Below are 57,671 nucleotides of genomic sequence, written 5' to 3' on the forward strand. Positions count from 1 at the left end.
TACCAGCAGTTGCACCATTTTTCGTTAAGTGGATATCAACTTTACCTGGTTTTAAACCTTTAACAACAACTTTATTTCCAACAATTTCAGCTGTAGCTACTGCTGGATTTTTAGACTCAACTTCATAACCTTCTAAGTTTTCAGGATCAGAATATACGCGATCTGAAGTGTACTTAGATAATTGATACTCAACTGTGTTAGCCACATTTAAGTCAAGTTTTGAATCAGGTGATTCACCGTATTTACCTACTTTAGATACAAGTTCGAAGTTTTTGAATGCAACGTTACCTTCTGTTACGTTCACATATAATGAACCTAGAGTTTCACCGTTAGCATTTTGGAAGTGAACTGTACCTTCGCCTACTTCATTACCTGTAACACCAATTGTTTTTGTACCGATTGAGCCAGCATCAGTTGTTGTTACATCTAAAGTTTTCACTACACCTGTTTTCGGAAGAACTTCTTTAATTGCAGCTGAGTTAGCACCAAATGGATCGCCATATTGGTCAGTTGTTACAAATGTAACAGGTAACTCTTTGTTTTGAACAACTTGTAATTTATCTGGATTAGCTTTTACTGATTTTAACGCACGAGAACCAGTCGTTACTTTGAATTTAACGTCTTTTGTAACGTCGCCTACTTTAATAGTAAGTGTAGCTTCACCAGCAGCTTCAGCTGTAATGTAGTTGTTTACTACAGAGATAATACCGCTGTTTGAAGATTTAATGCTAATTGAGTTTGGATCAACTACTTTATCTTCTCCAGCAATTGTAGCAACTACGTTATGGATTTGTGCTTTCTCACCAACCACTAACGTTTGGCTGTTTAGTTTGAAGTCTTTTCCAGTCAATTTATTACCGTATACTACACCGTTTTTATCTGCATCTACCGCAAATACAGTACTCTTAATTGCAGAAGCTGGTGTATCAAGGTTTTTCACTGAAATAATACCAGTGTTAGAAACAGTTAAACCACCGCGTTTTGTAACTTGAACCTCTACTTTGTAATCACCGTGAGAAAGGCCAACACCAAGTTTACCTGTAGAAGAAGTTGACTTTCCACCCTCAAAGATTTCTGCTGGTGAACCATCTAAGTTATTTGCTACAAATTTGACGTCATGGTTTGCTAAGTTTAAGTACTCAACATCAGCGTTACCTTTTTCGTCGTTTAATTTGAAGACAATTGCTTGACCAGCACGATCATCATCAAATGTAAGTTTTTCTACAGCTAATTTTTTCACTTCGTATACGAATTTCGCTACGAATGATTGATTTTTAACTTTAATGCTTAAGTCTTTATTAGGAGCTACTTTGCCACCAAGTGTTACTACAGCAGAAGTACCATCAGCGCTTGCTTCAATCGCAACAGCTTTATCTCCTTCAAGAGTTACATCATCAGCAGAAAGTTTATCTAAACCAGTACCTGTTAATGTTAATTTCGCTGGTTCAGAAATTTTCACATCTGTTACATATGCTTGTGCATTATCTTTTTTACCATACTTTTTATCTGTTAATGCGATAAATTGAGCTGCTTCTGCACGAGTTACAGTTTTATTTGGCTCCCATTTCGTACCAGTACCTACAGAGATTCCAAGGTTAATTAGGATGTTTGCTTTTTCTTCACCCCAATGTTTTCTTAAATCATCAAATGTTGTAACTAACTCGCCATTAACTTTATCTTTTAAGTTATAAGCACTTACTAACATAGAAGCAAATGAAGCACGGTCAATCTTTCCTTCTGGATAGAAGTTTTCTTTGCCGTCACCTTTAACGATACCAGCTTTTTCAACTGCTGCGATATATTTAGCAGCCCATGTATTTTTAGCATCTTTGAAAGAAGGTTGAGCATTTTCATCAACTGGTAAATTTAAAATTTTAGTGAAGATTACTGCTGCCGAAGCACGATCGATTGATTCGACTGGACCATATGTACCGTCTGGCTTACCTACAATTGCACCTTTATCTACTAAGTAGTTAATAGAATCTTCTGCCCAATGTCCAGCTGGAACGTCTGGGAATGATTTACCTGCTGCTGCTACTGGAGATACAACACCTGCTACCATTGCTGCTGTCATTGTACCTGCGATTACTTTTTTGTAAGAGTTAGTCTTTGCCATTTTATAAATTTCCTCCTTCAGGAATATGCTACTAGTTTCACATCATATTAAATTTGAAAACTAGCTAGTTAGAAAAGCCATAAAACAATAAAAACATAAACAAAAACACTATAATGAAAAGTAGTTCACATAAAAAATGATACAAACCGTTAAATGTAAATATAAGGTTTAAATACCATTTTCTGAAACAAGTTCATCATACTATACAAAACCATTCGTTATCAAGAACTTTCTCAAAAGAAGATTCGACACATTCTGATAATTCTGTCTTTTTATCGTACTATTAAGATATCGATAATACTTAAATATAGAAATGAATAAACTGTTTTCCTATAAACCACTCTCAATGCGCTTCGTATATTTTTCATATCGAATACACAATTGGAATTATAGCACATATTTCCACTTCATCACCTAAATATTTTTTACAACAAATACAATTTTCAGACTATATTCGACTGAAACTATTTCATTTCGACATTATTTTCTTCTTTTCGAATGTTTTTTTAACAGAAAAAGGTGTTAATTTACAAATAATTTACATATCAATGAGGTATTCTTCTATTTTTGAAAGCGCTTTTGATTTGTTTCTCAATAGAGCTACTCCTTTCAACTTCAAATGTATATGAAATAAGAGCAAAATAAAAAGCCTATGATACTCATAGACTTTTGTCTATTTTCTCATAGGCTTTAATTGATCATTTCATGTATCAAATGATTTTTAATTATTTTGTTGCAGGTTTTACTTCTTTAATAGAAACTGCAACTTGTACAGCTTTATCAAATTCTACTTTTTGCTCTTTTCCATCTTTTACAACTGTCAGGTTTTTCACATAGATAGATGTTGCACCTTTTGCACCAACTGTACCATTTTCAGCTACAACATTTGTATCAGCAGAAACGAATTCTACATTAGAAACTGTTGCTTTTGCTGTAGTTGCAGGTACACCATCAACAGATAAGATATTTAAAAGTGCAGCTTTTAAATCAGCATTTGGAGCTACTTCTTTAAGAGATGTGCTTGTAAATTCTACTGCTAATCCTTTAGCAGTTGGTGCTGTATCAACAACTTTGAATGAATGAGTTGTAATTAATTTACCATCTAATACAACTGTTACTTTATAAGTTTCACCAGCTTTTGCACCTTGACCAACAGTAATTACACTGTTATTTTGTACAGTAACTTGTGCATCAGTTGCGTCTACTTCTTTACCTTCTTTGTTTGTTGTTGTTACTTTTAGTTCAGCTGCTTCTGCACCTTTTAATACTAATCCATTTGCATCTACAGGAAGAACTGAAACAGTCATTGCATTCTTTTGGTTTTCCTCAGTAACATATTTATCTAATTCTTTTTCTAAACCACGAACTTCAAATTTAGAGAATGCACCTGGAGCTTTTAATTCTAGAGCTAATGTAGCTTTTGCTTCTTTTTCACCAGATTTTGCAGTTAATACAACTGTATAATTACCAGCTTCTTGGCCCGCTGCATTCAGAACTAATTCTTTGTTCACATATTTAGCTGCTAATTTTTGTTCTTTTAATTCTTTACCATCTTTATCAAGTACTTTCACTGTTACAGGAGCTGTAAACTCTTTACCGTATTGATCTAGTACTGGAGCTTTTACTTTTAAATCTGTTACATCTTTTGTAGAAAGTGCTACATTAGTTTTTTCTAATTTAATTTCTTTCATTGCTTTTTGAGCAAAAGCTTCAATTTCAACTGTTTTTGAAACAAGTTCTTTACCTTTTGAATCTTTTACAGTTACTTTTACTGGTGCTTTTCCTGCAGATAATACAGTTACTTTACCAGTAGCTTTATCTACTACAGCTACTTCTGTGTTTAATGACTCATATTCAACTTTTCCAGTTGTTACTGCATTAAATTGATCTTTCAATTCTACTTGAACGTAAGCGTTGTCGCCTTCGTAAACTTTATTGTTTTGTTTGAAATCTTTAGAAGTAAAGTCAGCTTTATTTTGTTCTGCAACTGTCCAGTTAGAGATTGAAGCTACTGCAGCACCCTCAGCAGAAACTTTTATTTCTTTACTTTCAGCTACTACTTTACCGTCTTTTTTATAAACAGCTTTTACAGTAGTTGAAGTACCTTTTGCTAAAGTGATTTCACCTTTTGCATTAATTTTTTCTGCAGCTGGAGTTACAAATTCAATACCCTCTGGTGAAACAACTTCAGTACCGTTTTCATCTTTAACTGTGAATTGTAATGCAGTTGGCTCATCAGCTACAACTGTTTGGTCAGCCATTTCGATTGTTTTTGCTTCTAAAGAACCTACAGCTACTTCTGTTTTACCAACTTTGTTTACATCTACAGTGTAAGTTTGTTTAGCTGCTAAATTACTATATAATTCAACTGTAGCAGATTTTTTATCTTCTGATAAAGTTACCTCTTTAACTAGTACTTTATCGTTGTTAGCTTTGTTAGTTACTTTGATATCTTCTTTAGTTAATTTTTCAACAGCTTTGCTGAATTTAACTTCTACTTTTTGAGTTGTAACTGCTTTAGCAGATTCAACTGTTGTTGCTGTTGTACCGAACTGCTTGTCAGTCATAGCAATAAATTGAGCTGCTTCTGCTTTCGTTACAGATTTATTTGGCTCCCATTTGTCGCCAGTACCTACAGAGATTCCTAATTTAACTAGGATGTTAGCTTTATCTTTACCCCAGCTATCTTTTAAATCATCGAATTTAGTTTCTAGAGGACCGTTTACTTTAGTATCTAATTTGTAAGCTTCTACAAGAAGAGATGCCATAGAAACGCGGTCGATTTTTCCACTTGGATCGAATTTGCCGTCGCCTTTACCTTTAACAACGCCAGCTTTTTCTACAGCTGCGATGAATGGAGTATACCATTGGCCTTGAGAATCACCGAATGATGGTTTAGCAGCTTTATCGATTGGTAAGTTTAAGATTTGAGCCATCATTGTAGCTGCTTCTGCACGAGTTAATTCTTTTCCAGGCTCGAACATTCCTTTGTCGTTACCTGTAACTGCACCTTTTTCTGCTAAGTAGTTAATAGAATCAATTCCCCAGTGATCAGCTGGAACGTCTGGGAATGTTTTACCTGCTGCTGCTACTGGAGAAACAACACCTGCTACCATTGCTGCTGTCATTGTGCCAGCGATTACTTTTTTGTAAGAGTTAGTCTTTGCCATTTTATATATTTCCTCCTTAGGAATGTAATACTAGTTCCATACTGTTTTAAATAGATATTCTATTTATTTTTGAAACTAGTAGATATAAATGTGGTTAAAGTATTCTTTATACAGAATAATAGAATATCCTGTATTACAGAATCATAAAGAAATCATACACCCTTTTCATCTAATTTAAAACCTTAAATTCGACAAAAAAGTGAATTTTCACAATTCTAAACGACCGTTTTTTCGACTTTCATTTTAAAGGATCCAGATCTCAAAATCAGAATATTTTAAATGAATAGAAAAACGCGTCGGAATTACATTTATAACAAACTTCTTATAACCATTTACAACTATAACAGAAAAACCTTTCCAATTACAACATCTAACTATAGAGATATTACGACATTAATCGACAACTTATTTTTCTATGATTCGACATTTTTATTACCGTCAGATTTTCCGAAATTACCATACCTATTTTTTATCATTTACTAAATAAAACGCTAAGCACCTACATTCAATATATATTAATGTTAAGATTTTTAAACATACATCTTATCTCTCAAACTTCTTTTTTTATGAGCATACGTTTACAATCACTTACGTAATTCGACATTTTTCTACAAATTTATTTTTTCTTTCGACATTTTCTTTTTTCAAAAAATAAAAAAGAGGATGTCCTCTTAAATTAAGATCCCATTCCTCTTTTTTTGAACTCTTTTGAATTCAAGTCACTTATGATGTATCGAGACGCTGTTGAAATTTGCTCTCGTAATTCTTCTACTCTTTGTTCCAATGTTTCTTGTACATATTCTTTTTGTTCTAATTGCTTCGTTGCGACATTATGCAAAGTTTCAGACGTCCAATCACCATCTACATTTCCGATAATCGGCTGATTTACTTGTTGTAAAAATGAATCGATCTTTGGATCATATGAAATACCGACCATAGGAATATTAGCAACCGCAGATAGTATGAGCGCATGAAGTCTCATACCGATTAGAAGCGAACATTCCGACAAAATTGCAATTTTCTCATGAATATCGAGCTTATACGGAAGCATATGAGCTTCTTCTCCCATTAAATTAATAATATCGCGTGATGCATTTTGATCAAATGGTCCATGCATTGGTACGAATAAAATATGGTATCCATCACGCTTAAATTTTTTCAGCGTATCTGCTAGCTTCTTCATATAATCTTCTTTCGCGTCCCAATACCTCACACTAACTGCAATTACTTTCCCTTGAATCGAATGTTTTTGCAACCACTCGGACTTTATTCCTTCTGGTTGACATGCCAATACTGGATCTGGAACTAGTTCGATATCCTTCTTAATACCAATTTCTTTTAAATACAAAAATGAATCTTCATCACGAACTGATATATATTCCGCTTTTGATACTTGCCATTTCACTAATAAACGATTTTGTCTTTTCGTAATTGGACCAATTCCTTGCGCATAAATATAATACGGCTTCTTCAAAAAACGAGCAATTCGCATAATACCTGTATAGTACAAAATACTTTTAATACTCGTTTTATCTTGAAGGAGGCTTCCCCCTCCGCTAATTAAGCCATTACTTCTCTTTATTTCCTTATAAATTGCTCTTATATCCCAGCGATTCACTGCCTCTACACCGTACATTTTCCTTGTATAGTCGGGGTCATTCGAAAGTACAACAAGCTCAAGAGTAGGATCCTCTTCATGTAGCGCTTTAATAATTGATTGCAAAATTGCTTCGTCCCCAACATTATAAAAACCATAATATCCTGATAAAACTAACCGCACTCTTAATCTCCTCCAACATTTCGCAATCAACTTTTTGTCATTCAACAAATCGCTATCAACTCTTTAATAAGAAAAGTTGGATAACTTTAAATTGATTTCTTTCACAAACATACAAATAGCCATACTCATTTATGGACTCATTTACTTACGTAAAAATGGGATTTGCTTTTTGGATATCCAGTTCAACTTTAATGCGCATATGCCATATATGAACAAGGCCACACAAAACGCTACACCACTATATAGTATTGCAATAAGTCTAGAATCTACCACATTTATGAAAGTAGATGTGAAATATAATCCTATACCTACTATACTAGATACCCCAATTACAGCAAAAAATCTCCCCATGTGAATTGAATAAGCCAATTCTTTTCGAATGTATATATAGTTTACGATACAAATCATGATATATATGATAAGTGTACTATAAGCCGCACCAGTTATGCCAAATTGACTTACAAGTACTATATTTAATATGACTTTTACAAAACTCGCTCCAACAACTATCCACGCCGCTTGCTTAGAACGGTTAATTCCTTGCAAAATTCCTATTGATAATACCATAAGTGACGTAAAATACGAACTACCAATTAAAATAGCTAACATTCCGCTCCCTTTCGCATCTGTAAACAATCCAACATTTAACGGGATTGTAAGTGCCATGAGCCAGATTGTTATCGGCGTTGTTAAAACATGAGCAAGCTCATTTGTCCGTTCAATTGTTTGTTTTGCTAACGCTCTATCTTTCTTTGTTAATGCAGCAGTTAACAACGGGATTAACGGAAATACCATCGCACTTGCAAACACGACAATTAATTGTGTAAACGCAAATCCACGACTATATATACCAAATTGTTCTTGAATCGTTGTAGTGGATTCATGCAACATATGTGGAATCGTTACAGAATCAACTAAATTTAACACCGGCATCGATAATGCTCCAACTGCAATTGGAATCGAGACCTGAAGTATCTTTTTTGCATTATCTTTAAAATCTTGTAGTGAATATGTATTACTTTTATAACGATATATACTTTTTACATACTTCATTCTCAAATAAATAAGTGAAGTAATTACTCCAAGGCAAGAACCAATCATTGCGCCGCCTGTTACAACATCACTCTCTTTATTCCAATATACAAATAAAAATGCAATTGCTAACATAAAGAAAACACGAATGAACTGCTCAATTACTTGTGACACCCCGGTAGGAATCATATCTCCAAAACCTTGGAAATATCCTCGATATACCGCCATATATGGTGCGATTAATAACGCAAACGAAGTGACAATTAATGGAAGCCTCGTATCTTGTCCACCAAGCATATTTGCAAACATACTTGATCCAATCATAATAACTGAAAATCCAAGCACTCCAAATATTACTCCAATAATAGATGCTGAAGTAAATAGTTTGGCAATTCCATTCACGTCATTCTTCTCATGAAGTTCAGCGATTAATTTTGATATAGCTAGCGGTACTCCCGCTACCGATAAAGTTAAAGCTATCATATACACAGGAAAAACAAGGCGAAAAATCCCCAGTACTTCATCTCCTGCTATATTTTGTAATGGGATTTGAAAAAAACTTCCCAACACTTTCGATAGAAACGTTGTAATCGTTAAAATCGCAGCGCCTTTCACAAACTTATTATTCATCTTCTAGCTCTTTTCTTTCAATATATAATTTCCATACATATTACAACATAAAACGAGATAGCTATATTCTTCTCTTTTTTGAAAAAATTCACTTTATCTCATTTAGCTATCATACCAAATTTCTTATACATTGAATACTCTCTTTCTTTCTATGTTTTAAATATAGTATGTACAATAACGCCTTATTTATATCCAGTTATTTCTTCAATTTACTACTTCTACTTATTCGGGATAAACATGTGCTATAATGTAGCTATTGTCAGTAAGAGGAGTGTTTACAACATGCTGAATTCGGTAAAAAAGCTGTTAGGAGATTCTCAAAAGAGAAAACTAAAAAAATATGAACAACTTGTTCAAGAAATTAATAATATGGAAGAAAAAATATCTGATTTATCTGATGAAGAATTGCGTCATAAAACGATTACATTTAAAAACATGCTTCGTGACGGAAAAACAGTGGATGATATAAAAGTTGAAGCGTTCGCTGTTGTACGTGAAGCAGCAAAACGTGTACTTGGATTACGCCACTACGATGTGCAGTTAATTGGTGGCCTTGTACTATTAGAAGGTAATATTGCAGAGATGCCAACTGGTGAAGGAAAAACATTAGTTTCTTCTCTTCCAACATACGTACGTGCTCTTGAAGGAAAAGGCGTTCACGTTATTACTGTAAACGACTATTTAGCAAAACGAGATAAAGAATTAATTGGCCAAGTTCATGAATTTCTAGGTTTAAAGGTTGGATTAAATATTCCTCAAATCGATCCTGCCGAAAAGAAACTTGCTTACGAAGCTGATATTACATACGGTATTGGAACAGAATTTGGCTTTGACTATCTACGTGATAATATGGCCTCTTCAAAAAATGAACAGGTACAACGTCCTTATCATTTTGCTATTATTGATGAGATTGATAGCGTTTTAATTGACGAAGCAAAGACACCTCTTATTATCGCTGGTAAGAAATCAAGTAGCTCTGATTTACACTATTTATGCGCAAAAGTTATTAAATCATTCCAGGATACTCTTCATTACACATACGATGCAGAATCGAAATCTGCTAGTTTTACAGAAGACGGTATTACAAAAATAGAAGATTTATTTGATATCGATAACCTATATGATTTAGAACATCAAACTTTATATCATTATATGATTCAAGCATTACGAGCTCATGTCGCTTTCCAATGTGATGTTGACTATATTGTACACGATGAAAAAATTCTACTTGTAGATATTTTCACGGGTCGTGTTATGGATGGTCGCTCTTTAAGTGACGGTTTACACCAAGCTCTTGAAGCAAAAGAAGGCTTAGAAATCACTGAAGAAAATCAAACACAAGCATCCATTACAATTCAAAACTTCTTCCGTATGTATCCAGCACTATCTGGTATGACAGGTACAGCAAAAACGGAAGAAAAAGAATTTAACCGTGTATATAACATGGAAGTTATGCCGATTCCGACAAACCGTCCGATCATTCGTGAAGACAAAAAGGATGTCGTATACGCAACAGCCGATGCTAAATATAAAGCTGTACGTGAAGATGTTCTAAAACACAATAAACAAGGACGCCCGATTTTAATTGGGACAATGTCTATTTTACAATCAGAAACCGTTGCTCGTTACTTAGATGAAGCAAATATTACATATCAATTATTAAATGCAAAAAGTGCAGAACAAGAAGCCGATTTAATCGCAACAGCTGGACAAAAAGGGCAAATTACAATTGCAACGAATATGGCCGGACGAGGTACTGATATTTTACTAGGTGAGGGTGTTCACGAACTTGGTGGATTACATGTAATTGGTACAGAACGCCATGAATCAAGACGCGTTGACAATCAGCTAAAAGGTCGTGCCGGTCGTCAAGGAGATCCAGGCAGTTCTCAATTCTTCCTTTCTTTAGAAGATGAAATGCTAAAACGTTTCGCACAAGAAGAAGTCGAGAAATTAACGAAATCACTGAAAACAGATGAAACAGGACTTATTCTAACTTCTAAAGTCCATGACTTTGTGAACCGTACACAATTAATTTGTGAAGGTAGCCATTTCTCCATGCGTGAGTACAATTTAAAGTTAGACGATGTAATAAATGACCAACGTAACGTAATTTATAAATTACGTAATAACTTATTACAAGAAGATACAAATATGATTGAAATTATTATTCCAATGATTGATCATGCTGTAGAAGCCATTTCTAAGCAATATCTTGTAGAAGGTATGCTTCCAGAAGAATGGGATTTTGCTAGTTTAACAGCAAGTCTAAACGAAATTTTATCAGTAGAAAACATGCCATCACTATCAGCGAATAATGTACATTCACCGGAAGATTTACAATCCGTTTTGAAAGAAACATTATCTCTTTACAAAGAGCGCGTAAATGAGCTAGATAGTCATACTGATTTACAACAGTCGCTACGATATGTTGCCCTTCATTTCCTAGATCAGAACTGGGTCAATCACTTAGATGCAATGACCCACTTAAAAGAAGGCATCGGACTAAGACAATATCAACAAGAAGACCCTACTCGTCTTTATCAAAAAGAAGCTTTAGATATCTTTTTATACACATATGGTAATTTCGAAAAAGAAATGTGCCTCTATGTTGCAAGACATTTAGGTGTTCCTGAAAACGTACAATAACGAGGTGAAAGATTATGTTATCATTCCTAAAAAAAGCTAAGAAAAATGGAAAAGATACGACTGTCTCTAGTAATCAACTATTCGGACAAGAAAGCACAAATACTGAAAATAAAACTGTAAAGCCAACGCTTTACTTCCACCCTAGCTGGGGTGCAGTAGGACAAGAACAAAAATACATTTATCAATTTTTACATAAAGAACTACCACGTTTAGAAGAATATCAAATTTCTTTATCTGGAATTGAGATTGAAAAGCGTGATAACGGTTATGACGTAGCTGTATTTATTCGCAGCACTGTTCCGAAACCAATTTCTTTCGAAGAAGTTACATTAATTCTTCTAAATAAAGAGAAAAAATTATGCGCGCGAAAAACATTTAACCTTTCTGCATTAGGAGATATTCCTGCAAATGTAAATATGCCGTTTATCTTTACATTTGAGCAAGAAACCATTACAGATGCTGAATTATCGCAAACGGATTGGGAATTAGCGTTCGAACTTGAAAGTAAGCATGTATTAGATTTAGATCCATCTTGGGAAGCTCAGTTACCTGAAGCAAGTAAAGAAGCTTTACGTAATTTCGTAGACAATTTAACACCTCCAAATGATGGTGAAATTAACTTCCTAGGTCTGCAAGCTGCACGAAAAGAAAACGGCGATTTACATACAACGCTTCTTATTCGTAACGGTTGTAAAGACAACATTCAACTAGAGCAACTTCCTCTTCATATTGAAGATGCCACAGGTGCAGTTGTTGTTAAAGGCGCTTTCACATTACCGAACCTTGAAATTAAAGCGAACACTACAAAACCATGGTCATTTGTCTTCCCTGCTTCATCTATATTAAAAGAAGATATGGACCTATCTTCTTGGAAAGCACTTGTACCACAAGACTAATCATAGAGAGGCTCGCCTCTCTTACTTTTTTTCATACAAAAAGCCTGTTCAAAAAGATGGTCATCACACCTCTTTGGACAGGCTTTTTCTTTATGTAAAATTTATTTCGTTACGAATAAACGTTCAATATGATATTCAGCTTCTAATTTGCACATTTCATCTGCATGCTTCACTTTATTTCTTTTTAATTGCTCCACTTGTTCTTCGCTCGGTTTTTCATTAATAAGCTCATTAATTTTTTCATTTACTTTCATTGCTAACGCTTGATGGAAATCTGGATGTCCTTTCAACTCATCATCTACTTTATTGATCCAAGTTGATTTTGTGTATAAATACTGTTTCCACTGTTCAACAAATTGTTGCATATCAAACTTTTCTTCGTTCCATTCAATTTCTTTCATATACTTCTCAAAAGAAACAACAATTGAGCGTGTAATCCCAATCTTCACTCCGTGTGGTAACTGTTTGTACATCAATTATTCCCTCCAGCTTAAAGCTCTTCCTTCTGACAAAAAAGGAATCTCAAAATTCATATACATTACTATAATATCACATACCTAATCTAGAATGTTACTATACTGCTAAGATGAATAAATGTCAACAAACGTATAACATCTTGATATACAGATGTTAAAAACAACAAAAACACCCTTATATAAGGGTGTCTCTTCATATAGTTTCCGTTTTTACAAATAGTAATTTATCTTTCTGCTCATTACTCGCCATCGCTACTAACGTCTTTTTAATATGAGCAGGCACTTGCTCTAGCGTTACACTCAATCCTGATTTATCCGACTGCTCAATGAAATTCAATAACGCCATAGCTCCTGATACATCCATATAGCGTGCATCTTTCATACGTAAAACAACCGGAGATTTTACGTCTTGTAAAGCATAAAAAACACGATCCACTGTTAAAAACGAAAGTGGGCCCTTAATTTTATATGTTGCTTCCTTTTCTTTTATAATAGAAGCTTTACGTTCTTTACATTTCACCATGTATATAATGAAGGAAAGAATAATACCGAACGCAACAGCAATCATTAAATCAAACTTCACTGTGACAATCATCGTTACGAGCATAACAACGACATCACCTTTTGGCGCTACATGCATTTTCTTCATGCTTTCCCAATCAAACATACCAATACCAGTTAAAATTAAAATACCTGATAATACAGCAAGTGGAATGTATTGTACGACCGATCCAAGTCCCATAATGAAAATAAATAATATAACACTATGCATACTTGCTGAAAGCGCCGTTTTACCGCCACTTCTTATATTAACGATAGATCGTACAGTCGCACCTGCGCCTGCTAATCCGCCAAACAATCCGCTCATCACATTACCGATACCTTGTCCGACCAGTTCTTTATTACTTTTATGACGCGTACCCGTCACATTATCCATTACGACCGATGTTAACAACGAGTCAATCGATCCTAATAAAGCAATACTAAGCGCTGGTAAAACAAGTTCTGCTACGCCTGCTCCGTTTAAAGATGGAATATGAAGCGTTGGCATCGCTTCTGGAATCGTCCCAATCTTTTCAATTACCTTATTTAATGACAAATTTCCGATAACCGGTAACTTCACTGTAAGCCCTTCTAACACAGAAGAAAATAAAGGAAGCATAGCTGTCACACCTACTAATGCAACTAAACTAGATGGAATAGCCTTAATCCACTTTCCAGAAACAATCATGACAATAATCGTTAATACGACGAGTAGAAAACTATTTTGCACATGCTTCATTTCACCTAAAATAATAATTAATGCGATTCCGTTCATAAATCCTGATACGACAGGATACGGAATGTACCGCACGTAAGATCCAAGCTTACATACACCGAATAAAATTTGAAACAGTCCCGCCATCATAAATGCTATAAAACTCGCCTCTAATCCGTGCGTCGCAATAACCCCTGTTGCAATAACCGTAATCGGTCCAGTTGGTCCCGTAACCTGCCCAGGTGTACCACCAAATAACGCCGCAAATAAGCCTGCAAAAATTGCACCATACAATCCGACTAGTGCTCCCTCAGACGTTCCCGTTGCAGCAATACCAAATGCAATGGCAAGTGGCAATGCAACAATAGCAACAGTAAAACCTGCTAAACATTCCTTTGCTATTTTTTGAAACATATAATAACCACCTTTGTATAAAGTCCATTTTCCATTGTACACCTAAATAGATACATTCGTTAGTCCACTTTTTACAGTATCGTGACGTAAACGCATTCAATTGTAAGCTCCTACCGCATCTTTGGAAACTATTATAACTATGATATAATGGATAAATTAAATCTTTTATTATATATTTGGAGGCACTATGCTAACTTTTGAAGAAAAATTATCGATCATTGAATCTTTCCCAGAATTAGAAAGAAAAAACGTATCATTAAAACGTGTGAACTTTCACTTTGAAGAAAGTCGTTTAGATAAAAAGAACGTTGTATATCATTTACATCCAAATGGAAACGGATTTGTATATGCAAGTGGGATTAAAGGTTACAAAACGGATGATAAAGGTATGGTTAACATCCGTGAATTTTCAGCAGATGAGTTACGCTCAGTAATTGAGCAATCAATTGAACTATTATCACAAGAAGAAATCGTAGTTCCTGCAGAACCTGCAAAAGAAGAAGAATGGCAGAACGAAGACGGTCATATCCTTACTCTTATCTCAGAGGACGATATGTGGAACGTGTACGCTGGTGTAAATTTAGACGGTACATTCAACTCTTATCCAGAAGCTGCGGAATACCTTGATGAAGAAGGATTTTCACGTAAATAAAAATAGAAAGTGGGTATCCCAACATGAGCATCAAACAATGTTGCGAACCCCATTTCATTCAACGATTTTTTATAACAATAAAAACCCTCAAGCATTCATATACTTGAGGGTTTTTCAATTAAAAAGTAGAACTGCTGAAAGTTCTTACATTAAGAACAAAGTGGAATTATTCCTAAACCAATTAATAGAGCTGCAGCTGCTGCTGGAATTGGTACAGGAATTTGAATACCTTCTACAAATAAGAAGTATTGACCACTTACTATTTTAAAACAAACTAATTGCATGGCTATTCCTCCCTTCTGTTAGATTAATACATTAAGTTAATCTTATTATCGATATAATTAAATGTTTTTTCGAAAAATTTACTATTTTACAATCTCTTCACCTTTCTTTTTGACTATATAAACTCCTTCCTCACACTATCTCTATTAATTTTCATAAAATGATTTAGAGGAGGATTAAAAATGAATACAACTGCTAGATTAGTAAATTGGAAAGAACATGGAGATATGATTATTTTGGAATGTGAATCAAATGGAAAACGCTTCGAGATATCAACGTATAAACAAAGAATATATAATGCCCACCTTTTGTCAGATGACGTGTATGTTCGTTTAGATTCATCTGATAATATAATTGGAATAAATATTTATAAAAAATAAGAAAAGCCCCCTATTTTTAGGCGGGCTTTACCTTTATTACAAAATAACAAAGTATACTCCCTTTTTCTTATGAAGTTTATGTAATTATACATATTCACAAAAAATAAACTAAATGAATATTACATGTAGTAAAATACAACTTGTAGACACGTTCTATAAAACAGATTCTTTTAAAAGGCGTAACATATCAATCATTATAGGGGATGTGGCGTTACTCCAATACTAAGTTTAAATCTCTTGTATTTTTTAAACTAACAATTAGTGTATATAGACGATTCTGTTTTATAGTATGTGTTTACACTTATAACAAAGGGGTAATACGGATAGATTCGTATGAAATGAAAATGGTTCAAGTCGGAAAGAGGCACCTTAGGGTGTCTTTTTTTTGTACATTACATCACTTTAGTTCTTTCACATTGTTTCAAATGCACGAATTACTCTTCTTTACAAAGAAACGAGAATTAAGTGAAGACCAATTGATCTTCACTTAATTCTCTACCTCTACAAAAGAACAAAGATATTGCTTCGTCTATTTAAAAATAGGCGAAAATCACATAGGTATAGTGCATCCGACACTTTCTATTTTTTTGCGCCTTTCAAAGACTCCCTAAGCACAAACTTCTGCAATTTCCCACTTGCATTACGAGGAAGTTCATCCACAAATAAATAATGACGTGGACGTTTATAATCTGCTAATTCATCACTTTCTTTACAATACGTTTCTAAATCAGCTTCTGTAATTGTTTCATCTTTCTTCACAACAACTGCCACAACACGTTCTCCCCATAATTCATCCGGCTCACCAAGCACGGCAACATCTAATATACCAGGATGACTATGAAGGAAATCTTCAATTTCACGTGGATAAATATTAACGCCGCCACTAATCACCATATCATCCACGCGATCTGCGACGAATAAATAGCCGTCTTTATCGAAGTAACCTAAATCACCAGAGTGATACCACCCTTTATACATCGATTTTGCATTTGCCTCTTCTCGGTTATGATAACCAGCCATCATAGTTGGACCGCGCAAAATAATCTCTCCTACTTCATAAGGAGGCAATACATCATTTGGTTCTGCCGGTGCATCTTCACTTGGTTTCACAATTCGAATTTCATGACTAAAGCACGGTGTTCCTGCTGAACCTGCTTTCGTAATTTGGTCCTCTTCTACGAGAAACGCAACAACAGGTCCCATTTCTGTCATTCCATAAATTTGTACAAGATCAATATAAAGACGTTCTTTACATTCCTTCACTAACGCTGGAGCCATCGCTGCTCCGCCGTATATACCAATCTTCATCGAAGTTAAATCGTACTTCGTTAAATCTTTTTGCAACAGCATATTCCACATCGTCGGTGCTGCAAAAAACGTCGTAATCTTCTCTTCTTGAATTGTATGTAATACTGTTTCTGTGTCAAAATGATGTAAAATAACATTCTTTCCACCAACTTGAATGCGCGGTATAATTCCAGCATTCAACTCACCGCAATGATATAACGGTGCTACAACAAGCCCAATACTATCTCGATTATATTTTAGGAAATACGTACAAATCATACTATGCTCAGCCATTTCGCGATGACGATGTAATACACCTTTCGGATGACCTGTCGTACCGCTCGTATACAGCATAGAACAATAATCCATTTCACCTATTTCAATATCTATTTTTTCAGAAGATGCCGCATTTACTTTTTCATGGTAGGAACTAGCATAAGAAGGTGTATCGTCTTCTACATACCAAAAAGACGAATTCGGAAAATCTCGTTCAACGATAGCCACGGTTGGCTCAACTGCTTTTTCAAAAACAACTACTTTCGAGGATGCGTCCTGGAGAATATAAGATACTTCTTTTGCTTTTAAGCGGAAATTGATCGGGTTAAAGATTGCACCAATTTTCGCACAGGCTAAGTAAACGTTTACAAATTCACGGCAATTATATAAGTAAACAGATACAGTATCTCCCTTTCTTACCCCTTCTTCTAATAGAGCATGCGCCGTTTTATTTATTTGCTCATCCCACTCTTTATACGTCCAGCGAATATTTTTTTCTGGTTCCACTAATGCCTCTTTAGTCGGATACTTACCAACAGATAAATCAAATATTCTCCCTATCGTCATGTACATGCCAACAATTTCCCCCTTTTCTCTTTCATAAATCTATCATTTCGTCCATAAGTAGACATTGTCCTTTAATGATTTGACTAATTTTTCTGATTATTATCGACATAGTTTTACAAATGAAATTGTTTTTGATCCACTTCTCGGTAAATGAAATTATATTGGCGATTTTCCAGATATATCGACCGTAACTTGAAATATATCGGCGATTTTTCAAATATATCGACCGCAACTCAATTTATATCAGCGATTTTTCGAATATATCGACTTACCGACAAAAACTGACAATATAAAAAAGAAGCTGTCCCGATTTGGAACAGCCCCTTCTTCTTATGCAAATAGCTCTTCTAAAATTTTCAGTTTGTCTTCTGTATATTTTACGAAGCCATCGTTATATGATTTTGGATCTTTCGGATTCGCAAAGTGCGTAATTGCTCCCGTTTTCGGGTGAACAAATTTACTTGATGCACCACAACCAAGTCCGATAATTGATTGTACTTCTTCCATAATGACAATGTTGTAAATACTTTCTTGCGTCGGCATTGCATAACCAACGTTCTCTAAGTTACCTAAAATATTCTTTTGACGATATAGGTAATATGGTACGTAATTATGCTTTTTCGTCCACTCTTCTGCTTCGTGCATCATCGCTGTAATTTCTTCGCGACCTGCTACTTTATATTTACGTTTGTTTTGCGTCATTTCAGAAGCACGTTTAAATGATAACGTATGAACTGTTAATGATTCTGGCATTAACTTTTCTGTTTCATCTAACGTGTGCTTGAAGATATCTAACCCTTCACCAGGAAGACCAATAATTAAGTCCATATTAATATTGTTCATTCCCATTTCACGAGCTAAATGATACTTCTCAATTGTTTCTTCTACAGTATGATGACGTCCAATCGCTTTTAGCGTTTCTTGATGGTATGACTGCGGATTAATACTAATACGGTCAATATTCCATTTATTTAACACTTCTAGCTTCGCTGGCGTAATTGTATCTGGGCGACCTGCCTCAACTGTTACTTCACGCACATTTTTCACATCTGGGAACGCTTCATACATTTCTTCATACAGCATATCCATCTCTTCTGCTGTAATACTTGTCGGTGTACCGCCGCCGTAATAAATCGTCGTAACTTTTACACCTTTTTCTTTTAAAAACTTACCAATTTCACGAACTTCATAATGTAAACCACCTAAGAATGAATCAACAGAGCCTTGGCGTCCGTTAATTGCATACGCCGGGAATGTACAATATGCACATTTTGTTGGGCAGAATGGAATACCGATATAAATACTTACTTCCTCTTTCAAACGATATAAATCCGGAACTACCGCTAATTGGCAATCAACGATACGTTGAAGAAGTTCAATTTTCTCTTCATGAATTAAATAACTTTCACGAAGTTCTTGGTGTGCTTCTTCTTTTGACATACCATTTTGAAGCATTTTATGAAGAAGTTTCGTTGGACGAACTCCAGTTAAAATACCCCAGCTTTGTTCAATACCAGTTAACTGCTGAAGAACAGAAAGATATACATAAGAAACAACGTGCTTCACTTGCTTCATACGCTCTTTTTCATCTGTAAAAGCAGATAAATCTTTTGCGAATGTTTCTTCATACACATTTCCAGTCGCAACATCTGTTAAACGAGCTGATGCTTTCACATTCTCTTCAATGTGTATATCAACGATAAGATTTGCTTCCTCTTGTTCAAATCCAATCGTACTATCTTCAAAAAATAAGCCGCCAATATTTTGTAGCGGACGTAAAAAACGATCATCTTGTAACGTTTTAATTGAAATTAACAACATTATCACCTTTTCATTTGCAAACTCTCTTTAGTTTACTTGAAGGGCGTTTGCAGGTCAATACAGAAGGTTTTACCTTATTTTCATATCCTATTTAAAACAAACTGAATATTGATTTTTAATGAACTTTCTCTAGTTGTATAGACATTAGAATATACTCTTGTTACAATCTAGAACGTATTAGTACTTGCTACTAATTTAAATACATATAAAGGAGGACTCTTAACACGACATAAAGACTATAACGTGTTAAAACAACTATGAAAAAAAAGTTTTACAATATTTTAGCACTATCTTTGGCATTACAAACATTTGTAGCACCTACCCATTCATTCGCGGAAAGCATAGAGAAAACTGCGGAATTGTCTACAGATGAGCAAGCTTTAAAAAGCATTGAAGAACATGCAAAACAGCATAGACATGACGAAGAAAACGACCTTAAAATCTCAGGTGAATATCTTCTCCACTTATCAACAAAACTTCCACTATACGATTCAAATGACTTAAAAACCAAAACAAATATTGAAATTACTGAACCAGTAGTAAAGGCAACAAAGAAAAAAAATAATGCCTATTACATACAAACTACATCTGGTGCTGGCTGGGTTAATAAGGAAAATAATAGTTTAGAAGTACAAGAGATTCATAAACTTTCGAATCAAAAACTAATTGTAACAGAAGAAACATCCGTATATTCCTTCCCTTTCCAATCGTTTAAAGAAGAAACGAAATTACAGCCACAAACAGTAACTCCTACTGAACAAGCTGGGAATTGGTTTAACATTCAAATGAACGGAACTGAGAAATGGATTTATGCTCCTTCAGCTACATTCGACGGTACGAAAGCATCATTATTTGAAAAAACAGGTACTATCGAAAAGAGAAGCGCAACTTTCTTCAAAACACCACCTAATTTACCTACAAATAACGTTTATGGTGTTACATTTAAAGAAATGATTGTTCCAAAAGGAAATGAAAACATTCGTCCTGGCTACGCAATGGAACCGAAATACATTACAATTCATGAAACTGCTAATACAAGTAAAGGTGCGAACGCTTTAAACCATGCGAAGTACTTAGATAATCAAGCTCGCGGAAATACTGATCGTTCAGCGTCTTGGCATTTTACAGTAGATGACAAAGAAATTTATCAACATCTTCCGCTAAATGAAGTTGGGTGGCATGCTGGAGATAAAACTGGAAACTATGAATCTATCGGAATTGAAATTGCTGTGAATAGTGATGGAAATTATACGAAAGCGGTAGAAAATGCGCGCAAGTTAGCTGCTTTCTTAATGAATGAATTAAACATATCTCTAGATCACGTTCAAAAGCATCAATTTTGGAGCGGAAAAAACTGCCCTGCATTTATGATTCAGCGCGGACAATGGGATGCTTTCTTAAAAGGCACGAACGCTTACTATAATGAAAATCGTAAAGATGTTATTCCGCCACCAGAAGTCCCTCATGAAAAAGATGACATTACAGGCGGGTGGTATGAGCAAGACATTCGTCAGTTAGTTGCTAGGAAAATCATGTTTGGTGATGGAAATGGTTCTTACTGGCCAAACCGCCTCGTAACACGAGCTGAGTTTGCAAATTTAATGTCAAGAGCTTTAAAATTACCTGCTGGAAACGCTAAATTTACAGACTTAAACGAAGCACACCCATCTTTAGTAGACGGAATTAACCGTGCTGCTAGCGCTGGTATCATTAATGGTCGTGGGAATAATAAATTTGATCCCAATGCTACAATAACACGTGATGAAGCTGTTATTATGATTGACCGTGCACTAGAATATAAATGGATTTATAGAAAAGAAGTGAAATTACCATTCACTGACCAACACTTCGCATACGACAAAAAAGCATTACAAAACGTTTATGCATACGGAATTGTAAAAGGTAACGAACGAAATGAATTCGTACCAAAAGGCTCAGCAACACGTGCTGAAGCAGCCGCATTTTTAAATCGAATGCTTAAAGTTATTGAAGCTTAAACAAAAAAACGTAGCCAAAAGCTACGTTTTTCCTTTATCGTTTCGGTGTATTTTTATGATTCTTCAAAAACGGAAGCGGGAATTGCTTGCGGAAATGCTCTTTAATCATATATTCTACGCCGTTCTCACTATTTGAACGTGTAATCCAGTCGGCCGCTTGTTTTACCTCTACAGGCGCGTTCCCCATCGCTACCCCAAGACCCACATTTTCAATAACCTCTAAATCTTCCATGCTATCTCCAATGGCAACCATTTCATTTAGCGAAATATTCAAATGCTCTCCAAGTAATTGTAATCCGCGTAATTTTGATACATTTTGCGGCAAAATTTCTATTCGTTTTGAATCACACTCAACATACTCTATATCTTGAAACGCTTTTCTTAATGTATGGAGCCCTCGTTCTTTTTCACCTTTCGTTTGGAAAAGAACATCAATTTTTGGAGCCGCGACTGGATGATCACGAAGCGCATCACCTAACGAGTCTACAAATTGAACTGGATAAAATAATGGATCTGCGCTTGATAATACAGTACGCGCAATTAAGTTGGGTGTATTTCTCTCACGATTTCCGATTGAAAACCGTTCATGAGAAATGCGGACGTTACAATCAAAGTGCTCTAACACTTGCACAATATTAAACGTCTTCTCTTCCGATAATCTTCTTTGAACGTACGGTTTATCTAACGTTGCTGAAACGAAAGCACCGCCGTGTGTCACTAATATAGAATCTAATTTTAGTGCCTTTGCTACTTTATGAGCGGACTGAAAATTTCGGCTCGTAAATAATGTAACGTATACGTCTTTTCTTTTCACAAATTCAATTGTTTCTCTTAATCCTTTTGCAATTTTTCCGTTGTTGTATAGTAGTGTCCCATCTATGTTAAGAGCTAGTAAGCGATAAATCATGTCGCACTCCCCCTCTTCGCTGTTGTACTCTATCCATAATTTATGAAATAAATGTAGCAAATAGAACGAGTTAGAATTTCTACTGAAAATTTGGTTTACTATATACATATACACTCAGTAAAGGAGATAGTACAATGCAGGCACCTCCTTCCTTTTATGAAGGCGATACGTTAGAAGTCGCAAAAAAATTACTCGGACAGAAACTTGTTCATATTGTAGACGGAATAAAGCGAAGTGGAATCATTGTTGAAGTAGAAGCATATAAAGGTCCGGATGATAAGGCCGCACATAGTTACGGAGGTAGACGAACGGATCGCACGGAAGTTATGTTTGGCGCACCTGGACATGCTTACGTATATTTGATTTATGGTATGTATCATTGTTTTAACGTCATTACAGCGCCAGTTGGTACCCCACAAGGAGTGCTCATTCGAGCCCTGGAACCGGTAGACGGGATTGAAGAAATAAAACTAGCGCGCTACAACAAAACCGACATTACAAAGGCTCAGTATAAAAATTTAACGAACGGACCTGGCAAACTATGCCGTGCACTCGGCATTACTTTAGAAGAACGAGGCGTCTCATTACAAAGTGACACATTACATATTGAACTCGTCCGAGAAGAAGAACACATGTCCTCACAATACAAAATAACAGCCGGACCTCGTATTAACATTGACTATGCAGAAGAAGCTGTACATTATCCGTGGCGTTTTTATTATGAAGGGCATCCATTTGTTTCAAAGAAATAAAGTGAAACTTTAATCAGTGGGGGGTCTTCATCCCCCACTGATTATTAGTTGAACCAATCGGACTTTTATGGGCAGTTGATCCCCCGCCTAACTTCTTTGCTTTCGCTGAATTTGGAGGTGGGGATCTTACTGCCCATTAAAGCGGGATAAATGATATCGACTTACCGACAAATAAAAGAAGACTGTTCCAAAATGGAACAGTCTCTCCCTTTTTACTCCGCACCTTCCGCAGTCGCAATATTATCCTCTAAGTTTTCTCTTGATAATTCAGCCGCCATAAAATCAGCTGTTTCTGGAAGTGCTAAATGCATATGAGCTTTTTGACAAATTTGGATCGTGCAGTTTTCAACAACATAATCGAAAACGTGCCCGCCTCCGCTTCTTTCATCATCAATATAATGTAAGTGGAAACCAGCTACACCAATACCTTGCGCATAATCTGGTGTCCAAAATCCAGCAAGCGTACCTTTTGTCTCTTTAAACGAAAAGATCGGCTGTGATTTCGTCACTTCAACGAGCGGTGTATACGGTTTTTCTTGTTTTGGAACAGTTCTCGTTCTTACTTCGCGGAATGTACCGTCCATTCGAATACCATAAAATAAGTTTTTACTCGGCATTAATTCATGTAATAACGCTTCAACTTCTTCACGATTCATCGGACGCTCTACCGTATAACTCATTTCTTTTTCAAAAAACGTTACAGTCGCAAACGGTGTTGTTTCTTCTGGCTCTACTTTTTCTGCTGAACCGTCTGAACGTAAATGATAAAATTCGTTATCAAACGCAATCATTTCACCATCTAATTGATCAAATGTGCCAATACCGAAATCACCATGTTCTTTTAGTTCCTCAAAGCTAATCACACCATCATATATACCATCTAATAGCGCAAGCATTGTAGATGTTTGATATACTTCGTTACTCATTTTCGTTTTTTTTGCATCAATATCGATTAATTGCGCAACAGTCATCTCAAATCTGCCTCCATTAGTTTAATTGGTTTGGTAATAATTTTTCGCTTAATTTAATGTTATCACGGTAGTCGATTGGAATATCAATAATGACAGGACCGTCTGCTGCTAGTGCTTCTTTTAATACACCTTCTAATTCATCAGGCGTGTTAACACGAAGACCTAACGCCCCGAAACTTTCCGCATATTTCACAAGATCAACATCGCCAAACTCTGTAGCTGATGTTCTGCCGTATTTCATCATTTGTTGGAATGCAACCATATCATATGTGCCGTCTCTCCAAACAAGATGGACGATTGGAGAATTTAAACGTACCGCCGTTTCTAACTCCATCGCTGAGAATAAGAAACCACCGTCACCTGATACGGAAACTACTTTTTTACCTGGTTCTACTAAAGTAGCAGCAATTGCCCAAGGAAGTGCAACACCTAACGTTTGCATGCCGTTACTAAATAATAATCTACGTGGTTCATAAGAACGGAAACATCTCGCCATCCAAATAGAATGGGAACCGATGTCACATGTAACGGTTGTGTCGTCACTAATTAAAGAACGAAGTGTACGAATCACTTGAAGTGGATGCGTAACACCTTCTGAAGGACGATTTGGAATTTCTGCTTGTTCTGATAATTTCGCGCGTAATTGTTCTAACACCGCTTCTGATTTCGTACTTAATACAAGTCTCGGTAATTTCTCCGCGATGCTATTTACCGTTAAAGCGATATCACCAATTAATTCACGCTCTGGTTGGTAATCATGGTCGATATCTGCTTGATGGTCATCAAGATGAATAATTGTTCTGTCTCCAAGTTTATTCCAGAATTTTGGATCATACTCAATTGGGTCATAACCGATAGAAATAACAAGGTCTGCTTCTTCTAGTAAAATATCACCTGGTTGGTTACGGAATAGCCCAACGCGGCCGAAGAAATGATCTTCTAACTCACGTGAAATCGCACCAGCTGCTTGATATGTTTCGACGACAGGAAGTTCTGTATCCGCAATTAATTCACGAACGGCTTTCGTCACTTCATTTGTGCTCGCTCTCATACCGAGTAAAATAACCGGTAATTTCGCTGCTTTTATTTTTTCTACTACGTATGTAATATCATGTGTGGGAGCGATTCCAAGCTGTGGCTTAGAAAGCGCACCGATAGACCCTACAGTCGTTTCCGCGGTCATAACGTCTTGTGGCAAACTGACTAAAGTAGCGCCTGGATTTGTGGAAGTCGCACTTCGGAATGCATTTGATAATGCTTCTGGCACATTATCAGGATGCTCTACTTCTACGCTATATTTTGTGATTGGTTCGAATAGTGCAGCATTATCCATAGATTGGTGCGTACGTTTTAATCGATCTGTACGTGGAACTGCACCAGCTAAAGCAACAACGGGATCACTCTCCGCATTCGCAGTAACAAGACCTGTCGCTAAATTTGATGTCCCTGGTCCTGAAGTTACAAGACATACGCCCGGTTTTCCTGTTAATCTACCAATCGCAGCTGCCATAAATGCTGCATTTTGTTCATGACGACAAACAATTAACTCTGGTCCTCTTTCTTGCAGTACATCAAATACAGAGTCAATCTTCGCTCCTGGAATACCGAAAACATGTGTAACACCTTGTTTAATTAAACAATCAACAACAAGATCTGCTCCTTTTGTTTTTGTCTTCACGTCGTTTGCTTTTACACCTGTACTCAAACTAATCATTCCTTTGTTTCATAATTTGTGTAATAAAGATTTTTAATTTCACCTGGTTAATTAACGTGGTGAAGTATCATTTATCATTATATTACAAATGCATTATTTTTCCAACAATATGAATTTGACATTATTTTGACAACAACTAGAGAATGCGCTTACAACCCTTTGCTTATCCTAAAATAATATTTTTATATCTCCTCGAAAAAAGCTGAAAAAACCTCCATCTCATTACAGTATTAAAAAAATATCAGTACCTTGCAAAGAATAATACTAAATGATATATTTGTAAATAATGGAATACCCATTAATTGTAATTCGCGGCCCCCTTTTCAAAAGATACAATTCTCAGCTTTCATTCATCATTCTATAAAGGAAAGTGATTATTATGAACAAAAGTGAATTTTTAGAACAACTTAGTTCTTCCCTGCGGAATATGCCTAATGCAGAAAAGAAAGATATTATTTTAGAGTACGAAACTCATTTTATTAGTGGTAAACAAGATGGAAAATGTGAAGAAGAAATTGCTAGAAAACTAGGAAACCCTAAAACGATCGCCAAAGAACTTAATGTTTCCTATGCAATAAGCAATGCTGACAAGAAACGCAACTTCAAAAATATGATAACTGCACTATTTTCTGTTATGAGCTTAAGTGTTTTAAATTTTGCCTTTATCTTTATCGCCTTTTTCGTACTACTCTTTTTATTACCGATTATTCTAGCACTTATCATTGCTACTCCAGTATTAATCATTTCACCTATTTTATTAATAGGGTTAGGATTTTTTAAAGGGTTTCATCAAATTAGTTACTCCGATGTTTATAATGTGTTTATCGCCTTTTGCGTCGGTTTACTCATATCCGTCATAAGTTATCAAATGATCAAACATCTATATGCACTTTTAGTAAAGTATTTGAAATGGAATATAGCTATTTTACAAAGACACTAATGAATGTAAAAGGAGACTAAAATGAAGAAATATACTTTATATTCACTCATGCTACTTACAATGTTATTTCTATCAGCTTGTTCAAACAGTGCGCAACCTAAGGAAGAAAACGATGTACAATCTATTAAAGATGTTACGGTTAAAATTCCAGAAACGATATTTACTTCCTCAAAGAAAAATGAAACGATTAATGAAGATGAAATGAAACAAAATATAAAAACGTATTTAGATTATAGCGGAGAGTTAGACAAAAACATCGTTCCACTTTCGTCAACTATGTCTGACGAAGAAGTCACGGAATCCGATCGGGAGAAATTAAAACAACTAATAGATTTAGCGCAACAAAACGATGCGAACTTCCATCATTTTATTAGTAACAATACGATTCCTGCTGATTACAAACAGCCTTCGAAGGAAATTCATGATTACATTTCATCGTCTACGGCACTTTCAGTAGAACTAGAGCAAGAATTAAACAAACTCGCTGAAGATGGCAACTTGTTCAAGACTGATTTTTCTTTTACAAAACGCTTTGAGAAAGTGAATGGTAGGAAGCAAAAAGATATTGAAAAGTTTTTGAAGGAGAAGAATATTGAAACGGAGTATTTCCACAAATAACAAACAAAAAAGACGCCCCATCCAAGGGGCGTCTTCTCTCATTACGCTTGTTGTTGCGCGTTATATAACTCTTCAAGTGGCTTCATGATAATTTTGTTAACGTCAGTGATAACTGTATTTAAACGTTGCTCAGTTTCCATTAACTTTGTAATTTTAGCATCTTGTTGAATGCGAACTACAACTTCTTGTGCTTGTTGGTTGTCTTCTTCAGTGATTTCTTGGCCTTGCATCATTTTTTGTTGTAGGCTAAGTTGCATTGTACGGAACTCATCGAATAAGTTCTTTGAAGCAGCATCAGCTTGAACTGCTGCGTAGCTCTCTTTTAACGTTTTGAAGTCATCGTTTTCAGCGATTGCTTTTTGTAATTCATATGCTACATCATGAATGTTTTTTGTCATTTTATTTTTCCTCCTTTAGAAGGCTAGCGCTTATCATACGCACTGCCTTTTACGTGCATTTACATACGCACCTCTTCTTACCATATCAAACTATGCAAGAGATGTGAAGAAATTTCACTTTTATTTGTATGTACATATCTTATTGTTTAAGAAACAACAGTAATAACCCTTGCACAATTCCAATCATTCCGCCTAATAAGGCACCTAAATACGTAATCATTTTCAGTTCATTTTTTGTAATGGACAACACTAAATCTTCTAGTCTCTCCGTTGAAAATGTAGACACTTCTTGCTGGACAATTTCCGCCAAGTGAAGGTTATTTAGTATACTTTCTACATTTTCTGCTCCCCACTTCAAGCCTTTCGTTACTGCACTCGGGACTACCTTTTCTATCATTGTTTCTCGAACCGGTTCACATACTTGCTGCACAGATTGATTTAAAAACTTACTCACTGTTTCCTCAGCTTTAACTGCAGACAATATGGAGCTTACAATCATTTCTTTTTCTACAAACGTTTCTACTTCTTTTACATCTCTTCCTTTTAACTTCTCCCACTCTTTTTGCAATACATCAGTTAAAAGCTGCTTTGTGCCATCTTGCCCTAAAAACTTAATGACTTCTGGCTGCACACGATCCACTACACTTACATTCCCTAAAAACATTCCGACTAAATTAAGCAATGTCCCGCGAGAAGCAAAGAAATCATCAATCATTTTTGAAAGACGTGTTTTCCCTTCTTCACTCTCAAAAAACTGAGTTGCTCGCCCTAAAATAAATGCCGAAACATTTGGAATCGCACTCTCTATTTTCTCGTGAACAGAATGAGGTAAAGCTTGTTCCCATGTATATGTATAGTACTCTTCTAAAAATGCCTGAATCTTTTCTGTAATTACCTGTTCGATTTTCTCAGTTGCTTCTTTTTCTACATGCGCTACGTTCCATTTTTCTAACATATTTCGCAGTGATTGTTCATTCGTCATTACTTTATCCACTTCTACTTGTGCCCAGTGGACTAAACCTTTTTGAAATTCTTCATTCGTTAACTTCTTTCCGATTCCTTCTGGCGTTAACAAATGCTCTACAACCATTTTCCCTAATTGAACAGCAAGCTCATCACGGCGCTTCGGAATTAATCCTGGTGTAAATGGGACTTGAAACTTCCCAATATACATAGGGCGATGAGGACGAAATAACATTTTTATCGCTAAATGATTTGTAAATCCTCCAATAATTGCTCCGAGCCCTGTCGTCGTTAGCATACTTAACCATATATTCATTACAATCAACCTTTCGCTTCTCCAAAACTATAGCATATCATCATACGGACAAAAGTATAATGGTATAAAAACGTATTTGCAATATATAGCTTCGCCTATTATGTCAACATTTTGTTAGTAAAGGAGTGATTTCGTTGGTTCTCGGTATTTTAACTTCTCAGCCTCATTATGAGCAAACATATTACACCGAAATCGCTAAACGCGCTCGGCTTTATCATAATGTCGTTGCACAGTTTACGCCATTTTCTATTGATCCTAAAACAGATCTTATTTCTGGTCTGATTTATGATACAGATACAGGAAAATGGAAAGAGCAAATATTCCCTATTCCTTCTTATATATATGATCGTTCTTCTTTTAAAGAGGAAACGGACTTCGACAAGGCAAAATCAATTATTCACTCACTACACAACCGTCCTTCCACTACCTTTTTAAATAACACACTCATTGACTTAAGCGAACTACATGATGTATTTCTCACGAATAAAAAATTATCACCTTATATACCAAAATTTGAAATAGCAACGATACACAACGTTTTCAAACTGTTATTAAAAACAAAAGATATTATTATACGTCCTACTAACGCACATTCCAATGAAAGTCTGTACCGGGTCGTTTATAAAAATAAAACGTTTCATGTTGATACAATAAATGATGCCTATCATATTTCTACTCCCATTAAACGAACCGATGAATTTATTTCTTGGTACAAATCTCATATACGATCAGCACGTTACATCACCCATACAATGCTGCAACCACCGAATCAATTAACATACCCACTTCATATTCGGACTATTTTACAAAAAAATAAAGAACAGAAGTGGAACGTTATCGGTCAGTTTATACAAAAGAGTTCATTTCCGAATCAACTTTTACTTTCGGCAACCGATGACTCCTCGCTGCATGCATTTTCAAAAATTAAATACGTACTATCTAGTACCGGTGTACAATTATTACAGGACGCTTTACAAGACATTATAAATGAAGTATTTCAAACACTAGATCAATCTTATTCTTCGTTATTCGAGCTAGAGCTTTCCACTATTATGGATCAAAAAGGGGCAATTTGGCTTATGTATGTCAACACGATTCCCCCGTACGAACATTACATTCGCCATAGTGATTCATTAGCCGAAAAAATATATCACGGACCATTACAATTTAGTCGCTTTACACCATAAAGAAAGGGGGTAAGTCTATTTTGAAAGAGCACATATATACATTAAATATTTCAGATGAGCATCCAAATAGTATTACTTTACCTTATATTTTTTCCATCACACCACCAATTACATCCCTTTCCTTCGGCCTACGCCATGTTGCAAGTGAAGAGGTAAAAATTCATTATTCCTTTACTCGCGAAATCATTATTGGAAAACAAATTGCAGAGAAACTTTTACTTCCTCATTCCACTACTATCCATGCATTCACACAAAACCAAACGATTATTTTCGGACCATTAATCGGGATTTTCACAACTGGTTTTAACGATGACGCTTCTAATCCTTTAGGGAACCGTTCAATTTCTCTTGGCGAGTTACTAACGCCACCATTCACCTTACGACCATTTGTATTCGTTTTTGGTGTGCAACATATAGACTGGGAAGACGAAACAATTGAAGGGTATTTCTTTCAAGAGGAAAAGTGGATAAAGAAAAAAGTCCCTTTACCGAATGTCATTTACGATCGATTACCAAATCGAAAAGCCGAAAATTATAAACCGATCGTAAGAGCAAAAAGAAAGTTAGAGCATGACTATGCTATTCCATGGTTTAATCCAGGGTTTTTTAATAAATGGGAAGTGCATCAACTTCTTATGAAAGATGAATCCATTATGCCGTTATTACCAAACACAGAAACATTTCAGCACTTCGAACAAGTGGAACGATTTCTCGGAACGTATAAATCCATTTACATGAAACCGATTCATGGTAGCTTCGGTAGAAATATTCATCAACTATTTTATTCCCAAACAGAGAATTGCTACTACTGTCGTTATCGCGAAAATGAAGAAAATAAACTAAGAAAGTACCAATCATTAGAAACGCTTCTGAACCATGTGCTAAAAGGACATGATTTAAAAAAGTTTATCGTACAACAAGGTATTTCCTTACTTCGCTTCGATGGGCAACCTGTTGATTTCCGCATTCATACAAATAAAAATCATTTCGGCCAATGGATGGTCAGTGCAATCGTGGCAAAAATTGCTGGCAAAGGTAGCTTAACAACACATGTAAATAGTGGTGGCGATACGAAATTGCTGCAAGAACTTTTTCCAGATTCAACGAAACAAGTTCAAATTGAAAATAAGTTAAAACATACCGCCTTACAAATTAGTTATGCGCTCGATGAACAAGTAACCGGAAATATTGGAGAAATCGGTTTTGATATCGGTTTAGACACGCAGGAAAACCCATGGCTCTTTGAAGCAAACTCTAAACCAGGGCGAACTGTATTCCAAGATGCCAAGTTAAAAGAACAGAGTGAACTAACGCGCCAATTATTTTACGAATATGCCATCTACTTAACTGAACATTCTTTGGGCGATACAAAAGAAAAAATGTCTCAAATAAAATCAGAGACTTCCTCAAACAACGAGCATATCCCGTCCCCTATGATTCACTCACAAATACAAAAACAAAAACTTCCACCTCATTCATAAGGTGGAAGTTTTCTATTTACACAAGTTTTACGACAACCTCTGTTTCCACGTTACATACTCCGCAATAAAAAATATGATTGCAATATTCATTTGAATTATTATGTGTTAATCCATCTACTGCACTCAATAATTCTTGGTCCATATACGCACTATAATCGTCTATGTAATCTACAGCCTTCCCATAATCTTGGAGTATACTTTGGCAATTTTGACAAGAATATGTTTGTGATTCTAATGCGTTACAAAGCGGACAAATTCCCATCACGATTCCTCCATATAATTGTATCTAGCTACGTATAGGAGCAGCTTGCCCCATTCTTACTTACATTCTCCTCAAAATAGCAGGATACAAAAAGAAAAATATATTTCATATCGCTCTTAGTTTTACCTTCTTTCTAAAAAATAAAACGATTACTCTTATTTCATAATTTACGAAATCACTAAGATTTTTTTACAAAATTTACAAATTATTATTTCGTATATCTTTCTAGGTAACATCCATACTATGAGTACAAACTTAATTACCGATGGATTAGCGCCAAACGGGGCGATAATCTGGTTCAACTCCAGCTAGTCCAACCAAAAAAATTTTTATAACTCTAAGGAGGATATATTCCTATGGCAAACCAAAATTCTTCAAATCAATTAGTAGTACCAGGAGCAACAGCTGCAATCGACCAAATGAAGTACGAAATCGCTCAAGAATTTGGTGTACAATTAGGAGCAGATTCTACGGCTCGTGCTAACGGTTCTGTTGGTGGCGAAATTACAAAACGTCTAGTTGCAATGGCTGAGCAAAGCCTTGGCGGATTCCACAAATAAATATATATGGCAAAAAGGTCTCAAGGCATATGCCTTGAGACCTTCCTTAATTTATTGCAACATTTGTAAAAACTTCTTCGTACGTTCTTCTTTTGGATTTGTAAATACTTCTTCTGGTGTACCTTGTTCGACAACGACACCGCCATCCATGAAAATAACGCGGTTCGCAATTTGATGTGCAAAACGCATTTCGTGCGTCACAATGACCATCGTCATACCTTCTTTAGCAAGTTCTTTCATTACTTTCAGAACTTCTTGAACGAGTTCAGGATCAAGTGCTGACGTCGGCTCATCAAATAGTAACACTTCCGGCTCCATCGCAAGCGCGCGAGCAATTCCAACGCGCTGTTGTTGTCCGCCTGATAGTTGGAACGGATATAAGTCTACTTTATCCGCAAGACCAACTTTTTCAAGGAAATAGTTTGCTTTTTTCTTCGCTTCTTCTTTCCCCATCTTTTTCACTGTAACGAGCCCTTCCATTACATTTTGAAGTGCTGTTAAATGCGGGAATAGATTATGGTGCTGGAATACCATACCTGTTTGCGTACGAAGATTGACAATATCTTTCTTCGTTACTTTTTGAGAGAAGTTAAGCTCTTTATTACCGATACGAATATGACCAGCGTTTGGCGTTTCTAACACGTTAAGACAACGTAAGAATGTCGTTTTACCAGATCCAGACGGCCCGATAATAACAACAACTTCGCCCTTCTCAACTGTTAAATCTATATGCTTTAGTACGGTATTATCTCCGAAACTTTTTTGTAAGTGCTGAATTGAAATCATAAAAACAAAAACTCCTTTTGTAAAAGGATTATTTTAATGTGTAGCGTTCTGAACGCTTTTCTAACATCTGTTGTACGATTGATAATAAGAAACAAATAACCCAATAAATAAGACCTGCTTCGAAATAAACAATTAAAAATTCGTAGTTCATTGCCGCAATTTCCTGCGCCTTTCGGAACATTTCTGTTACTAAAATTAACGATGCTAATGAAGTATCCTTCACTAAGCTAATAAATGTATTCGAAAGCGGCGGGATTGATACGCGCGTTGCTTGCGGTAAAATAACACGTTTTAATGCTTGTGGGTATGTCATCCCAATTGTATAAGCAGCTTCCCACTGCCCTTTCGGAATCGAAAGGATAGAAGCACGAATAATTTCAGATGCATACGCACCGACATTTAATGAAAATCCAATAACTGCTGCTGTATATGGCTCAACCTCAACATTAAGAGTTGGAAGACCATAGAAAATAATAAATAACTGTACAAGAAGTGGCGTTCCGCGAATGATAGATACATAGATACGAGCAATCCATTGTAAAATACGACTACCTGAAATACGTGCAAGCGCCGTTAACGTCGCAAGTATAAGACCGATAATAAATGTAATAAGCGTTAATGGAATTGTCGTAAAAACAGCTTCCTTCAGCATAGGCATGAAGGAAGACTGCATAATATCCATCCAAGTAGACAATCGATCTGAAACCAATGCACTACTTAGATACATTTTCACCGAACCATTTTTTCGTTATTTTGTCATACGTACCATCTTTTTTCATATCTTCTAACGCTTTATCTACTTCTTGTACAAGCTTAGTGCTACCTTTACGGAATAAAAATCCACTTTCTGAAGCTTCTTTTTCTGTATCTACAATTTTAATTTTCGCATCTTTTTTCGTTTCTAAATAGTTTAACACTGATAATTTATCATTAATTGTAAAATCAACGCGTCCTGAAGCTAATAATTCTGCCGCTTGGCTAAATCCTTCTACACCAACGATTTCCGCACCATTTTTCTTAGCAATATCTGCATAGTTACTTGTTAAAGATTGTGCTCCTTTTAATCCTTTTACATCAGCAAATGTAGCAGGTTTATCTTTATCTTTTGCAATAACTAATGCCGCTGAAGATGAGACATACGGTTTAGAGAAGTCATATTTCTTTTGACGGTCTTCACGAATACCAACTTCGTTTGCAACCATATCGAAACGTTTTGCATCTAAACCAGCAAGTAAGCTATCCCATTGTGTTTCTTTAAATACAGGTTTTACTCCTAAACGTTTTGCAACTTCTTCTGCTAATTCAACGTCAAATCCAGTTAATTTATTACTTGAATCGTGGAACGTAAATGGTGGATATGTACCTTCTGTACCAATTACAAGTTCACCGCTTTGTTTAATCTTTTGTAACGCGTCTTGACTAGCTGTATCTTTTTTCTCTTCTTTACCGCAGCCCGCTACAATCCCGATTGCTAATGTAGTTACTGCAAGTACTGAAAATAATTTTTTCATGATGATAATCCTCCAAGTATTCTGATAGGAATTTAAAAACTATATTGATTGTATGCAATCTTGAACAATTTTTCAATGAAAATGTTCTTATTTAGTTTATCCTTTTTCTTCATAATCAAACAAAAGGGAAAAATAACGCCACATACAAAAAATAAGTAACATTTTTTAATATAGCATTTATTGTACGAAAGGTAAAATAATACTTCTTATTTAACTGCCCTGATTCATTAAAAAAAGAACTTGTGAAAATCACAAGTTCTCCGCCATACATATTAAGCGCTCTGGTTCCCTTCCATTTGCGTTTTGTACATATCGTAATAACGCCCGCGCTTTTTCATTAGTTCATCATGAGAACCTTTTTCTAAAATCGTCCCTCTATCAAGCACGATAATTTGATCTGCGCTTTTAATCGTTGAAAGTCGGTGAGCGATAATAAATGTCGTTCTTCCTTTTTTCACAACTTCTAACGCTTGTTGAATCATCGCTTCCGTCTCTGTATCAATACTAGACGTCGCTTCATCTAAAATTAAAATGGCTGGATCAAATGCAAGTGCTCTAGCAAACGATATAAGCTGACGTTCTCCGGTTGAAAGTTTACTTCCTTTCTCCGTAATTTCTTCATTTATATTGTTCGCAAATCTTTCAGCACCAACATCACGCAACGCTTTTACAATGCGCTCTTTTGAAATGTTTTCATTTTCTAAACTTACATTAGATGCTACTGTTCCGCTAAATAAAAACGGATCTTGCAGTACAATTCCCATATGTTCACGAGTTGCTTGTTTCGGCATCTCTTTTACATCATGACCATCAATCGTAAGCTTTCCTTTTTCAAACTCGTAAAACTGAAAAAGTACATTCATAATGGAACTTTTTCCTGATCCAGTATGACCGACAAGTGCTACCGTCTCGCCTTGTTTCGCTTCAAAAGAAATATTTTTTAACACTTCATCTTTTCCATTATAAGAAAACGACACATTATCAAACTTTACATTTCCTTGTAAGCGAGGCATACGTTCTTCTTCTACTGTTTCTCCTTTTTCCTCTAACAATTCAAAAACACGCTCTGATGCAACACGCGATTGTTCCAAGTTAGCAAGCTGATTCACCATATTTGTAATCGGTGAGAACAATCGTGTTAAATAATCAACGAACGCATACAGTATCCCTAGAGAAATGACGCCTGTAGCACTTAATGAAGCACCACCGAAATACCAAATCACACCTGTGAAAGCGATATTCCTTAATACAGACACTAAATTATGAGAAGTTGCTGCATTTAAATTCAAAATTTTATTTTGATACTTAAAATAATCACCATTTAATTCTTCAAACTCTTTTTTCGTTTCACGCTCTTGACGAAACGCCTGAATAATTGGCATCCCTTGAATGGATTCATTCACTGTTCCGTTAATATCAGATAAACGCGAACGCATTTTATGATTGTATACAGACGCATACTTTCTATAAAGAATGGCCCAAACGATTAAAATCGGGATAATAAGTAAACATAACGTCGCCAATTTTACATCAAGTAAAAATAGCGCGGCAAATATCCCAATAATATAGATGATACTTGAAACGAATGTCGCAAGTACCGTTACGTATAGATCACGAATGGCTTCTGTATCATTCGTTACACGCGATACAATTTTCCCTGCTGGTAAATGATCAAAATAACGAATCGGCAACGTTTGAATATGAGAAAAGACATCTTCCCTCATAATTTGAATAATTTTGTTCGCCGCCTTCTGTAAGAAAAACTGCTTTCCGTATGCAAACAAGGATACGACTACTAATAAAGCGAAGTATCCACCACCAAGTAATAATAGACGGCTTATTTCTGGTTTATAAAACGCAAACACTTCTTCTTTCGTCAATGCTTTCGCTTTATACACTTGCACCGCCTTACCGTTTTGAACGGTAATCATATCACCTTTTACAGTCCGTGACCCTTCCAGATTTACTTTATTCGGTACAAAGTAATATTGAAAACCGACCTGCATCACGCGTACTTCTTTTCCTTTTTTCTCACCTTCCTGGAAGCGATCGCTTCGCTTATAAAAGGCGCCATTATACGAAACAGCCTCTTCACTCTTTTCTGTTTCATACCAAGGCTTCTCTATTCCGACGATATGATCGTCAATCATCGTTTTCGCGACGAAAGGACCCGCAAGCTCTGCGATGACGAAAATAAATAACATTAGCATCGCTGCAAAAATCGTCCCTTTCACCTTCATCGCATATTGAAACAATCGTTTTGAAACGCTCATATTTTCACCCCACTATCCGCACTTTCACTTTCCCCTTGTTGTCTTTCAAACTGCTCAGCATACCAGCCTCCACTCTTAACAAGCTGATCATGTGTACCTTCTTCTATTACTTGCCCGTCATCCATAACGAGAATCCAATCCGCATGTTGAACTGCAGATAAACGATGCGTCGTAATAATCGTCGTCTTTCCGCTTCTTTCTGTTCTTATATTGTCAATGATCGCTGCTTCCGTACGAGCATCAACAGCCGATAAAGAATCGTCCAAAATTAAAATTTCTGGATTTTGAATGACAGCTCGCGCAATCGAGATCCTTTGTTTTTGTCCTCCTGATAAAGAAACACCTTTTTCTCCAACAAGCGTTTCTAACCCTTCTGGTAAAAACTCTAAATCCTTTTTAAACGCCGCGATTTCAATCGCTTTCTCGAGTTCTTCTTCCGTCGCTTCCCTATTTCCAAATAAAATATTTTCTCTCGCTGTTTTTGAGAATAAAATATGTTCCTGCGGTACATATCCAATCCAGCCGAGTACATTTTCATTTGTCATTTTATCTAACGTCACATCAGAGACTGCAATATCCCCCTCTCCAAGTGGATATTGACGAAGAAGCTGACGGACAAGCGTCGTCTTTCCGCTTCCTGTTTTCCCGACAACACCAAGCGTTTCTCCTTGTTTTAACGTAAACGAAACCTTCTTTAAATTTGTTTCAGTTGATGAAGGATATGAAAAGGTAACATCATCAAACTGAATATAATCCGGCTCTTGTACAAGCTTTGGATGTTTCGGATCCTTTACATCTGGTTCATAAGCTAACGTTTCATTTACACGGTCTAATGAAGCATTTCCTCTTTGCATAACATTGATTAATTCGCCAATTGCGAACATCGGCCAAATCATCATCCCTAAATACACGTTAAATGAAACGAGTTCCCCAAGCGTCACCTTTGATTGAAATACAAGATATGCACCGTACACTAAACCAATTAAATAACTAAGACCAACAAGCATTTTCACAGTTGGTTGGAATAGTGCATCGATTCTTGCTACCTTCATATTCTTTTCGTAGACGTCATCTCCTAAATGATGAAATCTTTCCTGATCTGCGTTCTCTTGTACATACGCGCGAATAACGCGCACACCAGCGATCGATTCTAATACTTTATCGTTCATGTCACCGAATGCATCTTGCGCAACTGTAAATCTTTCATGCAATTTCTTTCCATATATATTCATCGCATATGCCATAATCGGAAGCGGTATAAGTGCCGCAAATGTAAGCTCCCAACTAATTGTAAATCCCATCATAAAGACAATCGTAAGCATATATAAACTCGAATCCACGAGCGTTAATATACCGAAACCAGCTGTCATAGCGATTGCTTTTAAATCATTTGTCGCTCTCGCCATTAAATCGCCAGTACGATTTTTTTGGTAAAAAGTCGGCGTCATTTTAAGTAAATGGCCCATAAATTTAGAGCGCATCGTTTTCTCAAGTACGAATGCACCGCCAAACAATTGATGCTGCCAAACGAAAGTGAGACCATATCCAACGATCGTGACCCCTATTAAAATAAGAATAGACTGTATAATAGCTTCGTTTGATAACGTTCCTGTTTTTATATTATCAATCGTAACCCCGAGTACTTTCGGGGGAATAACTTCAACTATATTTACAATTAAAAGTGCACCAATGGCGATACTATATCTCTTCCAATGTTCTTTAAAAAACCATCTTAACTTTAGTAATACTGAAAACAATATAACCTCTCCCTTCTCATTCTCGTTTACCTCTCGTTTCTTTATCCACTATCCAGACCCATCACATTTACATTTCGTAACCCATACAATCTCATCACATTTTTCCACCTTCCAAAATTTTATTTAGTAACATGGAAAATAAACAAAAAAAAGCATACCGCCGCTTGACGATATGCACAAAAATGCATAAAAAGCGTACGTTACGATATACGCAACGTACGCTTTTTATAAGACAAAGATGCCCTATATATCCGTACGGGTTGCGTAATGATATGAATGTTTTCTGCCATTTAACAGAGCTAAGCCCATTACATTTACGATTACAATCATTACGCACACCCCCTTCATTTATTTTCCATTTATAATCTTACAACTTTATTGAGTATTCTGTCAATTATTTTTTTACAGACTGAACGAAAATATACGCTACATCATTTTGAAATAAGGGAATGTTCTGTAAGAAAGGGCATACAAAATAAAAAAGAAATAAGAAATCGTTTTCACAAACATTTCATTTGAAAAATGTTATCAAACCCCCTACAATCACCTTATACTCACTCTTACAAGTTGCTATTTTAGGAGGACTAATCATGACAACTAGCAATACGTACAAATTTTATTTAAACGGAGAATGGAGAGAAAGCTCTTCAGGAGAAACAATCGAAATTCCATCTCCATACTTACACGAAGTAATTGGACAAGTACAAGCAATTACTCGCGGAGAAGTAGATGAAGCAATTGCATCTGCAAAAGAAGCTCAAAAATCATGGGCGGAAGCTTCTCTACAAGATCGCGCAAAATACTTATATAAATGGGCTGATGAGCTCGTAAATATGCAAGATGAAATTGCCGATATCATTATGAAAGAAGTCGGTAAAGGATATAAAGATGCTAAGAAAGAAGTTGTTCGTACAGCTGACTTCATTCGTTACACAATCGAAGAAGCTTTACATATGCACGGAGAAAGCATGATGGGCGATAGCTTCCCGGGCGGTACAAAATCTAAACTTGCGATTATCCAACGTGCACCACTTGGTGTTGTATTAGCAATCGCACCGTTTAACTACCCAGTAAACTTATCTGCTGCAAAACTTGCGCCAGCATTAATTATGGGTAACGCTGTTATTTTCAAACCAGCAACTCAAGGTGCAATTAGCGGTATTAAAATGGTGGAAGCACTTCATAAAGCTGGCCTTCCAAAAGGTCTTGTGAATGTAGCGACAGGACGCGGTTCTGTAATTGGTGACTACTTAGTAGAACACGAAGGCATCAATATGGTATCGTTCACAGGTGGTACAAACACAGGTAAACATTTAGCGAAAAAAGCTGCAATGATTCCACTTGTATTAGAACTTGGTGGTAAAGACCCTGGTATCGTTCGTGAAGATGCTGACTTACAAGATGCTGCAAACCATATCGTAAGCGGTGCATTTTCTTACTCTGGTCAACGTTGTACAGCTATTAAGCGTGTACTTGTACACGAAAACGTAGCAGACGAGCTTGTTGGCTTATTAAAAGCGCAAGTAGCTGAACTCTCAGTTGGATCTCCAGAACAAGACAGCACAATCGTTCCATTAATCGACGATAAATCTGCTGACTTCGTTCAAGGTTTAGTTGACGACGCTGTGGAAAAAGGTGCTACGATTGTTATCGGTAACAAACGTGAGCGTAACTTAATTTACCCAACATTAATCGACCACGTAACTGAAGAAATGAAAGTTGCTTGGGAAGAGCCATTTGGCCCAATCCTTCCAATCATCCGTGTTTCTTCAGATGAGCAAGCAATTGAAATTGCTAACAAATCAGAGTTCGGTCTGCAAGCAAGTGTCTTCACTAAAGACATTAACAAAGCATTTGCAATTGCTAACAAAATCGAAACTGGTTCTGTTCAAATTAACGGACGCACAGAGCGCGGTCCTGACCACTTCCCATTCATCGGTGTAAAAGGTTCAGGTATGGGCGCACAAGGTATTCGTAAGAGCCTTGAGTCTATGACACGTGAAAAAGTAACTGTATTAAACTTAGTTTAATCTTATACAAAGAAGCTGATCTAATTTTAGATCAGCTTCTTTTTTATATAGATACTTCCTAAAAACGGAGTATTTCGTTCTACTTTCGATTTGGTTTTCCAAATCGAACTAAAACATGCCATAATAATTTTAATTCCTGAAGCACTTCTTCATAAGTTCCACGATCACTCCAAGATAATGGATTGCGTTTCAAATCCGCTACAGCAGAACCGATTATATTTGCATCGATACAATGATTCCGTGCAATGCGTCTTGCTAAAGATGGCATTTTTGAACCTCTAAAATCCATAGGAACGTCGTCTACCATAAGTACAAAACCTGTGTGCCAATACAAATCAATAGCATACTTCAGGCAAATTTCTTCTAAAGTTCTTCCTACATCCGTACCTTTAAATGAAGGATCTACAACAAGAGCTTCCACGTCTTCTTTAAGAGAAATATCTCCATGAACCTGTGCTTCAATATAATGATTAAGGTTACGGGCTGACTCTTTGTTTACTACATCTATAAACGGCCTTTCCAGGTTAGCCAGTAAATGATTAACTAATCTTGTTGGAGTCAAATTCCCTTCACCAATTGCACACTCTCTTACGAATGTCTCTTCCAAAAGAGCAGCTAGAATCATATCAAACTCCTCATAAGTCCCCTTTTCTTTTGGATCTTGATGCGAATCTAAATACGTATATGTAGAGCGATAAGAAACTTTTGGAGATAAGAGAAAATAACAGGATCCAAAACGCGGAGCCGGCCCATCTGGATGTAACATCAAATTTAGCGCCCCATACTTTGGCGTTGATCATTCGTTACACCTTCAAGTTGATATGCTCCTCCAAATATTCTCTGTTCCCAAAGGTCACGTTCACCGCCAGGATAAGCAGATACGCTTCCGTTAGATAGCAATGTTTCAAACTGACTTTTATATATTCCTTGTTCAAACAATGCTTCAGCAACACTTTTCATACTCGAATCGAGTCTGTCTGGATGAAAGTGTAAAGCAATCCTTGCATGAGATTTCAAGTTAGCGACAGCTTCTTCAAATATTTCATCTGTAATATTACACATGTTAAGTATATGATTAATTGTTGCTTTAGCCTCACGTTTTTCGTTCTCTGCATATTTTGAAATATACTCTAAAGCAAATAATTGAGACCTTGATAATTCCATAATCCAATCTCCCCTTTAATTGAACTGCCCTTAAACACTTCAATTAAAAGCTTATTCTTTCCTTCTTATGAAACGAACCTCATTTATTAAAAAAGTAATTTAATACATCCTAATTATACATACGCGCATTTTTCATCGGCAAATGTACACGTTCCACAAAAATTTGATACCCTAACCACCTCTCAGCAATATGTTCAAATGATGAAACAGAGCCTGTTGTAAAAAATCGATGCTCCGGATTCAAATTGTCAGACAGAATTCCTTTGTGCTGCAAAATTGTGCTTAACTCTATCGCTGTTTCTTCCGCAGAACTAATAATCGTTACATCTTCTCCTAGTTCCTTTTTAATATAGGACTCTAAAAGTGGATAATGCGTACATCCGAGAATTAGCGTATCTATATCTTCTTTCGTTAATAGCAGTAAAGCTTGTTTCACTTGCTCGGTTACATATGCTGTATGTTCTAATTGATTTTCTACAACTGTAGCTAAAGTCGGGCACGCATGACTATGCACTTTCAAATATGTATCAAGCTCATGCAATGCTTTTTCGTACATATTAGATTTTATCGTACCTACAGTTCCAATTACTCCGATTTCCCCTTTCTTTGTCACTTTAATTGCCGCTCTTGCTCCTGGATGTATAACGCCAATAACCGGAATAGAAAGTGCTTCTTGCAGCGCGGTCAATGCAGCCGCTGCAGCAGTATTACATGCTACAACTAGAGCTTTTAATGGAAACTGTTTGAGGAACTCAACCATTTCAAATACGAAAGATTGTACCTCTTCTACACTTCTTGGCCCATACGGACAACGCTCATTATCACCAATATAATAAATGCTCTCTTTAGGCAATTGTCTTATAATTTCGCTCGCAACTGTTAATCCCCCAACTCCCGAATCTAACACACCTATTACTGAATGTTTATGACATACAGACATATACTTCATCCCCTTTTCAATCATCTAGCGCTAATAACATTTATTATATTATGAAAATTCAATATTACATAATAATCCCTCTTACTTTTAATCACAAACTCTTCTCTATAATCTGATTATTACTATATCCATTGACGTATAAAAATTCATTTGTTACTCTTAAATACGTTAAATTAATATTTAAATCCTCATTCGTATCTCGGTGAGGTAGAGGTTGCAGTCATTAAGAGTATCATTTCAGGAGATGTAGTGGCATTGATGAACGAATGAGAAAGGAATGATTGCCGAAGTAAGCCCGTGTCCACCATGCACGCTTGCTGGGTCTGCTATTTAATAAGTGCAGAACTGTCACAAACGTTTCGTTTGTGGAGAGCTATCGAGAGGTATGTCGTGGGTTTCTTATAAGATAGAAAGCATGTAGCGGCAAATTACGTGCTTTTTTTGTTTTGTTTGGGACTTCTCTTCCTGACTCAGGAAGACATACATATCTCCTCGCTTGACTTGGTTATACTAACTTTGGAGGTATTTTCTATGCAACAAAAAAAATGGGGCTTTTGGGTACTAACAGCTTTCGTTGTCGGTAACATGGTTGGTGCTGGTATTTTCATGGTGCCAAGTACGTTGGCACAAACAGCAAGCCCTCTCGGTGTCACTTTAGCTTGGTTAACAACAGGGTTTGGTGTTTTAATGCTAGCTCTTGTTTTCGGTAATTTAGCAATTCGTCGTCCTGATTTAACGACAGGACCACAAAGTCATGCATATGCTTTATTCTCAACACCAAAAAAGAAAAAAATGGCTGGTTTCAGTATGGTATGGGGATATTGGGTTGCAAACTGGGCAAGTAACGTTGCCATCATTACATCATTTGCGGGATATTTATCGCTCTTCTTCCCAATTATGAAAGATACACGACTACTATTTTCAATCGGTTCTTTTAATGTAGAAGTCGGAAAACTAATTACATTTACGATTTGTTCCATCTTACTTTGGGGAACTCATATTATATTAACAAACGGTGTAAGCGGAGCTGGAAAGTTAAACTTCTTAGCAACAACAACGAAAGTAACTGGATTCCTATTATTCATCGTCGTTACGTTATTTGCATTCGAAGCTTCTAAGTTTGGACAATGGTACACACCGATGATCGATAAATCAGGTGTATCACACGGCCTTCTTTCACAAGTAAACTTAGCTGCTCTTACGACGCTTTGGGCATTTATAGGAATTGAATCAGCGGTTCTTTTATCAAACCGTGCTGTTTCTCCAAAAACGGTAAAACGCGCAACAGTTGCTGGATTACTTATTACAGTTGCGATTTACTTAGGAATTACAATTTTAACAATGGGTGTACTTCACATTGATAAATTACAAACTTCTGAACGTCCTTTAGCAGACGCACTAAATGCTGCAATGGGTCATGGCGGCGGGAAACTGATGGCATTACTTGCTCTTACTTCCCTGTTCGGTTCTATCTTAGGCTGGATTTTATTAAGCTCAGAAGTACCATATCAAGCAGCAAAAGAAGGCTTCTTCCCTTCCTTCTTCACAAAAACAAATAAAAAAGGAAGTCCAATTTACTCATTACGATTAACAAATATTATGTCGCAAGTGTTCTTATTCTCAACATTATCAGGAACCATTGCGGAAGCTTATACATTCGTTATTACCGTATCAACACTGGCCTACCTCATTCCATATCTCGTTTCACCAATCTTCCAGTTAAAACTAGTCGCAACTGGTGAAACGTATAAAAATGAAATGCGGGCAAGAATTACAGATGGTATAGTCGCAGTGATTGCACTTTGCTACGCACTATGGGTTATTAAAACAGGAGCAGCCGATATAAAAACATTCCTTCTCGGAATTGGTTTATTCGTAATCGGCTTTGCCTTCTATCCATTAATGAATCGTGATCAGAAAAAAAATAACGAAAAGAAAAACGGGCAAGTTGCATAACGCAATTTGCTCGTTTTTTCTTTTGTAAAACATATATAATAGAACAAAGAGGTGAAAAACATGTCAATTGAATCACTATGGAGCAGCCGCTTCCAACAACATATGCAAAATATCATTACATACTTTGCACGTATGATTAACGGTTTACTATATAGCTTTATCTTTATTTCATGTGTTGGTGCATACTACTATGCTCAGTTTCTAAAAGCATCTCCTTCTAAAGGAATATCTTTACTACTCATCACGATTGTACTTACATTCATTATAACGAGATGCCCGATCCGTACATTTATTCAAAAACCTGATGCTGTCTATTTGCTTGCCTTAGAAGAGAAATTAACATCTTATTTCAAAAAATCTCTTCTATACAATTATATCATTCAGCTTTTCCCATTATTATTTACGTTCCTTATTCTCGTTCCACTTGCGCTGCAATCATTGCAAGTAACTGTACCTTTCTTATGTACAATCTTTATCGTTTTAATGATTGCGAAAGCTTGGAATATGTACATACATTGGATGTGGCGTGATAGTCATGAAAAAAGCATCTGGCTTATCATTCGTATTACTTGTAACGCACTCATTATTTACATGCTGTTTTACTCAGCAAACATTCTCATATTAGGGGGATTACTTTTACTGCTTGCTTTCCTGCTTCTATATACGAAAAAGCAGCCTACAAAACGAGTACCGTGGGATTACATAATCGTGCAAGAAGAAAAAATGAACGTTCGTTTTTATCAATTTGCTAGCATATTCACCGATGTTCCGCAACTAAATAAGCAAGTAAATAAAAGAAAATGGCTTACAACTTGGATTGAACCTTTATTACATAAAAAACGAGCAACTTTCTTCTATTTACATACACTAGCTTTTTTACGCGGGAATGATTATTTTGGTATATATATTCGTTTAGGGCTAATTGGTGCCTTCGCCTTATATTTTATACCAAACATATACGCAAAAGGCGCTATCGCATATATCGTTCTATATATGATCTCTATGCAGCTCCGTTCCCTATGGAAATATTTTTCGGGAAATATTATTGTAGCATTATATCCAATTGATACTGAGAAACGAATGAATCAATTTCTTCACTTAATCTTTATATTGCTAAGCATTCAACTCATTGTATTTTCAATTGTTATACTCATTGCTACAGGTCAATTTTTACATAGCCTTATCATTATGATTATCGGGTTACTTTGGATCAAATTTATTATTGTACCAAAAACGAAGCAACGCGTTTCCTCGTTTTAACGAAAAGAATTATCTTAAAAGCTAAGGAGAGAATAAATTCTCTCCTTAGCTTTTTTATTTTTCCTTCTCAAACAAGAATCACCGGCACAATCGATATTTTTATGATTTTTACATAAAAAAATGATAATACATGTTTACGTCCTAATAAAAAGGGTATGTACTAAATTAACAAGGGAAACGAACTGGGGGGATTAGAAATTTAAAAGGAAATAGACAATACGACGAATTGCTCAAAGACGATTCTGGAACCGACAATATAATGTAAGGAGCGAATGAGAATGAGTAAAAAAATTGCTACTTTAATAACAGATTATTTCGAGGACACAGAATATACAGAGCCAGCAGAAGCTTTTAAACAAAAGGGATATGAATTAACAACTATTGAAACTGAAAAAGGGAAAACGGTACACGGTAAACAAGGAAAAACTGAAGTCGTAATTGATAAAGGTATCGATGATGTTTCTCCAGAGAACTTTGATGCCCTCTTCATACCAGGCGGATTTTCCCCAGATATACTTCGTGCAGATGAACGGTTTGTTCGCTTTAGCAAAGCATTTATGGATACGAAAAAACCTGTTTTTGCTATATGTCATGGACCTCAGCTACTTATCACTGCACAAACACTTGAAGGACGTGATGTAACTGGATATACATCTATTGAAGTCGATTTGAAAAATGCTGGCGGAAACTTTCACGACAAAGAAGTAGTCGTATGCCAAAATCAGCTAGTAACAAGTAGACAACCGGAGGATATCCCAGCGTTTATTGAAGAATCGTTGCGTATATTAGGATAGCTACTTTGGTTAACTAACCTCCTTTTATTTACATGAAAATAATTAATCAGCCCTCACCAACTGGTCGTTTACAGGAAATCCGACCTCCACAAATAGCGGGATACATAAAAAGAAGGGAATCCAAAAGTTCAGTTTTAATAATCTTTTGGATACCTCCTTTTTTCGTCCCAAAATTTCTAATCACTTTTCATAGGCAGTTCTCATATAGTGAAAATGACTATATCATTCCTATCCATAAGTTAAATCATGCTTTTACACATATATAAATACAAAAGATGGGAGCCTTATTTATGAATAACAATCCACCTTCAACGCCCCCAAATCCAACGGAAACGAATACTAATGAAGTAACCTTACAAACGTTACGTGTCATCGGACTTATTGTACTGATTAGTGGCTACATATTAGTCACTCTTTCTGAAGTAGGAACGTTAAAAAATCTTTTACTACAACCGAGCACCACTCCAAATTTAGCTGAAGTTGATCCGTTTTAAAAGCCATATGAAAAGCGATTTCTAGCATCGCTTTTCATATCGTTTTATCCAATTTGAGAAACCTCCCCCTCATACTTCTCTTTCCCTATCGCTTTCATAAATAATAAAATACTGCTCATACCAACGATAAAGTACAGAGCACTCATGCCCCAAGATGCAAGAAATGAACCTAGCATAACACCTAATGCCCCGTTCATTTTTGCCATTTGAAAGACCATTCCGTTAATCGCCATATATGAACCTCTCGCCTCATTTGGCACCATATCTGCCATAATAGATTGACGCACTGGCACATACATCATCTCGCCTACCGTTTGGAAAAGTCCTGCAATTAATAAAATCCATAAACTATTGCTCGTTCCGAGTATTGTAAATCCAATTGTATAAATGAATAAACCTACATATAAGATTTTCAAATCGTTGAAGCTTTTCAACATTTTAATAAGAAGCGCCGAACATAACACAACTAAAATTGTATTCTCTGCTGAAATCCAGCTCATCATTCGAATACCTGTTAAATCAAACGTAACACCATTCCCAAAGAAAAAGTGCACCGTATCAAATTCCTGCTGCAAACGTACCCCTAAATAATTATTAACTTGAAACTCTAACGATAACGTACATATACTTGCTGCACAAAAAATTAAAAACGCTCTATCTTTCATTACGACTTTATAACTATCTGCCATATCTTTTAATACATTTTTCTTTTCTACTGTTTTTCTAGCTACATACACCTCTTCCATATATACAGCCATCACATATAAAGTAATAATTGCAACTACTGTTAATACGATAAACAATTGTAATCTATAGTTTTCAAATAGTAGCCCTCCAAATATCGCTCCAATCGCAATGGATAAATTAATTGCCCAGTAGTTAATACTGTACATCACTTTTCGATTCTCAGGTGTACTCACATCAATTAACATCGCCTCTGTCGCAGGATTCATAAGTCCAGATCCTAAACTATTCACTAGCATAAAGATAAATGTTAACCAAGGTGAATCTACATAATCCGAATTCGCAACTCCCATACAAGCAATGGAAATGACTTGTATACTTTGACCGATAATCATCACCTTTTTACGACCAAGCCGGTCTCCAACATATCCACCGTATAAACCAATTACTAACGAAGCTATGACATTAATAAGTAGTAACGCACCAGCAATCGCACTACCTAACTTTATTGAAAAATAAATCGCCATAAATGGAAAAATCATCGTGGACACAGTACGTGTTAAAAACGAAGTTATAATTCTAATCTTTATATTTCGATGCATACTCCAAAATCCCATTGTTTCCCCCTCCTTATGCTTATTTATTTTACTTTGAAAAAAAGGAAGAAAAAGGTTAGAATATTCTAAAGAGTTTCCCCTTTTATGATAGAAGGAAGTGTATATATGAAAATTATGGACTATTACATTAGACTAAGACTACATGCACAAGATCAACAGCATATGCGAAATAGCTTACAAGAATTAGCGGATGCTTTATATTGCAGTACGAAAAACGTAAAGATTTTATTAAAGAAAATGAGCGAGGAGCAATTAATTAGCTGGACTCCAGGGCGAGGCCGCGGGAATAAAACGGAAATTCTATTTATACATAATTTCGTAGAAGCGATTGAGTCCTATACAGATGAACTGTTAGCGCAAGAAAAATTAAAAGATATCTTTCTTCTTTTAAAAGAACCCCTACCCCTTGCACTTCAAAAAAAGATAGAAAATAAACTACATCATCATTTTGGATACGAACCTTCAAATGATATGTACGACATATTAAAGATTCCTATATCGAGAAAGATATTCCCCTTAGATCCAGCTTTTGTGGCTGTAACTACAGAAAGCCATCTTACAAGTCAAATTTTTGATACGTTAGTCGTTTATAACGATGTTACGGAAAAAATGGAGCCACACATTGCGCATACGTGGGAATTAAGTGAAGACGGGCTGACGTGGACTTTTTATTTACGAAAGGACATTCATTTTCATAACGAAACAGTTTTAACTTCTAAAGATGTACAATTTTCATTTGAAAGACTAAAAGAAGTTCACTCTCCTTTTGAATGGTTAACAGAAGAAATTGTTCAAATTGAAACGCCATCACCACTGCAAATTCGATTTCATTTAGCAAAACCAAATTTATTTTTCTTACACTATGTAAGTTCCATACAATTAGCAATTTTACCGCGTGATGTGAGTATCCAAAATCATCATTACATAGGTACTGGACCTTTCAAACTTGCTCATTACTCTGAAGATAATATCGTGCTCGAAGCGTTCACTCATTATTTTAAAGAGCGCGCTTTATTAGACCGTATTGAATTTTGGGGTATTCCTGATCATGTACAAATCGATGCTGATTATGAACTACCAAATGAAGAGAAAAATGAAAGACACAATATACAAATAGAAGAAATAGGTTGTATTTATGCTGGCTTCAACTTTACAAAACCTGGTCCTCATCACGACATTTACTTTCGAAAGGCTTGGAGAGAACTATATGACGTTGAAACGATACTTCGTAGCATAGAAGGCAGACGGACAATTGCTGCATCAAGCTTTTTCCCTGAAAGAAGCCGCAAAAGTCCTACAAGGTCCTACTCTTTAAAAAAAGCGAAAGAGTATTTAAAGAAGAGCACCTATAATGGAGAAACGATACACATTTATTTCTTCGCATTTAAAGATAGTGCAAATGATGCATATTTCCTAAAAGAACGATGTGAAAGTTTAGGTATACAAGTAGAGCTTCACCCCTTTCTCGTTTCAGATTATATGAACCGTTCTATCGATCAACATGCCGATATTATTTTCATGGGAGAAGTATTTGCTGCCGATCATGAACTTGCATTCTTAAATGTATTTAAAAATAAAAGTTGCTTCGTAAATCGGTTCATGGACCCGCACTATGAAAAACAAATTAACTGCTTACTTGATACCTTTTTATTAGAAGAAAATAAAGAGAAGCGCTATGAGCTCATGTATGAGATCGAAGAATTTTTACAAACAGAACAAATCATTTTATTTAATTATCACGTTTTAAAAAGAAAAACATATCCTTCTGCTTTAAAAAATGTAACAATTGATTCATTCGGCTGGGCAAATTTTGCGAAGTTATGGATACAGCCATCTACGTATTAAAGTATGAGTTTTTATAAAAGGAGAAGGTACTACATCCTTAGTAGTACCTTCTTCACATACAAGTATAAACTATTATTTAATTACTCCATCTAAATGATCTTTCAAGTTCAATAAATACTGCTCAATATCCGGATTCTTCACCACATCATAACAAGCAAAGCTCTTTAACGGGCTCATACCAAGAAACTTCTGCACGCGGTGTAAATGACTAAGCGTTGATTCTAGACTTTCCCCTTCAAAGAACTTCGTCTTATCTCCAAAAGAATTTTCAGGTGCATTCCAAGTTGTAGAGAACATATACTCTTTCTCTGTTAATAAACCACCTGTTCCATATTCATCTGCACCTTTAAAGAACAAACCGTATTCATACACTTCATCCATATACGTTTTAAATAAGCCCGGTACACTAAACCAATAAATTGGCGTTTGATAAATCACCACATCAGCCCATAAAAACTTCTCTTGTTCTTCTTTAATACTATAGCCATCTTGAATCGTTGTTGTTTTCACATGATGCTTCTCACTTAATACCGTTACCATATAATCAACTAACGTTTTATTTAATCGTCCTTCTTTCGTACCGTATTTTTCATGTCCATTTATAATAAATATATTTTTCATCACTTTTCTCTCCCCTATATAATTTACTCCTCAGCTATTAACCCAAGTTGTTGTTTCAGCGTAAGATTATCTTCTAAATGCCAGTCTTCTGTAATCTTTCCGTCTTTTACATGTAAAATATCAATTGCAAAAAAATCGATTTTTTTATCGTTATGCGTTCCTGTAAAAGAAAGACGAGCTGTTACTTTATCACCAACGACTAATAAATCTTCAATTTCGCAATGTATATTAGGAACGATTTTACGAAAATTTTGCGCCGCAAATTTTAATCCTTCCGTGCCTTGTGGTCGCCCTTTCGGCAATGTATGATCGAAAAAATTTTCAGTAACAGTCTGCGGAATAAGCTCCTCTTTACCTGTATCCCAAAATGCATAAAAACGCTGCGCTGCATGAACCATTTCGGTCGCCTCCTTTTGACTTAATGAGGGATCAATTGTCATCGCTTTTGGCTTTGGCATTTCTTTTAATAACTGGACTTCCGTTTTTTCTTCCACGCCGCATGCTACAAGTACAATACAAACAACAAACAAACTAAGGAATCTAAACAACTTTTTTATCCCCATGAAAATCACCTCCTCCTCATCTAAACCCTTTGTATTTCGTATTGCTATTGTATATGCACTAACTTCCTTTATGGAAGTAGTGATATTTTTTTCATATAGTTACCAAAAGTATAGTTATGTGATACTATAAAGAAAATTCAGCCAAAAAAATTTTATGGAGGCTAGTTCCATGAACAATATAGATTCAGTTGAATTAACGAAAGGTTTACCTGGCATACCTTGTCCTATCGCTAAAACGCTTGATGTAATTCGTACGAAATGGACATTTTTAATCATTCGTGATCTTCTTATCGAAGGAACATTACGCTTTAGTGATTTACAAAAATCAATGGATGGTATTAGTCCAAAAACATTATCGCTTCGACTAAAAGAATTAGAGTCTCAAGGCATTATAACGAGAAAAGTATATCCAGAAGTTCCGCCTCGTGTAGAGTACACATTAACGGATAAAGGAAAGCAATTAGAGGGGATATTTATTGAATTAAAACGGTTTGGATTAAGCTTATAAAACAAAAACCCCTTACCGTCGTAAGGGGTTTTATTACTTCGCAAAACTTTCAGCCAACTGTTTCTCTCTCCACATAAATGTAATAGCAAGACCAACTATTAAAACAACTCCTGAAAAGGCATATGGATAATGAATATTCATATCAAATAATATTCCGCCCATCGCTGGTCCTGCGATATTTCCTAAGCTCGTATAAGTCGAATTCATACCAGCAACGAACCCTTGCTCTTTTCCAGCTGCTTTTGATAAAAACGTCGTTAAAGCTGGACGAAGTAAATCAAATGCAAGGAAAATGAAGCACGTAACGAGAAGTACAATCCAATAATTAAAGACTACAGTTGAAACGAACGCTAATACTGCACCTACAATTAAACATATTTGAATTAACACTTTTTCACCGAATATATCAACCAATTTACCAAACATAAATACTTGCACAACTACCCCAAAGATTGAACTAATTGTAATAATTGCTGCAATATCTTTCGGTGTAAATCCAAACTTATGATCAGAAAACAGACTAAACACAGTTTCATACGCTGATAAACCAAACGCAAGTACAAATACGATAATAAATGCGATTGCATACATTGGATGTAATGATTTCTTTAAATCACCAATAAAGCTTGATTCTTTCGTATTAGAAGAAATCTCTGCAAGCTCCTCTTTCGTTAACGGTTCTTTTAAAATAAAGATCGAAATTACACATGCTATAAAAGCAATTGCTGCTGCAACGAAAAACGGCACACGTATACCGTATTCTGCAATAAATCCGCCGATTCCAGGACCTATAATAAAGCCGGTACTAATAGCAGCAGATAAATATCCCATCGCCTTTGGACGTTCCTGCATAGATGTAATATCCGCAACATATGCAGTAACACCAGGCATAATAAACGCAGCACTAATTCCGCCTAACACCCTCGCTGCATATAGCATCCATACATCTGTTCCTAATCCAAACAGAAGCTCTGAAACACCAAAAATAAATAATCCAATGATGATCATTTTCTTCCTACCGTAAAGATCGACCCATCGGCCTGTAATAGGTGAAGCAATAAGCTGAGCCATTGCAAACACTGCAACGAGATATCCCATCGTCTTACCTGTTAAACCCATATCATTCATAAAGGACGGCATAACCGGAATGATTAATCCAATCCCTAAAAAAGCGATAAATATATTACTCAAAAGAATGACCAATACCATCTTTTGTTCTTTTATCGGTTTCTTCACTTTCAACACCTCTTCCCGTAAGCTCCCCTCAAAAAAATAATGCCCAAGAAGCTTTTTCTTTATCCTGCTATTTGTGGGCTAATCATGAGTAGAGATGCCCCTACTCGTTAGAATTTCACTGTATCCTTCCACACATACATACGCATTAGGTGAATGACTATCATTCAGTTTTCCTCAAAAATGAACCTACCTTCTCAGACAGGTTCATCTCACTATTTCTTTATATGTAATGCATGTGTTAAAAAATCTAGTACTTCTGCCTTTTGTAGCTCAACTTGCTCATCATCTTTATGATCATATAAATATACTTGTTCTGCTGCTGATTCAACTAGAGCGATAAATAACTTCGCTGTTCGCTCTGCGTGAACCGAATCACGAATTTCACCAGCTTCTTTCGCCCCACTTAAAAATTCACTTAGCCACATATAAAGAGGCTCATACACAGCTTCCCATTCTTTTATATGTTCCGTAGATGCAAGACCTGCATACATTAAAGCTTGTATTTCACGATATTCCGCTATGAAGTGAAACACCGCATCTATTACTTGCGTAACTTTATTTGAAAAAGGCGCATCATTTTGCACTTTTTCTTTCACTGCAAGGATCATCTTCTCAACCATCACTTCTGCTATTGCAGGCATAACAGATAACTTAGAAGGAAAATATAAATAGAAAGTTCCTTGTGCAATGCCAGCCAATTTCACGATATCAGAAATCTTCGTTTTTTCAACGCCCTTTTCCTGAAACACTTCAATAGCTGCATAGACAATTTTCTCTTTTTTATTCATCATCTAAACCCTTTCACACGCGTATTGAATGACTGTCACTCATTTTATAAGATAATCGATTGTACTGTCAATGATAGTGAACTTTGCGAGGAAATCATTTTTTTCATAATAAAATCTCCTAACCAAAAATCAGGAGATAAAAACACCAAATACCTTTAAGAAAGAGCCTTTAACCCTGTCACTCCACATACAATAAGAGCTACACTAATGATACGTGCTTTACTTTTCGACTCACCAAACAAGAACATGTTTAATAAAACGGCACCTGCTGTTCCGATACCAATCCAAACTGCATACGCGACACTTACTTGTAAAAATAAGAAAGATGTATACAAGAATGCGAAGGATGTAGCAAACCCACCTATATAAAGTGCACCATTTGCTAACGTTTTATCTTTACTATACATTTTTAGACCGATCACACCGACTATTTCACTAATTGCAGCACAAAATACGAAAAACCAACCCATCCTTAAGCAGCTCCTTCCATAATTTCTTCTTTATTATCAGCTAGTTTTAAACCGATAACGCCGGCTACAACCATCACGATAAAGAATAATTTCCCTACACTAAAACTTCCGCCGAAAAGGAATACATCCATTAAGAAAGTACCTACCGTACCAGCTCCGGCAAAAATGGCATATACAGTCCCTGTTGCAAGATGTTCACACGCTTTAGAAAGGAAGTGAAAATCAACAGCGATAACGCCTAAAATAATAATCCAATGCCACCAAGTATCGGCCGTATTAAAACCAAACACCCAAAAAATTTCAAAGATGCATGTTAATATGACATATAACCAAGCTCTATTCTTCATACCTCTCACCTCTTATGACTGACTATCAGTCATTTTTGTTTTAAAAAAATATACTCCTTCATCACTACTATTATATAAACAACTATCATCCTCATTTACCATTTATATTTGTTCCGTTTCCAAACTAACTACACGCTTTCACAGGAAATGACTGAATGTCATTCATATATATTGTACATGAATATTTTAAAAACTGTCAATGCCGAAAGTTTATTTAAAATTTCTTTCATCAGATTTGTATATTTCCTAATAATCTGTCAATACTGCTAGTAACATAATATTTTCTCCACTCCCCCTTGGAGAGATCCCTTGAATAGAGCAGTTAGCTTTTGCTAGCTGCTCTTTTTTATTTGCCAACACACTATGAGATCAAATCCATGTTTATCCTATAACTAAGGAGCGGATTTTGTTTTCTATTTATTTTCCAAAGAGGCCTTGTATGCAATAATTTTATTCTCAAGCATCTTCTCTGTAATTACTAAGTTTTCTCTTTGATCTTGAATAGATTTCCTATGATCTTCTAGGAGCTGTAAACGGGCTTCAGTTGTATGCTCTCCTTCTAAATATAACCTGGCGTATTCCCTTATTTTCGCTATTGGCATTTGCGTTTGTTTTAATTTCATTACAAACTGCAACCATGTTATATGTGATTCATCATACACTCTATTTCCATTTGTATTACGATTTGCAATTAATATATTTTCCTTTTCATAATAACGTAATGTATGAGTGCTTACTCCTATTAATTTAGCCACCTCGCTAATTGTGTACATACTCTAACTCCCTCCACATACTTACCCTCATATATTTTACGACCTTATCAAATTTATAAAAAAACATTTGACTTAGAGTATACTCTAACAAATAAAATCTAACTATAATAAATTCATTTGAACTTAGGGGGATTTTATATGAAATACACTGTTATTACTGGTGCAAGTTCTGGAATCGGTTATGAAGCAGCTTTAGCCTTTGCATCTCGCGGAAAGAACTTAATACTTGTAGCTAGAAGACAAGAAGAATTAGACAGATTAAAATTAAAAATTAACGAAATGAATCCAGAATTGGATGTTGTCATTCGAAGAACGGATTTGTCCATCACAGAAAATGTTTATAAGCTTTATGAAAGCCTACAAACTTTTCAAATTGAAACGTGGATTAACAACGCAGGTTTTGGTAATTTCGCTTCAATTGCCAAACAAAATTTAAATAAAATAGAGAAGATGTTGCATGTCAATATAGAAGCACTAACGATACTTTCTTCTCTTTTCGTTCGAGATTATTCCATGGTTGATGGAACACAGCTTATTAACGTTTCATCGGGCGGTGGATACACGATTGTTGCTAACGCTGTTACGTACTGTGCTACGAAATTCTACGTAAGTGCATTTACAGAAGGGTTGTCTCACGAATTGAGGGAACAAGGCGCAAAACTGCAAGCAAAAGTTTTAGCTCCAGCTGCAACTGAAACAGAATTTGCAAAGCGTTCATTTGATATTGATGAATTCCAATACGATAATGTTGTACCGAAATTCCACACTGCAAAACAAATGGCACAATTTATGCTCGATCTTTACGATAGCGATAAAGTTGTAGGGCTTGTCGATGGTTCTACTTATAACTATGAACTTAAAAACCCCATTTTTAAGTTTGCAGTAAGAAAAACGAATTCAAGTTCTTAATTTCCCCTAAAACACAGATGCCCACTATTACGTAAATAATAGTGGGATTTTTTCTGTCTGAAAAATTCACCCAACATACCGAATCATCGCCACCTCATCACAATAATCAACCTTTGGACAATGCCTACAATCAATCCATACTTTCTCTGGCAAAGCATCTCTATTCACAAAATCAAACCCGCACTTTTGAAAAAATTCCGTTTCATATGTTAAAGAAATAACTCTACTCACTTTTATTTTCGCTGCCTCATTTATTACATGGTTTACTAACATACGTCCAATCCCTTTTCCTGCATATGTATGCGAAACGACTAACGATCGTACTTCTGCAAGGTCCTCTCCTAATACATGTAAACCAGCAACTCCGATGATTTCCCCCTCTTCTTTCATAACATATAAACATTGTAAATATTGATAGAGAGATAAAAGAGAACGCGGTAAAACCACTCCCTCTTTTGCGTAAATCTCAATGAGATTATAAATTTCTTTCACATCACTCGTAACCGCATTACAGATTTTCATATTCTATCCCCTTGTCCCCGATATTAATATTTATAACTTAAAGTGAATTTTAATACATAATTTTATATAAT

Annotated in this window: 49 protein-coding genes, 1 pseudogene and 1 riboswitch (1 of these 51 only partly in view); of the genes and pseudogenes, 19 read left to right on the forward strand and 31 right to left on the reverse strand. The window is 35.8% G+C overall.

Going from position 1 to position 57,671, the window contains the following annotated elements:
• From MR079_RS02490 to MR079_RS02505, 4 genes are all read right to left on the reverse strand, one after another.
• Window positions 1–2,116: the 5' portion of an S-layer homology domain-containing protein gene (locus MR079_RS02490; protein ID WP_139868944.1), read on the reverse strand. Its footprint begins 464 nt before the window's first position; 2,116 of the gene's 2,580 nt are visible here — the first part of the coding sequence; it begins with the start codon at window positions 2,114–2,116; its stop codon lies beyond the left edge, outside the window.
• 725 nt (window positions 2,117–2,841) lie between these two features.
• Window positions 2,842–5,286: an S-layer protein Sap gene (sap, locus tag MR079_RS02495; protein WP_139868945.1), complete on the reverse strand. Its 2,445-nt coding sequence runs from the start codon at window positions 5,284–5,286 to the stop codon at window positions 2,842–2,844.
• Between the two features lie 676 nt (window positions 5,287–5,962).
• A complete protein-coding gene (gene csaB / locus MR079_RS02500; protein WP_098229159.1) occupies window positions 5,963–7,066 on the reverse strand; it encodes a polysaccharide pyruvyl transferase CsaB in 1,104 nt (367 codons plus the stop codon).
• 141 nt (window positions 7,067–7,207) lie between these two features.
• Complete coding sequence (locus MR079_RS02505; RefSeq protein ID WP_242293443.1) at window positions 7,208–8,728, reverse strand: putative polysaccharide biosynthesis protein; 1,521 nt, start codon at window positions 8,726–8,728, stop codon at window positions 7,208–7,210.
• Window positions 8,729–9,010: 282 nt separating this feature from the next.
• On the opposite strand from MR079_RS02505, the gene secA2 reads away from it, so the two are divergent.
• Together secA2 and MR079_RS02515 are read left to right on the forward strand one after the other, a co-directional pair.
• Window positions 9,011–11,377 (forward strand): accessory Sec system translocase SecA2, encoded by a 2,367-nt coding sequence (gene secA2, locus MR079_RS02510; RefSeq protein WP_242293444.1) that lies wholly within the window; start codon window positions 9,011–9,013, stop codon window positions 11,375–11,377.
• A 14-nt stretch (window positions 11,378–11,391) separates the two neighbouring features.
• Window positions 11,392–12,273, forward strand: coding sequence for an accessory Sec system S-layer assembly protein (locus tag MR079_RS02515; protein ID WP_000948199.1), 882 nt, complete (start codon window positions 11,392–11,394; stop codon window positions 12,271–12,273).
• Between the two features lie 101 nt (window positions 12,274–12,374).
• Here MR079_RS02515 and MR079_RS02520 read toward each other — a convergent pair whose 3' ends face one another.
• Window positions 12,375–12,746 carry a hypothetical protein gene (locus MR079_RS02520; protein WP_000278023.1) on the reverse strand — a complete coding sequence of 124 codons (372 nt, stop codon included), beginning with the start codon at window positions 12,744–12,746 and terminating at the stop codon, window positions 12,375–12,377.
• A gap of 196 nt (window positions 12,747–12,942) precedes the next feature.
• Entirely contained in the window at window positions 12,943–14,421 is a 1,479-nt protein-coding gene (locus tag MR079_RS02525; RefSeq protein ID WP_242293445.1) for a SulP family inorganic anion transporter, read from the reverse strand.
• A gap of 187 nt (window positions 14,422–14,608) precedes the next feature.
• On the opposite strand from MR079_RS02525, the gene MR079_RS02530 reads away from it, so the two are divergent.
• Complete coding sequence (locus MR079_RS02530; RefSeq protein WP_000955012.1) at window positions 14,609–15,073, forward strand: hypothetical protein; 465 nt, start codon at window positions 14,609–14,611, stop codon at window positions 15,071–15,073.
• 149 nt (window positions 15,074–15,222) lie between these two features.
• On the opposite strand, the gene MR079_RS29180 is transcribed toward MR079_RS02530, so the two are convergent.
• Window positions 15,223–15,357, reverse strand: a complete 135-nt coding sequence (locus tag MR079_RS29180) for a hypothetical protein (RefSeq protein WP_001177692.1) — start codon at window positions 15,355–15,357, stop codon at window positions 15,223–15,225.
• Window positions 15,358–15,537: 180 nt separating this feature from the next.
• Between MR079_RS29180 and MR079_RS02535 the strand changes: the two genes are divergently transcribed.
• A complete protein-coding gene (locus tag MR079_RS02535; RefSeq protein ID WP_001098287.1) occupies window positions 15,538–15,735 on the forward strand; it encodes a hypothetical protein in 198 nt (65 codons plus the stop codon).
• Between the two features lie 579 nt (window positions 15,736–16,314).
• Here the strand turns inward: MR079_RS02535 and MR079_RS02540 are convergent.
• A complete protein-coding gene (locus MR079_RS02540) occupies window positions 16,315–17,871 on the reverse strand; it encodes a fatty acid--CoA ligase (protein WP_000282007.1) in 1,557 nt (518 codons plus the stop codon).
• A 324-nt stretch (window positions 17,872–18,195) separates the two neighbouring features.
• A complete protein-coding gene (locus MR079_RS02545) occupies window positions 18,196–19,686 on the reverse strand; it encodes a coproporphyrinogen III oxidase (RefSeq protein ID WP_002027104.1) in 1,491 nt (496 codons plus the stop codon).
• A 257-nt stretch (window positions 19,687–19,943) separates the two neighbouring features.
• On the opposite strand from MR079_RS02545, the gene MR079_RS02550 reads away from it, so the two are divergent.
• Entirely contained in the window at window positions 19,944–21,683 is a 1,740-nt protein-coding gene (locus MR079_RS02550) for an S-layer homology domain-containing protein (RefSeq protein WP_242293446.1), read from the forward strand.
• A gap of 34 nt (window positions 21,684–21,717) precedes the next feature.
• Here MR079_RS02550 and MR079_RS02555 read toward each other — a convergent pair whose 3' ends face one another.
• Entirely contained in the window at window positions 21,718–22,590 is an 873-nt protein-coding gene (locus MR079_RS02555) for a Cof-type HAD-IIB family hydrolase (protein ID WP_242293447.1), read from the reverse strand.
• A gap of 134 nt (window positions 22,591–22,724) precedes the next feature.
• On the opposite strand from MR079_RS02555, the gene MR079_RS02560 reads away from it, so the two are divergent.
• The gene (locus MR079_RS02560; protein WP_139868953.1) at window positions 22,725–23,342 is read left to right on the forward strand and encodes a DNA-3-methyladenine glycosylase; all 618 of its coding nucleotides are present in this window, start codon (window positions 22,725–22,727) and stop codon (window positions 23,340–23,342) included.
• 212 nt (window positions 23,343–23,554) lie between these two features.
• Here MR079_RS02560 and alsD read toward each other — a convergent pair whose 3' ends face one another.
• Together alsD and alsS are read right to left on the reverse strand one after the other, a co-directional pair.
• Window positions 23,555–24,313, reverse strand: a complete 759-nt coding sequence (gene alsD, locus MR079_RS02565) for an alpha-acetolactate decarboxylase (protein WP_242293448.1) — start codon at window positions 24,311–24,313, stop codon at window positions 23,555–23,557.
• Window positions 24,314–24,329: 16 nt separating this feature from the next.
• Window positions 24,330–26,018 (reverse strand): acetolactate synthase AlsS, encoded by a 1,689-nt coding sequence (alsS, locus tag MR079_RS02570; RefSeq protein ID WP_139868955.1) that lies wholly within the window; start codon window positions 26,016–26,018, stop codon window positions 24,330–24,332.
• A gap of 388 nt (window positions 26,019–26,406) precedes the next feature.
• Here alsS and MR079_RS02575 point away from each other — a divergent pair, with 388 nt between their 5' ends.
• Window positions 26,407–26,967 (forward strand): HAAS signaling domain-containing protein, encoded by a 561-nt coding sequence (locus MR079_RS02575; RefSeq protein ID WP_139868956.1) that lies wholly within the window; start codon window positions 26,407–26,409, stop codon window positions 26,965–26,967.
• A 21-nt stretch (window positions 26,968–26,988) separates the two neighbouring features.
• Window positions 26,989–27,585 (forward strand): NDxxF motif lipoprotein, encoded by a 597-nt coding sequence (locus MR079_RS02580; RefSeq protein ID WP_242293449.1) that lies wholly within the window; start codon window positions 26,989–26,991, stop codon window positions 27,583–27,585.
• 41 nt (window positions 27,586–27,626) lie between these two features.
• Here the strand turns inward: MR079_RS02580 and MR079_RS02585 are convergent, their stop codons facing one another.
• Together MR079_RS02585 and MR079_RS02590 are read right to left on the reverse strand one after the other, a co-directional pair.
• The gene (locus MR079_RS02585; protein WP_060629704.1) at window positions 27,627–27,983 is read right to left on the reverse strand and encodes a YlbF/YmcA family competence regulator; all 357 of its coding nucleotides are present in this window, start codon (window positions 27,981–27,983) and stop codon (window positions 27,627–27,629) included.
• A gap of 139 nt (window positions 27,984–28,122) precedes the next feature.
• Complete coding sequence (locus MR079_RS02590; protein ID WP_242293450.1) at window positions 28,123–29,262, reverse strand: DUF445 domain-containing protein; 1,140 nt, start codon at window positions 29,260–29,262, stop codon at window positions 28,123–28,125.
• A 134-nt stretch (window positions 29,263–29,396) separates the two neighbouring features.
• On the opposite strand from MR079_RS02590, the gene MR079_RS02595 reads away from it, so the two are divergent.
• Both MR079_RS02595 and MR079_RS02600 read left to right on the forward strand, forming a co-directional pair.
• The gene (locus tag MR079_RS02595) at window positions 29,397–30,449 is read left to right on the forward strand and encodes a YheC/YheD family protein (protein ID WP_242293451.1); all 1,053 of its coding nucleotides are present in this window, start codon (window positions 29,397–29,399) and stop codon (window positions 30,447–30,449) included.
• Window positions 30,450–30,469: 20 nt separating this feature from the next.
• Window positions 30,470–31,930, forward strand: coding sequence for a YheC/YheD family endospore coat-associated protein (locus MR079_RS02600; protein ID WP_242293452.1), 1,461 nt, complete (start codon window positions 30,470–30,472; stop codon window positions 31,928–31,930).
• A 16-nt stretch (window positions 31,931–31,946) separates the two neighbouring features.
• Here MR079_RS02600 and MR079_RS02605 read toward each other — a convergent pair whose 3' ends face one another.
• Entirely contained in the window at window positions 31,947–32,192 is a 246-nt protein-coding gene (locus MR079_RS02605; protein ID WP_000510468.1) for a hypothetical protein, read from the reverse strand.
• A 356-nt stretch (window positions 32,193–32,548) separates the two neighbouring features.
• Here MR079_RS02605 and sasP point away from each other — a divergent pair, with 356 nt between their 5' ends.
• Entirely contained in the window at window positions 32,549–32,752 is a 204-nt protein-coding gene (sasP, locus tag MR079_RS02610; RefSeq protein ID WP_000013338.1) for a small acid-soluble spore protein, SasP family, read from the forward strand.
• Window positions 32,753–32,803: 51 nt separating this feature from the next.
• Here the strand turns inward: sasP and MR079_RS02615 are convergent, their stop codons facing one another.
• The 5 genes from MR079_RS02615 to MR079_RS02635 form a co-directional block, all read right to left on the reverse strand.
• On the reverse strand, window positions 32,804–33,538 hold the full coding sequence (locus tag MR079_RS02615; protein WP_000623602.1) for an amino acid ABC transporter ATP-binding protein: 735 nt from the start codon (window positions 33,536–33,538) through the stop codon (window positions 32,804–32,806).
• Window positions 33,539–33,566: 28 nt separating this feature from the next.
• A complete protein-coding gene (locus MR079_RS02620; RefSeq protein ID WP_016716575.1) occupies window positions 33,567–34,265 on the reverse strand; it encodes an amino acid ABC transporter permease in 699 nt (232 codons plus the stop codon).
• Entirely contained in the window at window positions 34,252–35,049 is a 798-nt protein-coding gene (locus MR079_RS02625) for an amino acid ABC transporter substrate-binding protein (RefSeq protein WP_000732846.1), read from the reverse strand. The genes MR079_RS02620 and MR079_RS02625 overlap by 14 nt, the downstream gene beginning before the upstream one ends.
• A 272-nt stretch (window positions 35,050–35,321) precedes the next feature.
• A complete protein-coding gene (locus MR079_RS02630; protein WP_242293453.1) occupies window positions 35,322–37,322 on the reverse strand; it encodes an ABC transporter ATP-binding protein in 2,001 nt (666 codons plus the stop codon).
• Window positions 37,319–39,079: an ABC transporter ATP-binding protein gene (locus MR079_RS02635; protein WP_139868962.1), complete on the reverse strand. Its 1,761-nt coding sequence runs from the start codon at window positions 39,077–39,079 to the stop codon at window positions 37,319–37,321. Before MR079_RS02635 ends, MR079_RS02630 begins: the two co-directional genes overlap by 4 nt.
• 590 nt (window positions 39,080–39,669) lie before the next feature.
• On the opposite strand from MR079_RS02635, the gene gapN reads away from it, so the two are divergent.
• The gene (gene gapN, locus MR079_RS02640; protein WP_000213622.1) at window positions 39,670–41,109 is read left to right on the forward strand and encodes an NADP-dependent glyceraldehyde-3-phosphate dehydrogenase; all 1,440 of its coding nucleotides are present in this window, start codon (window positions 39,670–39,672) and stop codon (window positions 41,107–41,109) included.
• Window positions 41,110–41,188: 79 nt separating this feature from the next.
• Here gapN and MR079_RS02645 read toward each other — a convergent pair.
• Window positions 41,189–42,273 (reverse strand): annotated as a pseudogene (locus MR079_RS02645) (DUF3626 domain-containing protein).
• Window positions 42,274–42,382: 109 nt separating this feature from the next.
• On the reverse strand, window positions 42,383–43,213 hold the full coding sequence (racE, locus tag MR079_RS02650) for a glutamate racemase (RefSeq protein WP_242293454.1): 831 nt from the start codon (window positions 43,211–43,213) through the stop codon (window positions 42,383–42,385).
• Window positions 43,214–43,413: 200 nt separating this feature from the next.
• A riboswitch (Lysine riboswitch) is annotated at window positions 43,414–43,597 on the forward strand.
• Window positions 43,598–43,744: 147 nt separating this feature from the next.
• Between racE and MR079_RS02655 the strand changes: the two genes are divergently transcribed.
• The 4 genes from MR079_RS02655 (at window position 43,745) to MR079_RS02670 (ending at window position 47,717) form a co-directional block, all read left to right on the forward strand.
• Window positions 43,745–45,169 (forward strand): amino acid permease, encoded by a 1,425-nt coding sequence (locus tag MR079_RS02655; protein WP_001186313.1) that lies wholly within the window; start codon window positions 43,745–43,747, stop codon window positions 45,167–45,169.
• A gap of 60 nt (window positions 45,170–45,229) precedes the next feature.
• On the forward strand, window positions 45,230–46,429 hold the full coding sequence (locus tag MR079_RS02660) for an ABC transporter permease (RefSeq protein WP_242293455.1): 1,200 nt from the start codon (window positions 45,230–45,232) through the stop codon (window positions 46,427–46,429).
• A gap of 278 nt (window positions 46,430–46,707) precedes the next feature.
• Window positions 46,708–47,223 (forward strand): type 1 glutamine amidotransferase domain-containing protein, encoded by a 516-nt coding sequence (locus MR079_RS02665; protein WP_139868967.1) that lies wholly within the window; start codon window positions 46,708–46,710, stop codon window positions 47,221–47,223.
• Window positions 47,224–47,513: 290 nt separating this feature from the next.
• On the forward strand, window positions 47,514–47,717 hold the full coding sequence (locus MR079_RS02670) for a hypothetical protein (protein ID WP_001063869.1): 204 nt from the start codon (window positions 47,514–47,516) through the stop codon (window positions 47,715–47,717).
• Window positions 47,718–47,761: 44 nt separating this feature from the next.
• Here MR079_RS02670 and MR079_RS02675 read toward each other — a convergent pair whose 3' ends face one another.
• Window positions 47,762–49,018, reverse strand: a complete 1,257-nt coding sequence (locus tag MR079_RS02675) for an MDR family MFS transporter (RefSeq protein ID WP_139868968.1) — start codon at window positions 49,016–49,018, stop codon at window positions 47,762–47,764.
• A gap of 84 nt (window positions 49,019–49,102) precedes the next feature.
• Here MR079_RS02675 and MR079_RS02680 point away from each other — a divergent pair, with 84 nt between their 5' ends.
• Window positions 49,103–50,863, forward strand: a complete 1,761-nt coding sequence (locus tag MR079_RS02680) for an SgrR family transcriptional regulator (protein ID WP_242293456.1) — start codon at window positions 49,103–49,105, stop codon at window positions 50,861–50,863.
• A gap of 72 nt (window positions 50,864–50,935) precedes the next feature.
• On the opposite strand, the gene MR079_RS02685 is transcribed toward MR079_RS02680, so the two are convergent.
• Both MR079_RS02685 and MR079_RS02690 read right to left on the reverse strand, forming a co-directional pair.
• Window positions 50,936–51,484, reverse strand: a complete 549-nt coding sequence (locus MR079_RS02685) for an NAD(P)H-dependent oxidoreductase (protein ID WP_011040036.1) — start codon at window positions 51,482–51,484, stop codon at window positions 50,936–50,938.
• Window positions 51,485–51,507: 23 nt separating this feature from the next.
• Window positions 51,508–52,047 carry an ester cyclase gene (locus MR079_RS02690; protein WP_000511567.1) on the reverse strand — a complete coding sequence of 180 codons (540 nt, stop codon included), beginning with the start codon at window positions 52,045–52,047 and terminating at the stop codon, window positions 51,508–51,510.
• Between the two features lie 169 nt (window positions 52,048–52,216).
• Here MR079_RS02690 and MR079_RS02695 point away from each other — a divergent pair, with 169 nt between their 5' ends.
• A complete protein-coding gene (locus MR079_RS02695) occupies window positions 52,217–52,555 on the forward strand; it encodes a winged helix-turn-helix transcriptional regulator (RefSeq protein WP_001059476.1) in 339 nt (112 codons plus the stop codon).
• 33 nt (window positions 52,556–52,588) lie between these two features.
• Here the strand turns inward: MR079_RS02695 and MR079_RS02700 are convergent, their stop codons facing one another.
• The 5 genes from MR079_RS02700 to MR079_RS02720 form a co-directional block, all read right to left on the reverse strand.
• A complete protein-coding gene (locus MR079_RS02700; protein ID WP_048554199.1) occupies window positions 52,589–53,791 on the reverse strand; it encodes an MFS transporter in 1,203 nt (400 codons plus the stop codon).
• 212 nt (window positions 53,792–54,003) lie between these two features.
• On the reverse strand, window positions 54,004–54,582 hold the full coding sequence (locus MR079_RS02705) for a TetR/AcrR family transcriptional regulator (RefSeq protein WP_041184468.1): 579 nt from the start codon (window positions 54,580–54,582) through the stop codon (window positions 54,004–54,006).
• A gap of 152 nt (window positions 54,583–54,734) precedes the next feature.
• Window positions 54,735–55,049, reverse strand: coding sequence for a DMT family transporter (locus tag MR079_RS02710; protein WP_000539674.1), 315 nt, complete (start codon window positions 55,047–55,049; stop codon window positions 54,735–54,737).
• Between the two features lie 2 nt (window positions 55,050–55,051).
• Entirely contained in the window at window positions 55,052–55,396 is a 345-nt protein-coding gene (locus MR079_RS02715) for a DMT family transporter (protein WP_242293457.1), read from the reverse strand.
• 413 nt (window positions 55,397–55,809) lie between these two features.
• Entirely contained in the window at window positions 55,810–56,169 is a 360-nt protein-coding gene (locus tag MR079_RS02720) for a MerR family transcriptional regulator (RefSeq protein ID WP_000288057.1), read from the reverse strand.
• Window positions 56,170–56,307: 138 nt separating this feature from the next.
• Between MR079_RS02720 and MR079_RS02725 the strand changes: the two genes are divergently transcribed.
• Window positions 56,308–57,078 carry an SDR family NAD(P)-dependent oxidoreductase gene (locus tag MR079_RS02725; RefSeq protein ID WP_000878069.1) on the forward strand — a complete coding sequence of 257 codons (771 nt, stop codon included), beginning with the start codon at window positions 56,308–56,310 and terminating at the stop codon, window positions 57,076–57,078.
• Window positions 57,079–57,144: 66 nt separating this feature from the next.
• Here the strand turns inward: MR079_RS02725 and MR079_RS02730 are convergent, their stop codons facing one another.
• On the reverse strand, window positions 57,145–57,600 hold the full coding sequence (locus MR079_RS02730) for an N-acetyltransferase (protein ID WP_029437582.1): 456 nt from the start codon (window positions 57,598–57,600) through the stop codon (window positions 57,145–57,147).
• Window positions 57,601–57,671: the final 71 nt, after the last annotated feature.

This window comes from Bacillus cereus group sp. BfR-BA-01381, assembly GCF_022663555.1.
GTDB classification, from domain to species: Bacteria; Bacillota; Bacilli; order Bacillales; family Bacillaceae_G; genus Bacillus_A; species Bacillus_A pacificus.

Bases quoted from the DNA above. Each gene is read 5' to 3' on its own strand.
- sap (WP_139868945.1), bottom strand. From the start codon at position 5,286: ATGGCAAAGACTAACTCTTACAAAAAAGTAATCGCTGGCACAATGACA.
- MR079_RS02505 (WP_242293443.1), bottom strand. From the start codon at position 8,728: ATGAATAATAAGTTTGTGAAAGGCGCTGCGATTTTAACGATTACAACG.
- secA2 (WP_242293444.1), top strand. From the start codon at position 9,011: ATGCTGAATTCGGTAAAAAAGCTGTTAGGAGATTCTCAAAAGAGAAAA.
- MR079_RS02515 (WP_000948199.1), top strand. From the start codon at position 11,392: ATGTTATCATTCCTAAAAAAAGCTAAGAAAAATGGAAAAGATACGACT.
- MR079_RS02520 (WP_000278023.1), bottom strand. From the start codon at position 12,746: ATGTACAAACAGTTACCACACGGAGTGAAGATTGGGATTACACGCTCA.
- MR079_RS02525 (WP_242293445.1), bottom strand. From the start codon at position 14,421: ATGTTTCAAAAAATAGCAAAGGAATGTTTAGCAGGTTTTACTGTTGCT.
- MR079_RS02530 (WP_000955012.1), top strand. From the start codon at position 14,609: ATGCTAACTTTTGAAGAAAAATTATCGATCATTGAATCTTTCCCAGAA.
- MR079_RS29180 (WP_001177692.1), bottom strand. From the start codon at position 15,357: ATGCAATTAGTTTGTTTTAAAATAGTAAGTGGTCAATACTTCTTATTT.
- MR079_RS02535 (WP_001098287.1), top strand. From the start codon at position 15,538: ATGAATACAACTGCTAGATTAGTAAATTGGAAAGAACATGGAGATATG.
- MR079_RS02540 (WP_000282007.1), bottom strand. From the start codon at position 17,871: ATGTACATGACGATAGGGAGAATATTTGATTTATCTGTTGGTAAGTAT.
- MR079_RS02545 (WP_002027104.1), bottom strand. From the start codon at position 19,686: ATGTTGTTAATTTCAATTAAAACGTTACAAGATGATCGTTTTTTACGT.
- MR079_RS02550 (WP_242293446.1), top strand. From the start codon at position 19,944: ATGAAAAAAAAGTTTTACAATATTTTAGCACTATCTTTGGCATTACAA.
- MR079_RS02555 (WP_242293447.1), bottom strand. From the start codon at position 22,590: ATGATTTATCGCTTACTAGCTCTTAACATAGATGGGACACTACTATAC.
- MR079_RS02560 (WP_139868953.1), top strand. From the start codon at position 22,725: ATGCAGGCACCTCCTTCCTTTTATGAAGGCGATACGTTAGAAGTCGCA.
- alsD (WP_242293448.1), bottom strand. From the start codon at position 24,313: ATGACTGTTGCGCAATTAATCGATATTGATGCAAAAAAAACGAAAATG.
- MR079_RS02575 (WP_139868956.1), top strand. From the start codon at position 26,407: ATGAACAAAAGTGAATTTTTAGAACAACTTAGTTCTTCCCTGCGGAAT.
- MR079_RS02580 (WP_242293449.1), top strand. From the start codon at position 26,989: ATGAAGAAATATACTTTATATTCACTCATGCTACTTACAATGTTATTT.
- MR079_RS02585 (WP_060629704.1), bottom strand. From the start codon at position 27,983: ATGACAAAAAACATTCATGATGTAGCATATGAATTACAAAAAGCAATC.
- MR079_RS02590 (WP_242293450.1), bottom strand. From the start codon at position 29,262: ATGAATATATGGTTAAGTATGCTAACGACGACAGGGCTCGGAGCAATT.
- MR079_RS02605 (WP_000510468.1), bottom strand. From the start codon at position 32,192: ATGGGAATTTGTCCGCTTTGTAACGCATTAGAATCACAAACATATTCT.
- sasP (WP_000013338.1), top strand. From the start codon at position 32,549: ATGGCAAACCAAAATTCTTCAAATCAATTAGTAGTACCAGGAGCAACA.
- MR079_RS02615 (WP_000623602.1), bottom strand. From the start codon at position 33,538: ATGATTTCAATTCAGCACTTACAAAAAAGTTTCGGAGATAATACCGTA.
- MR079_RS02620 (WP_016716575.1), bottom strand. From the start codon at position 34,265: ATGTATCTAAGTAGTGCATTGGTTTCAGATCGATTGTCTACTTGGATG.
- MR079_RS02625 (WP_000732846.1), bottom strand. From the start codon at position 35,049: ATGAAAAAATTATTTTCAGTACTTGCAGTAACTACATTAGCAATCGGG.
- MR079_RS02630 (WP_242293453.1), bottom strand. From the start codon at position 37,322: ATGAGCGTTTCAAAACGATTGTTTCAATATGCGATGAAGGTGAAAGGG.
- gapN (WP_000213622.1), top strand. From the start codon at position 39,670: ATGACAACTAGCAATACGTACAAATTTTATTTAAACGGAGAATGGAGA.
- racE (WP_242293454.1), bottom strand. From the start codon at position 43,213: ATGTCTGTATGTCATAAACATTCAGTAATAGGTGTGTTAGATTCGGGA.
- MR079_RS02655 (WP_001186313.1), top strand. From the start codon at position 43,745: ATGCAACAAAAAAAATGGGGCTTTTGGGTACTAACAGCTTTCGTTGTC.
- MR079_RS02660 (WP_242293455.1), top strand. From the start codon at position 45,230: ATGTCAATTGAATCACTATGGAGCAGCCGCTTCCAACAACATATGCAA.
- MR079_RS02665 (WP_139868967.1), top strand. From the start codon at position 46,708: ATGAGTAAAAAAATTGCTACTTTAATAACAGATTATTTCGAGGACACA.
- MR079_RS02670 (WP_001063869.1), top strand. From the start codon at position 47,514: ATGAATAACAATCCACCTTCAACGCCCCCAAATCCAACGGAAACGAAT.
- MR079_RS02675 (WP_139868968.1), bottom strand. From the start codon at position 49,018: ATGGGATTTTGGAGTATGCATCGAAATATAAAGATTAGAATTATAACT.
- MR079_RS02680 (WP_242293456.1), top strand. From the start codon at position 49,103: ATGATAGAAGGAAGTGTATATATGAAAATTATGGACTATTACATTAGA.
- MR079_RS02685 (WP_011040036.1), bottom strand. From the start codon at position 51,484: ATGAAAAATATATTTATTATAAATGGACATGAAAAATACGGTACGAAA.
- MR079_RS02690 (WP_000511567.1), bottom strand. From the start codon at position 52,047: ATGGGGATAAAAAAGTTGTTTAGATTCCTTAGTTTGTTTGTTGTTTGT.
- MR079_RS02695 (WP_001059476.1), top strand. From the start codon at position 52,217: ATGAACAATATAGATTCAGTTGAATTAACGAAAGGTTTACCTGGCATA.
- MR079_RS02705 (WP_041184468.1), bottom strand. From the start codon at position 54,582: ATGATGAATAAAAAAGAGAAAATTGTCTATGCAGCTATTGAAGTGTTT.
- MR079_RS02710 (WP_000539674.1), bottom strand. From the start codon at position 55,049: ATGGGTTGGTTTTTCGTATTTTGTGCTGCAATTAGTGAAATAGTCGGT.
- MR079_RS02715 (WP_242293457.1), bottom strand. From the start codon at position 55,396: ATGAAGAATAGAGCTTGGTTATATGTCATATTAACATGCATCTTTGAA.
- MR079_RS02720 (WP_000288057.1), bottom strand. From the start codon at position 56,169: ATGTACACAATTAGCGAGGTGGCTAAATTAATAGGAGTAAGCACTCAT.
- MR079_RS02725 (WP_000878069.1), top strand. From the start codon at position 56,308: ATGAAATACACTGTTATTACTGGTGCAAGTTCTGGAATCGGTTATGAA.
- MR079_RS02730 (WP_029437582.1), bottom strand. From the start codon at position 57,600: ATGAAAATCTGTAATGCGGTTACGAGTGATGTGAAAGAAATTTATAAT.